This is a genomic window from Neotabrizicola shimadae, from assembly GCF_019623905.1.
Lineage (GTDB): Bacteria > Pseudomonadota > Alphaproteobacteria > Rhodobacterales > Rhodobacteraceae > Neotabrizicola > Neotabrizicola shimadae.
In genome coordinates this window covers 1,681,431-1,737,272 of record NZ_CP069370.1, presented here as the reverse complement: position 1 = coordinate 1,737,272, position 55,842 = coordinate 1,681,431, and the positions used below count along the sequence as shown (strand labels likewise).

Annotated in this window: 56 protein-coding genes and 2 riboswitches (2 of these 58 running past the window's edge); of the genes, 25 read left to right on the top strand and 31 right to left on the bottom strand. The window is 67.8% G+C overall.

Features of this window, described 5'->3' with window-relative positions:
• Positions 1-478, bottom strand: the 5' portion of a protein-coding gene (gene ctrA / locus JO391_RS08360) for a response regulator transcription factor CtrA (RefSeq protein WP_220664066.1). 233 nt of this gene lie to the left of the window's left edge; the window shows 478 of its 711 coding nt (coding positions 1-478); it begins with the start codon at positions 476-478; its stop codon lies beyond the left edge, outside the window.
• Between the two features lie 94 nt (positions 479-572).
• Positions 573-851, bottom strand: coding sequence for a CtrA inhibitor SciP (gene sciP, locus JO391_RS08355; protein WP_220664064.1), 279 nt, complete (start codon positions 849-851; stop codon positions 573-575).
• A gap of 122 nt (positions 852-973) precedes the next feature.
• Here sciP and mnmA point away from each other — a divergent pair, with 122 nt between their 5' ends.
• Positions 974-2,107, top strand: coding sequence for a tRNA 2-thiouridine(34) synthase MnmA (gene mnmA, locus JO391_RS08350; RefSeq protein ID WP_220664062.1), 1,134 nt, complete (start codon positions 974-976; stop codon positions 2,105-2,107).
• A 440-nt stretch (positions 2,108-2,547) separates the two neighbouring features.
• Here mnmA and JO391_RS08345 read toward each other — a convergent pair whose 3' ends face one another.
• The gene (locus JO391_RS08345) at positions 2,548-2,811 is read right to left on the bottom strand and encodes a LysR substrate-binding domain-containing protein (RefSeq protein WP_220664060.1); all 264 of its coding nucleotides are present in this window, start codon (positions 2,809-2,811) and stop codon (positions 2,548-2,550) included.
• Between the two features lie 143 nt (positions 2,812-2,954).
• Between JO391_RS08345 and istA the strand changes: the two genes are divergently transcribed.
• Both istA and istB read left to right on the top strand, forming a co-directional pair.
• The gene (gene istA / locus JO391_RS08340) at positions 2,955-4,493 is read left to right on the top strand and encodes an IS21 family transposase (protein ID WP_220660780.1); all 1,539 of its coding nucleotides are present in this window, start codon (positions 2,955-2,957) and stop codon (positions 4,491-4,493) included.
• Between the two features lie 14 nt (positions 4,494-4,507).
• The gene (istB, locus tag JO391_RS08335) at positions 4,508-5,272 is read left to right on the top strand and encodes an IS21-like element helper ATPase IstB (RefSeq protein WP_220660781.1); all 765 of its coding nucleotides are present in this window, start codon (positions 4,508-4,510) and stop codon (positions 5,270-5,272) included.
• Here the strand turns inward: istB and JO391_RS08330 are convergent.
• The gene (locus tag JO391_RS08330; RefSeq protein ID WP_220664058.1) at positions 5,198-6,067 is read right to left on the bottom strand and encodes a LysR family transcriptional regulator; all 870 of its coding nucleotides are present in this window, start codon (positions 6,065-6,067) and stop codon (positions 5,198-5,200) included. The genes istB and JO391_RS08330 overlap by 75 nt on opposite strands.
• A gap of 94 nt (positions 6,068-6,161) precedes the next feature.
• On the opposite strand from JO391_RS08330, the gene JO391_RS08325 reads away from it, so the two are divergent.
• From JO391_RS08325 to JO391_RS08275, 11 genes are all read left to right on the top strand, one after another.
• Positions 6,162-7,043: an aldo/keto reductase gene (locus tag JO391_RS08325; protein ID WP_220664056.1), complete on the top strand. Its 882-nt coding sequence runs from the start codon at positions 6,162-6,164 to the stop codon at positions 7,041-7,043.
• 336 nt (positions 7,044-7,379) lie between these two features.
• On the top strand, positions 7,380-8,717 hold the full coding sequence (proS, locus tag JO391_RS08320) for a proline--tRNA ligase (RefSeq protein ID WP_220664054.1): 1,338 nt from the start codon (positions 7,380-7,382) through the stop codon (positions 8,715-8,717).
• A 266-nt stretch (positions 8,718-8,983) separates the two neighbouring features.
• On the top strand, positions 8,984-9,646 hold the full coding sequence (gene trhA, locus JO391_RS08315) for a PAQR family membrane homeostasis protein TrhA (protein WP_220664052.1): 663 nt from the start codon (positions 8,984-8,986) through the stop codon (positions 9,644-9,646).
• A 128-nt stretch (positions 9,647-9,774) separates the two neighbouring features.
• Complete coding sequence (locus JO391_RS08310; protein WP_220664050.1) at positions 9,775-10,764, top strand: potassium channel beta subunit family protein; 990 nt, start codon at positions 9,775-9,777, stop codon at positions 10,762-10,764.
• 10 nt (positions 10,765-10,774) lie between these two features.
• Complete coding sequence (locus JO391_RS08305) at positions 10,775-11,425, top strand: ThuA domain-containing protein (protein ID WP_220664049.1); 651 nt, start codon at positions 10,775-10,777, stop codon at positions 11,423-11,425.
• 91 nt (positions 11,426-11,516) lie between these two features.
• Positions 11,517-12,656 (top strand): cytochrome-c peroxidase, encoded by a 1,140-nt coding sequence (locus JO391_RS08300; RefSeq protein ID WP_220664048.1) that lies wholly within the window; start codon positions 11,517-11,519, stop codon positions 12,654-12,656.
• Between the two features lie 295 nt (positions 12,657-12,951).
• Positions 12,952-13,974: a hypothetical protein gene (locus JO391_RS08295; RefSeq protein WP_220664047.1), complete on the top strand. Its 1,023-nt coding sequence runs from the start codon at positions 12,952-12,954 to the stop codon at positions 13,972-13,974.
• 113 nt (positions 13,975-14,087) lie between these two features.
• On the top strand, positions 14,088-15,374 hold the full coding sequence (locus JO391_RS08290) for a lipoprotein-releasing ABC transporter permease subunit (RefSeq protein WP_220664046.1): 1,287 nt from the start codon (positions 14,088-14,090) through the stop codon (positions 15,372-15,374).
• Positions 15,367-16,050, top strand: a complete 684-nt coding sequence (locus JO391_RS08285) for an ABC transporter ATP-binding protein (RefSeq protein ID WP_220664045.1) — start codon at positions 15,367-15,369, stop codon at positions 16,048-16,050. The genes JO391_RS08290 and JO391_RS08285 overlap by 8 nt, the downstream gene beginning before the upstream one ends.
• 63 nt (positions 16,051-16,113) lie before the next feature.
• Entirely contained in the window at positions 16,114-17,706 is a 1,593-nt protein-coding gene (locus JO391_RS08280) for a calcium-binding protein (protein WP_220664043.1), read from the top strand.
• 115 nt (positions 17,707-17,821) lie between these two features.
• Positions 17,822-18,253 carry a c-type cytochrome gene (locus tag JO391_RS08275; protein ID WP_220664041.1) on the top strand — a complete coding sequence of 144 codons (432 nt, stop codon included), beginning with the start codon at positions 17,822-17,824 and terminating at the stop codon, positions 18,251-18,253.
• A 33-nt stretch (positions 18,254-18,286) separates the two neighbouring features.
• Here JO391_RS08275 and JO391_RS08270 read toward each other — a convergent pair whose 3' ends face one another.
• Entirely contained in the window at positions 18,287-19,231 is a 945-nt protein-coding gene (locus JO391_RS08270; protein ID WP_220664039.1) for a LysR substrate-binding domain-containing protein, read from the bottom strand.
• Between the two features lie 145 nt (positions 19,232-19,376).
• Between JO391_RS08270 and chvE the strand changes: the two genes are divergently transcribed.
• From chvE to JO391_RS08235, 7 genes are all read left to right on the top strand, one after another.
• Positions 19,377-20,444: a multiple monosaccharide ABC transporter substrate-binding protein gene (chvE, locus tag JO391_RS08265; RefSeq protein ID WP_220664037.1), complete on the top strand. Its 1,068-nt coding sequence runs from the start codon at positions 19,377-19,379 to the stop codon at positions 20,442-20,444.
• A 65-nt stretch (positions 20,445-20,509) separates the two neighbouring features.
• Positions 20,510-22,054, top strand: coding sequence for a multiple monosaccharide ABC transporter ATP-binding protein (gene mmsA, locus JO391_RS08260; RefSeq protein WP_220664035.1), 1,545 nt, complete (start codon positions 20,510-20,512; stop codon positions 22,052-22,054).
• Complete coding sequence (gene mmsB, locus JO391_RS08255; protein WP_220664033.1) at positions 22,054-23,235, top strand: multiple monosaccharide ABC transporter permease; 1,182 nt, start codon at positions 22,054-22,056, stop codon at positions 23,233-23,235. Before mmsA ends, mmsB begins: the two co-directional genes overlap by 1 nt.
• A gap of 10 nt (positions 23,236-23,245) precedes the next feature.
• Positions 23,246-24,238, top strand: coding sequence for an AraD1 family protein (gene araD1, locus JO391_RS08250; protein WP_220664031.1), 993 nt, complete (start codon positions 23,246-23,248; stop codon positions 24,236-24,238).
• A 21-nt stretch (positions 24,239-24,259) separates the two neighbouring features.
• Positions 24,260-26,002, top strand: coding sequence for an L-arabinonate dehydratase (gene araD / locus JO391_RS08245; protein ID WP_220664029.1), 1,743 nt, complete (start codon positions 24,260-24,262; stop codon positions 26,000-26,002).
• Positions 26,002-26,919 (top strand): Gfo/Idh/MocA family protein, encoded by a 918-nt coding sequence (locus JO391_RS08240; protein WP_220664027.1) that lies wholly within the window; start codon positions 26,002-26,004, stop codon positions 26,917-26,919. The genes araD and JO391_RS08240 overlap by 1 nt, the downstream gene beginning before the upstream one ends.
• A gap of 18 nt (positions 26,920-26,937) precedes the next feature.
• A complete protein-coding gene (locus tag JO391_RS08235; protein ID WP_220664025.1) occupies positions 26,938-28,449 on the top strand; it encodes an aldehyde dehydrogenase (NADP(+)) in 1,512 nt (503 codons plus the stop codon).
• A gap of 45 nt (positions 28,450-28,494) precedes the next feature.
• On the opposite strand, the gene cobF is transcribed toward JO391_RS08235, so the two are convergent.
• The 7 genes from cobF to cbiT form a co-directional block, all read right to left on the bottom strand.
• Positions 28,495-29,235, bottom strand: a complete 741-nt coding sequence (gene cobF, locus JO391_RS08230; protein ID WP_220664023.1) for a precorrin-6A synthase (deacetylating) — start codon at positions 29,233-29,235, stop codon at positions 28,495-28,497.
• Between the two features lie 62 nt (positions 29,236-29,297).
• Positions 29,298-29,975, bottom strand: a complete 678-nt coding sequence (locus tag JO391_RS08225) for an energy-coupling factor ABC transporter permease (protein WP_220664021.1) — start codon at positions 29,973-29,975, stop codon at positions 29,298-29,300.
• 33 nt (positions 29,976-30,008) lie between these two features.
• A riboswitch (cobalamin riboswitch) is annotated at positions 30,009-30,229 on the bottom strand.
• Between the two features lie 55 nt (positions 30,230-30,284).
• Positions 30,285-31,007, bottom strand: a complete 723-nt coding sequence (gene cobA, locus JO391_RS08220) for a uroporphyrinogen-III C-methyltransferase (protein WP_220664019.1) — start codon at positions 31,005-31,007, stop codon at positions 30,285-30,287.
• On the bottom strand, positions 31,004-32,317 hold the full coding sequence (locus tag JO391_RS08215) for a cobyrinic acid a,c-diamide synthase CobB (protein ID WP_220664017.1): 1,314 nt from the start codon (positions 32,315-32,317) through the stop codon (positions 31,004-31,006). Before JO391_RS08215 ends, cobA begins: the two co-directional genes overlap by 4 nt.
• Positions 32,314-33,093 carry a precorrin-4 C(11)-methyltransferase gene (gene cobM / locus JO391_RS08210; protein WP_220664015.1) on the bottom strand — a complete coding sequence of 260 codons (780 nt, stop codon included), beginning with the start codon at positions 33,091-33,093 and terminating at the stop codon, positions 32,314-32,316. Before cobM ends, JO391_RS08215 begins: the two co-directional genes overlap by 4 nt.
• The gene (locus JO391_RS08205; RefSeq protein ID WP_220664014.1) at positions 33,090-33,443 is read right to left on the bottom strand and encodes a cobalamin biosynthesis protein; all 354 of its coding nucleotides are present in this window, start codon (positions 33,441-33,443) and stop codon (positions 33,090-33,092) included. The genes cobM and JO391_RS08205 overlap by 4 nt, the downstream gene beginning before the upstream one ends.
• The gene (cbiT, locus tag JO391_RS08200; RefSeq protein WP_220664013.1) at positions 33,440-34,618 is read right to left on the bottom strand and encodes a precorrin-6Y C5,15-methyltransferase (decarboxylating) subunit CbiT; all 1,179 of its coding nucleotides are present in this window, start codon (positions 34,616-34,618) and stop codon (positions 33,440-33,442) included. The genes JO391_RS08205 and cbiT overlap by 4 nt, the downstream gene beginning before the upstream one ends.
• Position 34,619: 1 nt before the next feature.
• Between cbiT and JO391_RS08195 the strand changes: the two genes are divergently transcribed.
• Positions 34,620-35,363, top strand: coding sequence for a cobalt-precorrin-6A reductase (locus tag JO391_RS08195; RefSeq protein ID WP_220664011.1), 744 nt, complete (start codon positions 34,620-34,622; stop codon positions 35,361-35,363).
• Here the strand turns inward: JO391_RS08195 and cobJ are convergent.
• Genes cobJ through JO391_RS08160 form a run of 7 tightly spaced genes read right to left on the bottom strand, consistent with a single transcriptional unit; the run spans position 35,339 to position 43,255 of the window.
• On the bottom strand, positions 35,339-36,064 hold the full coding sequence (gene cobJ, locus JO391_RS08190) for a precorrin-3B C(17)-methyltransferase (RefSeq protein WP_220664010.1): 726 nt from the start codon (positions 36,062-36,064) through the stop codon (positions 35,339-35,341). The genes JO391_RS08195 and cobJ overlap by 25 nt on opposite strands.
• Positions 36,061-36,792 carry a precorrin-2 C(20)-methyltransferase gene (locus tag JO391_RS08185; protein ID WP_220664009.1) on the bottom strand — a complete coding sequence of 244 codons (732 nt, stop codon included), beginning with the start codon at positions 36,790-36,792 and terminating at the stop codon, positions 36,061-36,063. The genes cobJ and JO391_RS08185 overlap by 4 nt, the downstream gene beginning before the upstream one ends.
• A gap of 2 nt (positions 36,793-36,794) precedes the next feature.
• Positions 36,795-37,424 carry a precorrin-8X methylmutase gene (locus JO391_RS08180; protein ID WP_220664008.1) on the bottom strand — a complete coding sequence of 210 codons (630 nt, stop codon included), beginning with the start codon at positions 37,422-37,424 and terminating at the stop codon, positions 36,795-36,797.
• A complete protein-coding gene (gene cobG, locus JO391_RS08175; protein WP_220664007.1) occupies positions 37,424-38,560 on the bottom strand; it encodes a precorrin-3B synthase in 1,137 nt (378 codons plus the stop codon). Before cobG ends, JO391_RS08180 begins: the two co-directional genes overlap by 1 nt.
• Positions 38,557-41,865 carry a cobaltochelatase subunit CobN gene (gene cobN, locus JO391_RS08170; protein ID WP_220664006.1) on the bottom strand — a complete coding sequence of 1,103 codons (3,309 nt, stop codon included), beginning with the start codon at positions 41,863-41,865 and terminating at the stop codon, positions 38,557-38,559. Before cobN ends, cobG begins: the two co-directional genes overlap by 4 nt.
• Positions 41,865-42,899 (bottom strand): cobalamin biosynthesis protein CobW, encoded by a 1,035-nt coding sequence (gene cobW / locus JO391_RS08165; protein ID WP_220664005.1) that lies wholly within the window; start codon positions 42,897-42,899, stop codon positions 41,865-41,867. The genes cobN and cobW overlap by 1 nt, the downstream gene beginning before the upstream one ends.
• Entirely contained in the window at positions 42,896-43,255 is a 360-nt protein-coding gene (locus JO391_RS08160; RefSeq protein ID WP_220664003.1) for a DUF1636 family protein, read from the bottom strand. The genes cobW and JO391_RS08160 overlap by 4 nt, the downstream gene beginning before the upstream one ends.
• Positions 43,256-43,332: 77 nt before the next feature.
• Positions 43,333-43,536, bottom strand: a riboswitch (cobalamin riboswitch).
• Between the two features lie 38 nt (positions 43,537-43,574).
• On the opposite strand from JO391_RS08160, the gene cobO reads away from it, so the two are divergent.
• A complete protein-coding gene (cobO, locus tag JO391_RS08155) occupies positions 43,575-44,228 on the top strand; it encodes a cob(I)yrinic acid a,c-diamide adenosyltransferase (RefSeq protein WP_220664001.1) in 654 nt (217 codons plus the stop codon).
• A gap of 16 nt (positions 44,229-44,244) precedes the next feature.
• On the opposite strand, the gene JO391_RS08150 is transcribed toward cobO, so the two are convergent.
• Positions 44,245-44,664, bottom strand: a complete 420-nt coding sequence (locus tag JO391_RS08150) for a hypothetical protein (RefSeq protein ID WP_220663999.1) — start codon at positions 44,662-44,664, stop codon at positions 44,245-44,247.
• Positions 44,661-44,798: a hypothetical protein gene (locus tag JO391_RS08145; RefSeq protein ID WP_220663997.1), complete on the bottom strand. Its 138-nt coding sequence runs from the start codon at positions 44,796-44,798 to the stop codon at positions 44,661-44,663. Before JO391_RS08145 ends, JO391_RS08150 begins: the two co-directional genes overlap by 4 nt.
• 109 nt (positions 44,799-44,907) lie before the next feature.
• Here JO391_RS08145 and JO391_RS08140 point away from each other — a divergent pair, with 109 nt between their 5' ends.
• Positions 44,908-45,270: a YbaN family protein gene (locus tag JO391_RS08140; RefSeq protein ID WP_220663995.1), complete on the top strand. Its 363-nt coding sequence runs from the start codon at positions 44,908-44,910 to the stop codon at positions 45,268-45,270.
• Between the two features lie 27 nt (positions 45,271-45,297).
• On the opposite strand, the gene JO391_RS08135 is transcribed toward JO391_RS08140, so the two are convergent.
• From JO391_RS08135 to JO391_RS08125, 3 genes are all read right to left on the bottom strand, one after another.
• A complete protein-coding gene (locus JO391_RS08135) occupies positions 45,298-46,416 on the bottom strand; it encodes a baeRF11 domain-containing protein (protein WP_220663993.1) in 1,119 nt (372 codons plus the stop codon).
• A 208-nt stretch (positions 46,417-46,624) separates the two neighbouring features.
• Entirely contained in the window at positions 46,625-47,188 is a 564-nt protein-coding gene (locus JO391_RS08130; RefSeq protein ID WP_220663991.1) for a DUF4202 domain-containing protein, read from the bottom strand.
• Positions 47,189-47,236: 48 nt separating this feature from the next.
• A complete protein-coding gene (locus JO391_RS08125) occupies positions 47,237-48,016 on the bottom strand; it encodes a methyltransferase domain-containing protein (RefSeq protein ID WP_220663989.1) in 780 nt (259 codons plus the stop codon).
• A 71-nt stretch (positions 48,017-48,087) separates the two neighbouring features.
• Between JO391_RS08125 and JO391_RS08120 the strand changes: the two genes are divergently transcribed.
• Positions 48,088-48,654: a DUF1349 domain-containing protein gene (locus JO391_RS08120; protein ID WP_220663987.1), complete on the top strand. Its 567-nt coding sequence runs from the start codon at positions 48,088-48,090 to the stop codon at positions 48,652-48,654.
• A 95-nt stretch (positions 48,655-48,749) separates the two neighbouring features.
• On the opposite strand, the gene JO391_RS08115 is transcribed toward JO391_RS08120, so the two are convergent.
• The 7 genes in view from JO391_RS08115 to JO391_RS08085 are tightly spaced (at most 38 nt apart) and all read right to left on the bottom strand, a layout consistent with a single transcriptional unit that may run on beyond the window.
• Positions 48,750-50,360, bottom strand: coding sequence for an amidohydrolase (locus tag JO391_RS08115; RefSeq protein WP_220663986.1), 1,611 nt, complete (start codon positions 50,358-50,360; stop codon positions 48,750-48,752).
• Positions 50,353-51,216, bottom strand: coding sequence for a dimethylsulfonioproprionate lyase family protein (locus JO391_RS08110; protein WP_220663985.1), 864 nt, complete (start codon positions 51,214-51,216; stop codon positions 50,353-50,355). Before JO391_RS08110 ends, JO391_RS08115 begins: the two co-directional genes overlap by 8 nt.
• 4 nt (positions 51,217-51,220) lie before the next feature.
• Positions 51,221-52,060, bottom strand: coding sequence for an ABC transporter permease subunit (locus JO391_RS08105; protein WP_220663984.1), 840 nt, complete (start codon positions 52,058-52,060; stop codon positions 51,221-51,223).
• The gene (locus tag JO391_RS08100) at positions 52,057-53,040 is read right to left on the bottom strand and encodes an ABC transporter permease (protein WP_220663983.1); all 984 of its coding nucleotides are present in this window, start codon (positions 53,038-53,040) and stop codon (positions 52,057-52,059) included. The genes JO391_RS08105 and JO391_RS08100 overlap by 4 nt, the downstream gene beginning before the upstream one ends.
• Positions 53,041-53,043: 3 nt before the next feature.
• Positions 53,044-54,162, bottom strand: a complete 1,119-nt coding sequence (locus JO391_RS08095) for an ABC transporter ATP-binding protein (protein WP_220663982.1) — start codon at positions 54,160-54,162, stop codon at positions 53,044-53,046.
• 4 nt (positions 54,163-54,166) lie between these two features.
• The gene (locus JO391_RS08090) at positions 54,167-55,267 is read right to left on the bottom strand and encodes a polyamine ABC transporter substrate-binding protein (RefSeq protein ID WP_220663981.1); all 1,101 of its coding nucleotides are present in this window, start codon (positions 55,265-55,267) and stop codon (positions 54,167-54,169) included.
• Positions 55,268-55,305: 38 nt separating this feature from the next.
• Positions 55,306-55,842 carry the final stretch of an aromatic ring-hydroxylating oxygenase subunit alpha gene (locus tag JO391_RS08085; RefSeq protein WP_259444858.1) on the bottom strand. It continues 681 nt past the right edge of the window, so only the last 537 of its 1,218 coding nucleotides appear in the window; its start codon lies beyond the right edge, outside the window — the gene reads right to left on this strand; its stop codon occupies positions 55,306-55,308.

Sequence of the window (55,842 nt, the reverse complement as noted above, 5' to 3'; positions counted from 1 at the left end):
GCTCCAGCATCTGGTACTCCTTCCCCGTCAGATGCACCGCGCGGCCCTCCACATCCACGGTCTTGGCGTCCAGGTTCACCGTCACCTTGCCCGTGCGGATCATCGACTGCGAATGTCCCTTCGACCGCCGGATGATCGCGTGGATCCGCGCCACCAGCTCCTCGCGGTTGAACGGCTTGGTCATGTAGTCGTCCGCCCCGAAGCCGAAGCCCTTCAGCTTGCTGTCGGTATCATCCGCGCCCGACAGGATCAGGATCGGCGTCTCCACCCGGGCCAGCCGCAGATGGCGCAGCACCTCATGCCCGCTCATGTCCGGCAGGCTGAGGTCCAGCAGGATCAGGTCATAGTCATACAGTTTCGCCAGGTCGATGCCGTCCTCGCCCAGGTCGGTGCAATAGACGTTCAGGTTGGCATGGGTCAGCATCAGTTCGATGCTGCGCGAGGTGGTCGGATCGTCTTCGACAAGCAGGATACGCATATTCCGGAACTCCGCATCGGCCCTGTTCTACAGGTGTTCTGCAACCTGAAGGTTAACGCAGGGTTACTCTGCCACGGCACGAACGAAAAACAACCTAAAGTTGTCTATACTTGCGGATAGCCGTGACCTTCAGCGCCCCGTCCCCGTGCTGTTCCACCGCCGCCCGCCACAGCGCGAATTCCTCGGCCGAGATCGCATAGCGTTCCAGCGCCTCCGCCTCTGCGATCAGCCCGTAGATCACCGCCTTCACCACCACCGCCTTGCGGCTGGCCACCCAGCGGCGGATGTCGGGCGGCGGCAAATCGGCGCGTGACAGGATGCTGCCATCGGGCAGCGTCACCTGCCGCGGACCGTCGACACGCTTCAGATACATGCGAAAGCCTCCTTGCCTCGGGGCGGCAGCCTCGCGCCTCAGCCTTAATCAACCGTGAAGCCGGGGGTTGAGGATGCGGGGCATTTTCCTATATTGCGTCGGTTCCCCCGAAGGCGCGCCCCATGCTCGACGCAACCCTCAATTCCCTTGGCCTGCCGAAGGCACCCGCGCAAACCCGCGTCGTCGTCGCCATGTCGGGCGGTGTCGACAGTTCGGTCGTGGCCGCGGTGCTGAAGGACCAGGGCTATGACGTGGTGGGCGTCACGCTGCAACTCTACGACCACGGCGCCGCGCTCGCGAAGAAGGGCGCCTGCTGTGCCGGGCGTGACATCCACGATGCCCGCCGCGTGGCCGAGGCGATGGGTTTCCCCCATTACGTCCTCGACTATGAAAACACCTTCCGCGAAGCCGTCATCGACGAATTCGCCGATGCCTACCTTGCCGGCGCCACCCCGGTCCCCTGCATCCGCTGCAACGAGCGGGTGAAGTTCAAGGACCTGCTCGCCACCGCCCGCGATCTCGATGCCGATTGCATGGCCACCGGCCATTACATCCAGCGCAAGATGGGCGCGGCGGGGCCGGAACTGCACATGGCCGCCGATCCCGGCCGCGACCAGAGCTATTTCCTGTTCTCCACCACCGCCGAACAACTGGATTACCTGCGCTTCCCGCTTGGCCACCTCGCCAGCAAGGCCGAGACCCGCGCCCTTGCCGCCCGCTACGGCCTGCCCGTCGCCGACAAGCCCGACAGCCAGGACATCTGCTTCGTGCCGAACGGCGACTATGCCGCGGTGATCGAGAAGCTGCGGCCCGGCGCCGGCCAGCCCGGCGAGATCGTGGACCTTGCGGGCCGCGTCCTGGGCACGCACCGCGGCGTGATCCATTACACCATCGGCCAGCGCAAGGGCCTGGGGATCGGCGGCCTCGGTGATCCGGTCTATGTGGTCAAGCTCGACCCCGAGACCCGCCGCGTCGTCGTCGGCCCCAAATCCGCGCTCTCGACCCGCACCATCCCGGTGCGCGAGATCAACTGGCTGGGCGACGAGCCCCTCACCGCCCGCCCCGAATGGCCCGTCCTCGCCCGCGTCCGCTCCACCCGCGCCCCCCGCGAAGCGATCATCCGCCCGCTGTCCGCGACCGAGGCCGAAGTGGAACTCCTCGCCCCCGAAGACGGCGTCAGCTCCGGCCAGGCCTGCGTCTTCTACGCCCCGGAAGGCACCCGCGTCCTCGGCGGCGGCTGGATCTGGAAAGGCTAGGCCGGGGTTCACCCCGGCGGGCGCGCGCCGACTCTTCCCCAAGCGACCCCGCCCCGGCGAAAGCCGGGGCCTCGGCATCTGCCGGGAGCAACCTCACCCAAAGTCACGCCAACCCCGCCGCGAGGTAGGGTGCGCAGTCATTGCGCACCACCACCACCGCCATCCCCAAGCCCTCGGTAGGCCGGGGTTCACCCCGGTGGGCGTGCTCTGCAACGGCCCACCCCCGACGCGACCCCGCCCCGGCGAAAGCCGGGGCCTCGGTGTCAGCTTGGACCAAACCCATCGGCGGACGCGACGACCCCGGCCGCCCGTTCTGGCCTGCGCTCCTATGCGACTTCAGGGCCGCCAACCCGTGTGAACAGCCCTCTTGCCTCAACGAAAGCACGGCCCTCGCGACGCCCGATTTCCTGGGCGCGAGTAGGAGAGGCTTGCGACATTGCTCACCCATCCGCATCGCTCGGACGATAGCGCAGCGCCTCGACAATGATCTGGAATGCCGGCGAGTTCCCGCGCCGGCTCGGATAATAGAGATGGAACCCCGGAATTGCCGGGCACCAGTCGGCCAGAACCTGCACAAGCCCACCCGTGGCAAGATGCGGCCGTGCCTCGTCTTCCGGCACGAAAGCGATCCCGTAACCGAAGAGCGCCGCTTCCACCATCGGCTGCACCGTATTTGCGTGTTCCACGTGATCGTGGGCAGTCATTCCACGGGATGATGGGCAGTGTTTCCACGTGATCGTGGGCGGCTGTTCCACGGCATTGTGGGCATGTGTTCCACGCGAAGGTGGGCAGTTTTGACCGACAATCTGAAGCTACGGTGTCCCTGTGTTTGAAGGGGAGAGCCGAGATGCCAACGGGACGATTGTCGATGCGACGGATACGCGATGTTTTGAGGCTCCGACTGGGGCAGAAGCTAAGTGAGCGGCAGATTTCTGCGTCGCTTGGGTTGGGAAAGGGCACTGTAGGTTCGTACTTAAGTCGTGCGCGTGCAGCAGGCTTGAGTTGGCCTTTGCCCGACGGGCTTTCTGACGATGACCTTGAGTTGCTACTTTTTCCTGCGCCGCCTGCGGTCAGCGACCCGGAGCGTCCGGTTCCAGATTGGGTTGAGATTGACCGAGAGTTGCGCCGCCCTGGGGTCACCCGCGCCTTGCTCTGGGAGGAGTATCGGCAAGCCTACCCTCATGGCTTTGGATATGCTTGGTTCTGTGAACATTACGACGCTTGGAAGGGTCGTGTCCGCCCGACGATGCGGCAGACGCATGTTGGTGGTGAGAAAGTCTTTGTCGACTTTGCGGGCGACACGATTGATGTAATCGACCCGGTAACGGGCGAGGCCCGTGCGATGAAACTCTTTGTCGCCACGTTGGGTGCGTCCAACTACACCTATGCCGAGGCTGTCGGGTCCGAAGGCCTTGAAGACTGGATCCTTGCCCATGTCCGAATGTTCGCCTTCCTTGGCGGAGCGCCGCGTGCTGTTGTACCGGACAATCTGAAGTCGGCTGTTCTGAAGGCAGATCGCTACGATCCAGGATTGAACCGGACCTATGCGGAAATGGCCGCGCACTATGGGACGGCTGTATTACCTGCACGTCCCTACAAGCCCCGAGACAAAGCCAAAGTTGAAGTTGCAGTGCAGGTTGCACAGCGCTGGGTACTGGCTTGCTTGCGCAATCGCCGCTTCTTCTGCCTGCGCGATCTCAATGCTGCGATAAAACTGTTGGTTGATCGGCTCAACACGCGTGTCATGCGCGGCTACAGCGCCAGTCGAGCTGATCTTTTTGCGACCCTGGATCGACCCAACCTCCAGCCTCTACCATCTGAGCCCTACGAATTTGCGCTTTGGAAGAAGGCTCGTGTTGCGCCCGATTACCATGTTGAGGTGAATAGTTCTTGGTATTCTGTGCCCTTTGGTCTGATCCGCCAGGAAGTCGATATCAGAGTTTGTGGCGATGTGGTGGAGGTCTTCCATAAGGGTGTGCGCGTTGCCAGCCATCCGCGCTGCCTGGGTCGACGTAGCCATGTGACACTCGCGGAACATATGCCATCAGCCCATCGGCGGCATGCTGACTGGACGCCCGCGAGGATCCTCGCTCAGGCGGAAAAACTTGGGCCGTCCGTGGCGTCGTTTTGCGAAACCATCATGACCGACCGCCCCCACCCTGAGCAGGGCTTCAGAACCTGTCTGGGTATCTTGGCCTTGGCAAAGAGCTATGAGCCCGCACGCATCGATGCGGCCTGCCGACGGGGCTTGAGCATCCGCGCCCGATCTGTGGCTTCCATCAAATCCATCCTCAAAGCCCGCCTAGACCAAGCCTTCCTCGACGAAAACGCTGAAGAGGCGCCGCTGCAGCACGCCAACATCCGTGGCCAGAGCTACTATCACTAGAAGGAAACCAAAACTTGCTGAAACACCCAACGACAGAACGGCTAATCGCCCTCGGCCTGACAGGGATGGCCAATGCACTCGATGAGCAACGCCGTGCAGAGGCCACATTCGATGCTCTAGGCTTCGAGGATCGCCTTGGTTTGCTTGTCGACCGCGAAACGACGGAGCGCGACACCAAGCGTATGGCGACACGGCTGCGCTTTGCGGCATTGCGCCAGTCTGCCAGCGTCGAAGATTTGGACATGCGCACCCCGCGCGGAATTGATCGGGCGCTGATGGCGCACCTCATCGATGGCAGTTGGATCATGCGTCACGAAAATCTCTTGATCACGGGGCCGACGGGATTGGGGAAAAGTTGGATAGCTTGCGCTCTAGCCCACAAAGCTTGCCGAGACGGCCATATAGCTGCTTATCACCGCGTACCGCGCCTGTTCGAAACCTTGAGCATTGCCCGTGGTGATGGCCGCCACGCCAACCTCCTCAAGACACTTGCAAAGACCAAGCTGCTGATACTCGACGATTGGGGACTATCAGTTCTGACAATGTCTGAACGGCGGGATCTCCTCGAAATCCTCGAAGACAGACACGGACGTGGATCCACCATCGTGACCAGCCAACTCCCCGTCGAGCACTGGCATGAGGCCGTTGGTGACCCAACCCTTGCCGACGCCATCCTTGATCGCCTCGTACACAACGCACATCGCCTACCTCTCTCCGGTGAAAGCATGCGACGCAAAAAAGCACTGATGAAAATCCTTGACCCCACCGCTCAACACTGACTCCATCACGCTGTCGGCAAAACTGCCCGAGCGTCCGTGGAATCGATGCCCACGATGCCGTGGAACACGCGCCCAGCTTCGCGTGGAACAGCTGCCCAACTCCCGTGGAATACGCACCGTATTGAAAATCCACGGTCCATCGACCCGCACGCGTAACTTTTCCCCGCTCCGCTCGAACTCCCACGCATAAAGGTCGCCGCGCGTCCCCAGACGCAGGTTGATGCAGGATTGTTCGGTCAGGTCCTGTGGCCGCAAGGGGATGGGTCGTTCCGCGAAGTAGCGGGGCGCACCCACCGCAATCAGGCGGCTGTCCGGGCCGATGCGCACGGCGACCATGTCCTTTTCAACGCTGTCGCCCAGTCGCACGCCCGCATCAAAGTTCCGGGCGGCGATATCTGTGAAGCTGTGGTCGATGAACAGCTCCACGGTGATTTGCGGGAAGTCCTTCATCAAGCCGCGCAGCTTCGGCCACAGCACCCGGTAGGCTGCCTGTTCCGAACAGGTGATGCGGACCAGTCCTGACGGCCGCAGGCCAAGGTCGGTCAGCGCCGCAAGCTCTGCAGAGATCTCCTCAAGTCGGGGGGCCGCCCTGTCCAGCAGACGCAGGCCGGCCTCGGTGAGCGAGACGCTGCGGGTGGTGCGCGTCAGAAGCCGGACACCGATCCGGTCTTCCAGATCGCGGATCGTCCTGCTGACGGAAGACGGCGCAAGACCCAGCCGCGCAGCCGCGTTCGTGAAGCTCAGATCGCGCGCAACCTCGATGAAGATCTGCAAGGCGGTCAGGTCGGGGCGCATTATTGCTCCGTGCGCAATGGCTCATGCGGATTATGCCGGATTATCGCCAGTATCCGAAAGCGCTAGATTGCGCGGCACAGAACAGGAGTGCTGCATGCCCATCCCCACCATCGCCCTGAACAACGGTGTCATCATGCCGGGCCTCGGCTTTGGCGTCTTCCAGACGCCTCCGGCCGAAACAGCGGCCGCCGTGGTCGAGGCGCTGCGGCAAGGCTATCGCCTGATCGACACGGCCGCGTCCTATGGCAACGAGCGCGACGTCGGCGCAGCTCTCCGGGCATCCGGCCTGCCTCGGCACGAGATTTTCGTCGAGACGAAAATCTGGATCAACGACTACGGCTACGACGAAACCCTGCACGGCTTCGACAAGAGTGCGGGCAAGTTGGGGGTCGACCAGATCGACCTGCTGTTATTGCATCAGCCCCTGACGGCGGATTTCGGGCGCACCCTCGCCGCCTATCGTGCCCTTCAGGTGCTTCTCGGGCAGGGCAGGGTGCGGGCGATCGGCGTCAGCAACTTCATGCCCGCCGATCTGGAGCGCCTGCTTCAGGCGGTTCAGGTGGTCCCGGCGGTCAACCAGATCGAAGTCCACCCCTATTTCCAGCAACGGGAGTTGCAGGCGATGCACGCCCGTCATGGCATCCGCACCCAGGCCTGGTCGCCCATCGGCGGCATCACCTTCTATCGTGGCAGTTCGAAGAGCACGCTTGAGGATCCGACAATCCTGTCCATTGCGCAGGCGCACGGAAAGACCGCAGCGCAGGTGATGCTGCGCTGGCACCTGCAAGAGGGGCGTGCCGTGATCCCCAAGTCGGTCAAGCCCTCGCGCATTGCCGAGAACGCCGCTATCCTCGACTTTGACCTCACTGCGGCTGAGGTGGCCGGCATCGACGCGCTCGAGACGGGCCAGCGTGGCGGACCCGATCCCGCACTGGTAACCTTGGAAAACTTCAGCCGGATCATCCCCGAGGCGTGACGGCAAACCCGCAGGGTGCGACCGGTTGCCTTCCCGCAAGCATCTTCTTGCCCTCTCGTGATTGTCCTTCATGCGCCCGCGTGGGGTCGTGTTCTGGTTTCCTTTCGGGCATGATTGGATTGACGAAGGGACAGAACCAATCAACGCGTCGTCCCATCCCCCCTCGGACAATTCTTAAGTCCAAGTTAACACGCCCTCATAACCCCTTGAAATCCCTGGACCCGACCAGGCGTCCGAGCTCGGACGCCCTTGCGGCCCCCTCCACGCCCGGTCTTGCGGGACGGGGGCCTCTGGCCTAAACCCCTCGGGACCGTGATCCCCAAGGGTGAAGCCCCCATGCGCCTGTCCCGCTACTTCCTGCCCGTCCTCAAGGAAAACCCCGCCGAGGCCCAGATCGTCAGCCACCGCTACATGCTGCGGGCCGGCATGATCAAGCAGCAGGCGGCGGGCATCTATTCCTGGCTGCCCCTGGGCTTCCGGGTCCTGCGGCGGATCGAGGAGATCGTCCACCAGGAACAGATCCGGGCCGGCCACATCCCCCTGCTGATGCCCACCCTGCAGCCCGCCGATCTGTGGCGGGAGTCGGGCCGGTATGACGATTACGGCCAGGAAATGCTACGCATCAAGGACCGGCAGGGGCGGGAGATGCTGTACGGCCCCACCAACGAGGAGATGATCACCGACATCTTCCGGAGCCACGTGTCCAGCTACAAGGACCTGCCCCTGACCCTCTACCACATCCAGTGGAAGTTCCGCGACGAGATGCGGCCCCGGTTCGGGGTCATGCGCGGCCGCGAGTTCCTGATGAAGGACGGCTACAACTTCGACGTGGACCGGGCCTCGGCGCTCCACGCCTACAACCGCCACATGGTCAGCTACCTGCGGACCTACGAGCGGATGGGCCTGACCGCCATCCCGATGCGGGCCGCTTCCGGCCCGATCGGCGGGGACAACACCCACGAGTTCCTGGTGCTGGCCTCGACCGGCGAGAGCGAGGTGTTCTACGACGACCGGGTGACCGGGCTGAAGCTGGGTGCCCGCGAGATCGACTACGACGACCGCGCCCAGGTGGCCAAGGTCTGCGAAGAGTTCACCGCCCTTTACGCCCGCACCGACGAGACCCATGATCCGGCGGTGTTCGAGGCGGTTCCGGAGGCGCACCGCAAGGTGGGTCGCGGGATCGAGGTGGGGCAGATCTTCTACTTCGGGACCAAGTACTCGGCCTCGATGGGGGCAGAGGTGACCACGGCCGAGGGCACGAAGGTTCCGGTCGAGATGGGGTCGCACGGGATCGGGGTCAGCCGCCTTCTGGGGGCGATCATCGAGGCGAGCCATGACGACAAGGGGATCATTTGGCCCGAGGGGGTGACGCCCTTCCCGGTGGGGATCGTGAACCTGAAGCAGGGCGACGGGGCGGCGGATGCGGCTTGCGAGGGGCTCTACAAGGCGCTGAAGGCCCGGGGGCTGGAGGCCCTCTACGACGACCGGGACGAGCGGGCGGGGGCGAAGTTCGCCACCATGGACCTGATCGGGCTGCCCTGGCGGATCACCGTGGGTCCGCGCGGGCTGGCGGCGGGCAAGGTGGAACTGACCTCGCGCCGGACCGGGGAGAGCGAGGAGATGTCGCCCGAGGCGGCGGTGGACCGGATCGCCTCGATCTATGCGGGCCGCTGACGAGCGTCCGAGCTCGGACGCTTTGCGGATCACAATGAATTCAATAACTTACACCACGGACTTCACCTTTTGTTAAGATGTGCGCGGGCCTTGGGGCCCGCGTATCCATTTCGCTTGACCGCCGCGCCGGCCCTTTCCGGTGCGACGGTGTTGCCTTGTGCGGGGTGGTCCGATTGCCGCGACGCTACGTCTCTCAGGACAAGTTGACTTGACCGTGGGGCGGGGTCGGTCATGCTTTTTCAACGAATTTCCCAAAGGCTGACGCCATGACCCTGCCCGAAAACCATCATCGACTGAGCAAGCGCGAGCTTTCCCTGCATGAATTGCTGGCGGACGGCATCGTTCACGCGCTGGCGCTTTTGGCGGGCGTCATCGCCTTTCCGGTGCTGCTGGTCCATGCGCTGCAGACCTCGGGCATCGGCACTTTTGCGGCCCTGACGGTCTATGCCGCCGGGTTCTTCCTGATGTGGGGCTTTTCGCTGGCCTACAACATGACGCCGCCTTCGATGCTGAAATGGCTGCTGCGGCGGTTCGACCATTCGATGATCTATGTGATGATCGCGGGCACCTACACGGCGGTGATCCCGCATCTGGAAAGCCAGGGCTGGGCCTGGGCCTTGGGCATCGTGGTCTGGTCTGGCGCGGCGCTTGGCATCCTGGTGAAAGTGGTGCTGCCCGGGCGCTATGACCGGCTGTCAATCCTGGCCTATATCCTTTTGGGGTGGGTGGGGGTGATTGCCATCGGCCCGGTCTCGGCTGCGCTGCCGGCGATGTCGCTGTGGCTCTTGGCGGCCGGAGGCCTGACCTATGTGGCGGGCGTGGGCTTCTATGTCTGGGAGCGGCTGCGGTTTCAGAACGCGATCTGGCACATGTTCGTGGCGGTGGCCGCCGGGCTGCATTTTGCGGCGGTGGCGGTCGCGGTGGCCTGAGGGCAAACGGGCGGGGCAGGTCCAATGCATCCGGGGCATTGCCGCAAACCGGGTTTGATCAGGCCGGGCTCTCTGGCCATTCCCCAAGGCGCGCACTAGGTTTGCGCAAACATCTTGGGAGGAATCCGATGGAGTATCGTCGTCTGGGCAAGACCGGGCTTAAGGTCAGCGAGTTTTCCTTTGGCTCCTGGGTGACCTTCGCCAAGCAGGTGGATGTGCAGCCCGCCAAGGAGATCATGGCGGCGGCCTATGATGCCGGCGTGAATTTCTTCGACAACGCAGAGGGTTACGAGCGCGGCGGATCCGAAAAGGTGATGGGCCAGGCGATCCGCGAACTGGGCTGGACGCGCGACAGCTATGTCGTGTCGTCCAAGGTGTTCTGGGGCGGCGACAAGCCCACTCAGCGCGGGCTGTCGGCCAAGCATGTGACGGATGCCTGCCACGCGGCGCTGAAGCGGCTGCAGGTGGAGTATCTGGACCTGTTCTTCTGCCATCGGCCCGACATCGACACGCCGATCGAAGAGACGGTGCGGGCGATGGACAACCTGATCCGCCAGGGCAAGGTGATCTATTGGGGCACCTCTGAATGGTCGGCGCAGCAGATCACCGAGGCGCATGTGGCGGCGGCGAAATGGGGCCTGACCCCGCCGGTCATGGAACAGCCGCAGTACAACATCTTCGAGCGGGCCAAGGTCGAGGGCGACTACGCACCGCTGTATGACACGTTCGGGCTGGGCACGACGATCTGGTCGCCGCTGGCCTCGGGCCTGTTGACTGGCAAGTACAACGACGGCGTGCCGCAGGATGCCCGCGCGGCGCTGCCCGGTTACGAATGGCTGCGCGACATCATCACCGGCGAGCAGGGACGGGCGCGGATCGAGAAGGTGAAGAAGCTGGCGAAGGTCGCCGACGAGGCGGGCCTGCCCATTCACCATATGGCGCTGCTGTGGTGCCTGAAGAACCCACGGGTTTCCACGGTGATCCTGGGGGCCTCGAAGCTGAGCCAGCTGACGGACAACCTGAAGGCGCTGGAGGCCAAGGCGAAGTTGACGCCTGACGTGATGGCGGCAATCGAGGCCATCGCGGCCAACAAGCCGGCCGAGCCGCAGCGGTTCTGAGGGGGATGACATGCGCGCACTGGTGACCTGGGGCGGATGGGACGGGCACGAGCCCGACAAGGTGGGCGCTCTGTTCGCGGGCTGGCTGCGCGAGGCGGGGGCGGAGGTCACTCTGACCGACACGCTGTCCTGTCTTGACGAGGCGGCCGAGGTGGCGGGCTACGACCTGATCGTGCCGGTCTGGACCATGTCGAAGATCGGCAAGGAACAGGCTCTGAACGTCTGCGCCGCCGTGGCGGCAGGGACGGGCATCGCCGGCTGTCATGGCGGCATGTGCGACGCCTTCCGCGAGAATGTGGACTGGCAGTTCCTGACCGGCAGCCAATGGGTGGCCCATCCCGGCAATGACGGGGTGGCCTACCGGGTGCGGATCGTGTCGGATGATGCGCTGGTCGCGGGGATCGGCGATTTCGACGTGACGTCCGAGCAGTACTATCTGCATGTCGATCCGGCGGTGAAGGTGCTGGCGGTGACGGATTTCCCGGTGGCGCCCGGCCCGCACTCAGTGAACGGGCCGGTCGCCATGCCGGTGGCCTATGTGAAGGGCTATGGGCAAGGTCGGGTCTACTACAATGCGCTTGGCCACCAGGCGAATGTGATCGACCACGGGGCTCCGGCCGAGATGCTGAAGCGCGGTCTGTTCTGGGCTGCGCGGAGATGACGCGGGCGGTTTCCGATTGATTTTGTCGGAAATCGGGGGCTTTGTCGGCGCGTCATGAAGCCGGGGTAAGGGACCCGGCAAAGGAAGTGCCATGAAGCGACTTGTGCTGTCTTTCCTGCTCTGCGGGCTGGCCCTGCCCCTGGGGGCTGACGAGGGAGCCTATGGCTCGCCCGAGGCCTGGGGCGAGGCGTTGTTCTTCGACGTGAACCTGTCCAAGAACCGCACGCAGGCCTGTGCCACCTGCCACCAGCCGGATTCCGGGTTCGTGGACAAGCGCGAGACGGCGGCGGGGCAGGCGGTTTCCCTGGGGGACGACGGGGTGAGCCTGGGCGACCGCAATGCGCCGACGGCGGCCTATGCGGCCCTGGCACCGGCCTTTGGCAAGGGGCCGGACGGCCAGTGGCGGGGCGGGCTGTTCCACGACGGGCGGGCGGCGACGCTGGCCGACCAGGCGGGCGGGCCGCCGGTGAACCCGGCCGAGATGGGGATGCCCGACCAGGCGGCCGTGGTGGCGCGGCTGTGGGAGGACCCGCGCTATGCGGCGACGCTGGAGGCGGCGGGGATCGCGCCGGGCGATGTGGCGGCGGCCTATGGGGCGATGACGGGGGCGATTGCGGCCTATGAGGCGGGGCCGGCGTTCTCGACCTTCGATTCGAAATACGACCGGTGGCTGCGGGGCGAGGTGGAACTGACCCGGCAGGAGGATCTGGGTCGGGTGCTGTTCTTCTCGAACCAGTTCACCAACTGCCGGCAGTGTCACCAGTTGCGGGACGATCCGATGGCGGGGGACGAGACCTTCACCAACTATTCCTTCCACAACATCGGGGTGCCGGTGAATGGGGCGGTGCGGGCGGTGAACGGGGCGGCGGGGCCGGATCTGGGGCTGGCGCAGAACCCCGCGGTGGCGGGCGATCCGGCGCAGGCGGGGAAGTTCAAGGTGCCCACCCTGCGGAACGTGGCGGTCACGGGGCCCTACATGCATAACGGGGTGTTCGCGGACTTGCGGACGGTGATCCTGTTCTATGACCAGTACAACTCGAAGGCACCGGGGCGGAAGGTGAACCCGGAGACGGGGCTGCCCTGGGGGGCGCCGGAGGTGCCGGAAAACCTGTCGCTGACCGAGCTGGAGAGCGGGCCGGCGTTGAAGGAGGCGCGGGTGGATGCGCTGGTCGCCTTCCTGAAGACCCTGACGGATGCCCGGTATGAGCCGCTCCTGGAGGCGGGGCAATAGGGCGTCCGAGCTCGGACGCCCGGGTCGTTCCAGCAAAATCAATGGATTGCGAGGGCATATTAACTTGGACTTAACGCTTTCGACCGTGACCAGACCGCGGGCGGGGATGGTGCAAGGCGGATTTCTGTGGAAACGGTGCACGCGCCCTGCATGAGCCCCGGACGAGAACCAGGGGCCTGGTGCAGGGAAAGCTGGCCGGGATGCCGGACAGAGCCGCCGTAGGTTTGGCCACGAGGGGCGAGACGGGCGGCGGCTGCCTTGGCCTTCGGGCCCGCCGGGAATGGGAGCGTTGCGAGTGGCGGTTGTTCTGTCTTTGGTGCTGCTGTGGCTGGTGATCGTTTACCTGCCCTTCCTGATGCCTGGCTGGCGGGCCTTGCTTGGCCTCTGCGTTGCCCTTGGGCTGTTTCACCTTGGGGTTCGGCTGGGCGTTGCGGGCTGGACTGCGGCCGAGGTGCCGGCGCCGCTGGTGGCGACGGGAAACTTCTGGCTGGACCTCTGTGTATGGGCGCTGCCTGTCACGATCCTTGCGCGGGCGGCGGGCCTGGCGGCGAAGTCCTGGGGGGTGAAGGGCAGGTGGCTGGGGGCCGTCACCCTGGCGGGGCTGCTTGCGCTGCCGGCGTTCTGGGCGGGGCAGGGCGCGATGACCCTATGGAGCCGCCGCCCGGCCCCGGCGGCCTGCACCGCGAGACCGATCCCGATTCTTCTGTCTGGCATCGCGGGCGCGGTGCCATGGAGTGAGGCGATCATGCTGTATCTTGGCCCAGACATCCGCCGGGAGGGCCGATATCCCCTGTTGCCGCGGCATGGCCGCGCCATCTGCCGCGAGACGTCTGGCGGACGGGACGGGCTTCGGATCACCGCTCTGTCCGTCCGTGCGGCGGCCTTCCAGCGGGAGCGCTGCGGGGCGGCGCGTCTGCCGGACGGAGAGGGCAGTCTCTGCGCGCTGCTTCGGGACGCCGGGGCGGAGATTGTGCCGGAGAAAATGGTGTTCTTCGAGCCGGGAGGCATTCGCCCCGGCGATTTCGGCATTCCAGCCGCTCCGACGAGCGCTGGCACGGCTACGGGGACGGGAGAGCGATTGGTCGTGGTGCCGGATACCGGGCTGGGCGAAATCTCGGCGACCTGCCGCCTTGCGCCCGCGGCGGATGGACGGCTGTACTGCAGGATGCGACGCAAGATTGTCGAGGGGCTGGACCTGTTCTGGGAGATCGGCGCTCTGCCGGAAGACCTTTCGGTGGTGCTGACCGGGGCCGATGCGCTGGCCCGCGAGACCTGTGCGACCGTCTTTGACGTGCCGGGATGCCGGGCAGCGCCCTGAGCCCCTGCGCCAGGCCCGGCCGGGTGGGGGCGATCCGCCGCCGGGAGGGGCCTTGGCTTGACCTTCCCCCGGCCTCGCCCCATGGTCCGCGCGCCCTTTGACCGGAGCCCGCCTTGGCCAATCGCACCGCCCCTTTCGCGCCCTTCGAATGGATGATCGCCTGGCGTTACCTGCGGGCCCGGCGCGCCGAGGGGGGCGTGAGCGTGATGACCTGGATCAGCCTGATCGGCATCACGCTGGCGGTCTTTGCGCTGATCGCCACCTTGTCGGTGCGGGCGGGATTCCGGGCCGAGTTCGTGGACACGATCCTGGGATCGAACGCCCATGTCAGCGTCTATCCGGCGCAGGGGGTGGACGAGGAGGGGCGGCCTGTCCGGGGCTTCACTGATTATGCCGAGCGGGCGGCCGCGCTGGAGCGGGTGCCGGGGGTGATTCAAGTGTCGCCGGTGGTGCGCGGGCAGGTCATGGCCTCGGCCAATGGCGTGGCGCGGGGGGCGGATGTCTATGGCATTTCGCCCGAGGGGCTGCGCGCCACGCGGCGCGTGGGCGAGGGGGCGGATGCCTATGGCGAGCTGGACCGGTTTCCCCAAGGCATCGCCATCGGCTCGGGCCTGGCGCGCGACCTGGGCGTCACTGTGGGCGACAGGCTGCGGCTGATTTCGCCTGACGGGATGAAGACGGCCTTTGGCACCAGTCCGAGGGTCAATGCCTATGAGGTGGTCTGGATCTTTACCGCCGGCCGCTATGACATCGACCAGACGCGGGTCTACATGCCGCTGGTCGAAGCGCAGAGCTATTTCAACCGCGAGGGGCTGGCCGACGAGATCGAGGTGATGGTCGCCGATCCCGACCATATCGAGCAGTATCAGGACGCTTTGCTGGGCGCCGCGGGGCAGGGGGCGCTTTTGTGGACCTGGCAGCAATCGAGCGGGTCGTTCCTGAAGGCGCTGACCATCGAGGACAACGTGATGTTCGTGATCCTGTCGGTGCTGGTGCTGATTGCCACGATGAACATCGTTTCTGGCCTGATCATGCTGGTGAAGAACAAGGGCCGTGACATCGGCATCCTGCGCACGATGGGGCTGACGGAAGGTTCGGTCCTGCGGGTGTTCTTCATCTGCGGCGCCTTTACCGGGATCATCGGCACGGCGATGGGCGTGGCGCTGGGCTGCCTGTTCGCGATCTATGTGGACCCGATCTTTTCCTTTGTGAACTACGTCTCGGGCGGCGGGGTCTGGGACCCGTCGATCCGCGGCATCTATGCGCTGCCGGCGAAGTTGCAGGCTGGCGACGTGATGTCGGCGGTGGTGCTGTCGCTGGGGCTTTCCTTCGTGGTGACGATCTTTCCGGCGCGGCGGGCGGCGCGGATGAACCCGGTGGAGGCGTTGCGCTATGAGTGAGCCGGTGCTGGAGCTTTCGGGGATCGAGAAGGTGTTCAAGCGCGGCCGTCCCGGCGAGGTGGCGGTGCTGCGCGGGGCCTCGCTGCGCATTGCGCGGGGCGAGGTGGTGGCGCTGGTGGCGCCGTCGGGGGCGGGCAAATCCACGCTGTTGCACATCGCGGGGCTTCTGGACACGCCGGATGCGGGCGTGGTGCGGCTGTCGGGCCGCGAGATGGGCGGCCTGAGCGACCGGGCACGGACCGAGGCGCGGCGGGGCGAGGTGGGGTTCGTCTATCAGTTCCACCATCTGCTGCCGGAGTTTTCGGCCGAGGAGAATGTGGTGCTGCCGCAGCTGGCCAATGGCCAGGGCCGGGCCGCCGCGGCGGCGCGGGCGCGCGAGCTTCTGGCCCGCGTGGGTGTTTCCGGGCGGGCGGATCACCGGCCGGCGGCGCTTTCGGGCGGCGAGCAGCAGCGCGTGGCCTTCTGCCGGGCGCTGGCAAATGCGCCGAAGCTTCTGCTGGCGGACGAGCCGACGGGGAACCTGGACCCTGCGACATCGGACCAGGTGTTCCGGGTGCTGATGGCGCTGGTGCGCGAGACCGGGCTTTCGGCCCTGATCGCCACGCACAACATGGAGCTGGCCGCGCGCATGGACCGGATGTTGCGGCTGGATCAGGGGCGGATCACCGGCGGCTGACCGCTGGGCGGTTAACGCGCTGTTAAGCTTGTTGGGTCAGGACTTCCTCAACCGGAGGACGAAATGGCCCGACTGACCTATACCCAAGTTGCGGGGCAATCCTGGATTGCCGACCAGTTGAAGGACGGAGGGACTCCGATCGCCGCCACGGCGATCGAACTGGCCTACCTTTCGGTTTCGGGCACGCAGGTTGTGATGAGCGGGACTGATTTCCGCTATGACGAGCTGGGGCAGGTGATCGACGGGACGGTGTCGCGGGTGCGGGTGCTGTCGGCCTTGGGCGACGAGCTGTTCCGCATCGACTGTTCGGCCTCGCTCGCCACTCTGGTGCGGCTGGCCTTCGGGTCGGCGGGCAGCGGCAGCGGGGACGGCGGCGCGGTGCTGCGCCACCTGTTGCGCGGCAACGACCTGGTGATCGGGTCTGGCGGCGATGACACGCTGTGGGGCGGGGTCGGGGCGGGAACCGGCGACGACACGGTGCGCGGCGGCACGGGAAACGACCTGATCCGCGGCGATGCCGGGTCGGACGTGCTGGGAGGCGGCGCGGGGCTGGACCGGCTGGATTACCAGTCGAGCTATACCGATGGCATGGCCTACCGGGGCATCGTGCTGAACGTGGCGGCGGGCACGGTGACGGATTGCTGGGGCGGGCTGGACAGGATTTCCGGGTTCGAATCCTATGGCGATTCCGCCTTTGGCGACAGCCTGACCGGATCGGATGCGGGCGAGACCTTTGCGCTGGGCGCCGGGCGCGACGTGCTGGCGGGGGGGCTGGGCGTGGACTGGCTGGATTATGGCGAGGCGCTGTCGCTCGGCGGGCGGCGCGGCATCCTGGCCGATCTGGCGGCGCAGAAGGTCGTGGATCCCTTCGGCTTTGCCGACCAGGTGATCGGGGTCGAGGGGCTTGGCGGCACGGCTCTGGCCGATGTGATGCGGGGCGATGCGGCCGACAATTCCTTTGACGGGCGGCAGGGTGTGGACAGTTTCGATGGCCGCGAGGGGCGCGACCGGCTGGGGTTCTGGGGGGTCGAGGGGCTGGGCGGCCACGGCGTGCAGATCGACATGACGGCTGCCGGCGCGCAGGTGCTGGACGACGGGTTCGGCAATGCCGAGCGAGTCACCTCGATCGAGTCCTTCACCTTGTCCGGGCTGGGTGACAGCTTTGTCGGCCTGGACGGGGTGGACGATGTGGCGGGCGGGGGCGGAAACGACCTGTTGTCCGGCGGGGCGGGAGATGACGCGCTGGCCGGTGATGGCGGTGCGGACACGATCCTGGGCGGCGCGGGGCGCGACTGGATCGAGGGCGGCGCTGGGCATGATGAGCTGACGGGGGGCGATGGCGCCGATTCCTTCGTGTTCCGCCGGCAGCTGTCGGCCGATGCCGACACGATCCACGGCTTTGTCTCGGGCGAGGACCGCATCTGGCTGGCGGCGGGCTGGATCGGCCTGCCGATGACCGGAATCGCGGCGCGCCATGTGCTGAGCGGCGATGGCGTGGTGGAGGCGACGACCGCGGTGCAGCGGCTTTTGTACGATACCGGGACCGGGATCCTGCGCTACGACCGGGACGGGATGGGCACGGCCGAGGCCGAGGTGGTGGCGGTGCTGTCGGGGCAGGAGGCGCTGACCTGGCGGGATTTCGCGATCCTGACCTGAGGGGCGTGGCGCGCAGGACGCGGCGCGGGGGACGTGGCGGCCCGCCTCGGGATCGCGATTGCGCCAGGGCACCAGCCATGGTGGAGTGGCCAAAACACCGTAAGGGGGGCCCTTCATGAAACCTGTTCGTCCGCTTGCCGTCCTGGCACCGGCTTGCGCCGTGCTGGCTTTGGCGGCCTGCCTGCCGTTCGCGCCGAAGGAGCCGCCGATGCCCACGGGGCAGCAGGATTACGAAGCGGTCTGCGCCACCTGCCACGGTCCCACGGGCCTTGGCGACGGGCCTTCGGCAGCGGGTCTGCCGGTGAAGCCCGCGAACCTGACGCTGCTGGCGAAGAACAATGGCGGAGTGTTCCCGACCACGGCCGTGATGGCGCAGATCTGGGGCTATTCGGGCGGGGGCAAGAACGGATCGGTCATGCCGAGTTTCGCGCCGCTGCTGGATGGCGCGCAGATGGTGCTCTACGACGGCGGCGACGGCATCCCGACGCCCACGCCTGTGCGGCTGGTGAACGTGGCGGAATACATCAAGACATTGCAGGTGAAGTGAGGCGGGCCAAACGGGATGGGCGGATTGCCTGTCCTAGGCGCGGATCCGATCCATCATCAGCCGGGCCAGCAGGGCGGCGGCGGGGGTGAGTTCGCTGCCTGCGCGGGTAACGAGGCCGTAAGCGGGGACGACCACGCCAAGGTCGAGCGGAACCACGCCATAGGGCGCGTCGGGGGTGCCGGCGAACTGGTCGGCGACGGCCTGGGCGAGGGGCGCGATGGCGTTGGTCTGCTGCACGAGGGCGAGGGTCAGCAGGAACGACGCGGTGGAGAGCCGTTGCGGCGGGTCGGGCAGGCCGAGGTCTGCGAGGCGGGCGCGCACGGCGGCGGCCAGGGGGCTGTCGGCACCGGGCAGGACCCAGTCGAAGGCCAGGAGGTCGCGCGGCCGGACGGGCGCGCCGGACAGAAGCCGGTGGCCACGCCGGACGATGAGCGAGACCGGCTCGTCGCGGATGAGCCGGATGTCGAGCAGGCGGCGGTCGGCTCCGGTCGGCAGGCGGCCCAGGACGAAATCGAGATCGCCCGCCAGAAGCTGGCGGCAGAGCGTGTCGGAGGGGGCGACCGTGACCTCGGCCGTCAGCGCGGGATGTGAAAGGCGCGCGGTGCGCAGGGCGGGAAGCACGATTTCCAGCGCGGGCGCGGTGACGGCGCCGATGCGGACATGGCCGGCGCCGCCCTGTGCGAGTTCCTCGATCTCGCGCGCGGTCTCGGCCAGTTCGATCTGCACCTTGCGCGCGCGCCGGGCCAGTGCCTCGCCCGCCGGGGTCAGCGCGATGCCGCGGCCGCTGCGCTGGTGAACGGCATGGCCGAGGATCTGTTCCAGTTCCGCCAGAAGCCGGGAAGCGGCCGGCTGGGTTGTGCCAAGCCGGGCGGCGGCCAGGCCAAGCTGCGCGGTGTCGGCCAGGGCGGCAATCAGGCGCAGATGGGCGAGTTTCAGCCCGCGGCGCTGGAGAACATCCTCGGTCTGCGGCTGTGGCATATCATTTCCGGTATGTTTGTATCGCGTATCCTTATTTGACGGATATGATCCGACTCTGCAACTTCCGCCGGCGGTTCGGCAGTCCGGGGGGACGCCGTGGCCGGTGAACCCGCCGCCAAATGGGCGGCACGAGGGAGGATACGGAATGCAAGTTACCAAGCGCGCCCTTCTGGCGCTGACTGCGGCTGCGACCCTGCTGGGTGCGCCGGTCTTTGCGCAGGACAAGGGCACCGTCGGGATCTCGATGCCCACGAAATCCTCGTCGCGCTGGATTTCGGACGGCAATTCGATGGTCGAGCAGTTCCAGGCCGCGGGCTATGCCGCCGACCTGCAATATGCCGAAGACGATATTCCGACCCAGCTGGCCCAGGTCGAGAACATGATCTCGAAGGGCGTGAACGTCCTGGTCATCGCCGCCATCGACGGCACCACGCTGTCGAACGCCCTGGCGAACGCCCAGGCTTCGGGGATCAAGGTCATCGCCTATGACCGCCTGATCCGTGACTCGGGCGACGTGGACTATTACACCACCTTCGACAACTTCAAGGTTGGCGTTCTGCAGGCCAATGCGCTGGTGTCGTGCCTGAAGGCGAACTTCCCGGATGCGAAGCCGTGGAACGTGGAACTGTTCGGCGGCTCGCCCGACGACAACAACGCCTTCTTCTTCTACGATGGCGCCATGTCGGTTCTTCAGCCGATGATCGATGCGGGCGAGATCGCCGTGCCGTCGGGCCAGATGGGCATGGACAAGGTCGGCACGCTGCGCTGGGACGGCGCGGTGGCCCAGGCCCGCATGGACAACCTTCTGTCGGCCAACTACGGCGACAAGGTGCTGAACGGCGCGCTGTCGCCCTATGACGGGCTGTCGATCGGCATCCTGTCCTCGGTCAAGGGCGTGGGCTATGGCTCGGGCGACCTGAAGATGCCCTGCGTCACCGGCCAGGACGCGGAAATTCCTTCGGTCAAGTCGATCATGGCGGGCGAGCAGAACTCGACCGTGTTCAAGGACACCCGGACCCTGGCCGGCGTGACCGTGAAGATGGTGGACGCGATCCTGTCGGGCGGCGAGCCCGAGATCAACGACACCTCGACCTACAACAACGGCGTCAAGGTCGTGCCGTCCTACCTGCTGGAGCCGGTGGCCGTGGACATCACGAACTACAAGGATGTCCTGATCGGTTCGGGCTACTACACCGAAGACCAGCTGAAGTAAGCTGATCTTCCGGGCGCCTGCCGCAAGCTCCCTGCGGCGGGCGCCCTTTGCCTTTGGGGGGATCCATGGCTGCACTTCTGGAGATGCGGGGGATCGGCAAGACCTTCCCCGGCGTGCGCGCGCTCGACCGCGTGGACCTGACGGTCGAAAAGGGCGAGATTCATGCCATCTGCGGCGAAAACGGCGCGGGCAAATCCACGCTGATGAAGGTGCTTTCGGGCATCTACCCGCATGGCAGCTATGAGGGCGAGATCCATTTCGATGGCCAGGTCTTGCAGAACCGCGGAATCGCGGACAGCGAGACCAAGGGCATCATCATCATTCACCAGGAGCTGGCGCTGGTGCCGCTTCTGTCGATTGCCGAGAACCTGTTTCTGGGCAACGAGGTCGCCTCGGGCGGGGTGATCGACTGGCGCGAGGCGTTCCGGCGCACCGGCGAATTGCTGAAGAAGGTCGGGCTGGACGAAGCGCCCTCGACCAAGGTCGAGAAGCTGGGCGTCGGCAAGCAGCAACTGCTGGAAATCGCCAAGGCGCTGGCCAAGGACGTGCGGCTTCTGATCCTGGACGAGCCGACCGCGGCCCTGCAGGAAAACGACAGCCAGCATCTGCTGGACCTGCTTCTGGAGCTGAAGTCGCAGGGCATCACCTCGATCCTGATCAGCCACAAGCTGAACGAGATCGGGCGGGTGGCCGACCGGATCACCATCATCCGCGACGGGTCCACCGTTTCGACGTTGAACCGCGACGAGATCACCGAGGACCGCATCATCCGCGACATGGTGGGCCGCGACATGGCGCACCGCTACCCCGAGCGCGAGCCGAAGCTGGGCGAGGTGCTGATGGAAGTGAAGGGCTGGAACGCCTGGCACCCCGACCAGCAGGACCGCCAGATGATCCGCGACGTGTCGTTCACGGTGCGCAAGGGCGAGATCGTGGGGATTGCCGGGCTGATGGGCACCGGGCGGACGGAACTGGCCATGTCGATTTTCGGCCGCAGCTACGGGCGCAACATCAGCGGCGAGGTGAAGATCGGCGGGAAAGCCGTTGATACCTCGACGGTTTCCAAGGCGATCGACGCGGGGCTGTCCTATGTGACCGAGGACCGCAAGGTTCTGGGCCTGGTGCTGGAAGAGCCCATCGTGCGCAACGTGACGCTGGCCAATCTGGTGGGCGTGTCGGCGCGCGGCGTGCTGGACAAGCGGCGCGAGACGCAGGTGGCCGAGGGCTACCGCAAGTCGCTGGGCATCCGCACGCCGGGGGTGCAGCAGAAGGTGGTGAACCTGTCGGGCGGCAACCAGCAGAAGGTGGTGCTGTCGAAGTGGCTGTTCACCGATCCGCAGGTGCTGATCCTGGACGAGCCGACGCGCGGCATCGACGTGGGCGCGAAGTTCGAGATCTACACGATCATGAACGAGCTGGCGGCGCAGGGCCGGGGGGTGGTGGTGATCTCGTCCGAGATGCCCGAACTTCTGGGCATGTGCGACCGCATCTATGTGATGAACGAAGGCCGGATCGTGGATGAGCTGAGCCGGGCCGAGGCGAGCCAGGAGCGGATCATGGCGGCGATCATCCGGGACAACATGAAGAAATCGGAAGGGAAGGTGGCGTGATGGCAGGAGAGCGGGACCTTCGGGCGCATCTTGGCGGGCATCTGCGCGACAACGGGATGCTGGTGGCGCTGGTCGCCATCGTGGTGTTCTTCAGCGTGATCCTGCAGATGCAGCCGCAGCCGATCAACTTCCTGACGCCGCAGAACATCACCAACATCTTCCTGCAGAACGGGCATGTGATCATCCTGGCCCTGGGGATGCTTCTGGTGATCGTCTCGGGCCATATCGACCTGTCGGTCGGGTCGGTCGCGGCCTTCACCGGCGCGGTGGCGGCCTGGCTTACGGTGAAGGTGGGCCTGCCGTTCTGGCTGGTGATCCCGATCACCCTGGCCGTGGGCGGGCTGATCGGCGCGATGCAGGGCTATTGGGTGGCCTATTGGCGCATCCCGTCCTTCATCGTGACGCTGGCCGGCATGATGGTGTTCCGGGGCGCCACGATGTGGCTTCTGGGCGGGCAGAACATCGGGCCCTTCCCCAAGGGGTTCCAGGCCATGGCCAACGGATTCATCCCCGACCTGACCGGAATGGGCCGCCCGCATGGCATGACGCTGATCGTGGTGGCGCTGGCGATCCTGGCGGTGGTCTGGATCGGGATGCGGGCCCGCGCGCGCGATGCCGAATTCGGGGTGGAGCTGGAGCCCGCGGGCCTGTTCGTGGGCCGCACCGTGGTGCTGGCCGCCGCCATCGGCTTTGTCGGCTGGCAGCTGGCGAGCTTCCGCGGTCTGCCGAACGTGATGGTGATCCTGGTCGTTCTGACGGTGCTGTACGCCTTCTTCACGGAAAACACCGTGATGGGCCGGCGCATCTATGCGCTTGGCGGCAACGAGAAGGCGGCCAAGCTTTCAGGCATCCGCACCGACCGGCTGGTGTTCTTCTGCTTCGTCAACATGGGCGTGCTGGCGGCGCTGGCGGGCATGATCGTGACGGCGCGACTGAACTCTGCCACGCCAAAGGCGGGTGTGGGCTTCGAGCTGGACGCCATCGCCTCGGTCTTCATCGGCGGCGCGTCGATGACGGGCGGGTCGGGCAAGATCGTGGGCGTCGTGATCGGTGCGCTGATCATGGGCGTGATGAACATGGGCATGTCCATCCTGGGCATCGGCATCGACTATCAGCAGGTGATCAAGGGGCTGGTGCTTCTGGTTGCCGTCATCTTCGACGTCTACAACAAGAGCAAGTGAGGCACCCGCCATGCTGATTTCGCAGATTTCCCGGCCCGGCGGCGGCATAGCCGTGGTGGTGCGCGACGGGTCCGAGGCGGCGGTCGTGAAGGATGCCGCGTCGACCTATGCCCTGGCACAGGAGGCCATCGCCACGGGCCGGAGCCTTGCTGCGGTGGTGGCGGCTCATGGGCTGGGCGAGCCGGTGGACCTGGCGCGGATGGCCGAGGAGGGGCGGCTTCTGCTGCCCGTGACCCATCCTGATCCCGCGCACATGCACATGACAGGCACCGGGCTGACCCATCTGGGCAGCGCCGCCACGCGGGATGCGATGCATGCCAAGCTGGAAGGCGCCGAGGTGCTGACCGACAGCATGAAGATGTTCCGCATGGGGCTGGAGGGCGGGCGCCCCGCGAAGGGCCAGGTCGGCGTGCAGCCGGAGTGGTTCTACAAGGGCAACGGCCATATCGCCGTGGCGCCGGGCAAGCCGCTGACCTCGCCCGCCTTTGCGGGTGATGGCGGGGAAGAGCCCGAGATTGCCGGGGTCTACCTGATCGGGCCGGACGGGCGGCCGCACCGGCTGGGCTGGGCCTTGGGCAACGAGTTTTCGGACCATGTGACCGAACGGATCAACTATCTGTTCCTGGCCCATTCCAAGCTGCGCGAGACGAGTTTCGGCCCCGAGCTTCTGGTGGGCGAGCTGCCGGCCGATGTGCGCGGCACGAGCCGCATCCGGCGCGGCGGGCGGGTGATCTGGGAGAAGCCCTTCCTGTCGGGCGAGGCGAACATGTCGCACACCTTCGCCAACCTGGAGCATCACCACTTCAAGTATGACCTGTTCCGCCAGCCGGGCGACCTGCATGTGCATATGTTCGGCACCGCGACGCTGAGCTTTGCCGATGGCATCCGCGCCGAGCCGGGCGATGTGTTCGAGATCGAGGCGGCGCCCTTCGGCCTGGCCTTGCGCAACCCACTGGCCCAGGCCCCGGCAGAACCTGGCGCCGTGACCGTAGAAGCCCTGTGATCCAGACCCTGTGAGGACAGCATGACCTTCAAGCCCGCCCCGTGGCCCCGCCGCTTGCGCAGCCAGGAATGGTTCGCCGGCACCTCGAAGGACGCGATCTATCACCGCGCCTGGATGAAGAACCAGGGCTTCCCGCCCGACCTGTTCGACGGGCGCCCGGTGATCGGCATCCTCAACACCTTCAGCGAGCTGAACCCCTGCAACGCCCATCTGAACGATCTGGCGCAGCGGGTGAAGCATGGCATCTACGAGGCGGGCGGCTTCCCGGTGGAAGTGCCGGTTTTCTCGGTGTCTGAATCCGGGTTCCGCCCCACGGCGATGATGTTCCGCAACCTTGCCGCCATGGCGGTGGAGGAAACCATCCGCGGACAGCAGATGGACGGGGTGGTGCTGCTGGTCGGCTGCGACAAGACCACGCCTTCGCTGCTGATGGGCGCGGCCTCCTGCGACCTGCCGGCGATCTGCGTCACCGGCGGGCCGATGCTGAACGGCTATTTCAAGGGCGAACGGGTGGGGTCGGGCACCCACCTGTGGAAGTTCAGCGAGGCGGTGAAGGCGGGCGAGATGACGGCGGCCGAGTTCGTGGAGGCCGAGGCGTCGATGAGCCGCTCGCCCGGCTCGTGCAACACGATGGGCACGGCTTCGACCATGGCCAGCATGGCCGAGGCGCTTGGCATGGCGCTTTCGGGCAATGCGGCGATACCGGCGGTGGATTCGCGGCGCCGGGTCATGGCGCAGCTGACCGGCCGGCGCATCGTGCAGATGGTGAAGGATGATCTGAAGCCGTCGGACGTTCTGACGCGCGCGGCCTTCCAGAACGCGATCCGCACCAATGCGGCGATCGGCGGGTCCACCAATGCGGTGATCCACCTGCTGGCACTGGCGGGCCGGGTGGGGATCGACCTGACGCTGAACGACTGGGACGAATGGGGCCGCGACGTGCCGACCATCGTCAACCTGATGCCGTCGGGCAAATACCTGATGGAAGAGTTCTTTTATGCCGGCGGCCTGCCCGTGGTGATCAAGCGCCTGGGCGAGGCGGGCCTCTTGAACAAGGATGCGCTGACGGTTTCGGGCCAGACCATGTGGGAGCAAGTCAAGGACGTGCAGAACCACAACGAGGACGTGATCCTGCCGGCGGAAAAGGCGCTGACCCAATCGGGCGGCGTGGTGGTGGTGAAGGGCAACCTTGCCCCCAACGGTGCGGTGCTGAAGCCGTCGGCGGCGACGCCTGCGCTGATGGTGCATCGCGGCCGGGCGGTCGTGTTCGAGGACATCGACGATTACAAGGCGCGGATCGAGGACGAGGCGCTGGATATCGATGAGACTTGCGTGATGGTGCTGAAGAACTGCGGTCCGAAGGGCTATCCCGGCATGGCCGAGGTGGGGAACATGGGCCTGCCGCCCAAGGTGCTGCGCAAGGGCATCACCGACATGGTGCGCATCTCTGACGCGCGCATGTCGGGCACGGCCTATGGAACGGTGGTGCTGCACACCTCGCCCGAGGCGGCGGCAGGCGGGCCGCTGGCGGTGGTGCGGTCGGGCGACATGATCGAGCTGGACGTGCCAAACCGGCGGCTGCACCTGGACATTTCCGACGAGGAACTGGCGGCGCGGCTGGCGGCCTGGAAGCCGGCGGTGGAGCCGCCGGGCGGGGGCTATGCGAAGCTGTACCACGACCATGTGGAGCAGGCGCATGTCGGCGCGGACCTTGATTTCCTGAAGGGTTGCCGCGGCAATGCCGTGGCGCGGGAGAGCCACTGATGACGCGCAAGATCGCGCTGGTCGGCATCGGCAAGATCGCCCTGGACCAGCATGTGCCTGCGCTGGCCGCCGACCCGGACTGGGAACTGGCGGCCACGGTCAGCCGGCATGGGCGCGTCGAGGGCGTGGAAGCCTTCACCGATTTCGCCACCTTCCTTGAGGCGCGGCCCGATGTGGGCGTGGTCTCGCTGTGCCTGCCGCCGCAGCCGCGCTATCCCTACGCCGAGGCGGCGTTGCGGGCCGGCCGGCACCTGATGCTGGAAAAGCCGCCGGGCCAGACACTGGCCGAGGTGCATGCGTTGCAGGCGCTGGCGGCGGCGCAGGGCGTGACGCTCTATGCCACCTGGCACAGCCGGATGGCCGAGGCGGTGGCGCCGGCGAAGGCCTGGCTTGCCGACAAGGTGGTGAAGCGCGCGCATATCACCTGGCGCGAGGACGTGCGGAAATGGCATCCGGGCCAGGACTGGGTGTTCGAGCCTGGCGGGATGGGCGTGTTCGACCCCGGCATCAACGCGCTGTCGGTTCTGACAGAGATCCTGCCGATGCCGGTGCACCTGACCGCGGCCACGCTGACCTTCCCGGAAAACCGGCAGACGCCGATCGCGGCCGACCTGACCTTTTCGGGCGGGGTGACGGCGGATTTCGACTGGCGACAGGAGGGGCCGCAGACCTGGAACATCGAGGTGGACACCGATGCCGGGCCGATGGCGCTGCGCCTGGGCGGCAACCGGCTGGAAATCGGCGGGGCCGAGGTCGTGGGCGAGGATACCATCATGGGCGAATACCCGAAGCTCTACCGGCGCATGACCGAGCTGGTTGACTCTGGCGCCTCGGAGGTCGATCTCTCCCCCATGGTCCATGTGGCCGATGCCCTCACGCTGGGGCGGCGGCTGGTGACGGACCCGTTCCGTTTCTAGACAAGAAAGGGCAGCCCGATGCTGACCGGCAAGCACCTGATCGCGGGCGAATGGCTCGACGGTCCTTCGACCTTCCGTTCCTCGCCCGCCCATGGCGAGGCGCATGACTTCGCCGTGGGCACGCCCGCGCTGGTGGATCGCGCCTGTGTGGCGGCGGAAGCGGCCTTCCCGGCCTATGCCGCCACCACCCGCGAGGCGCGGGCGGCGTTCCTGAATGCCATCGCCGATGCCATCGAGGCGCGGGGCGCCGAGATCACCGAGATCGGCACCCAGGAAACCGGACTGCCGGTGGCGCGGCTGGAGGGCGAGCGGGGGCGGACGACCGGGCAGCTGAGGCTGTTCGCGGCGCATATCCTGAAGGACGGCTGGCTGGACCTGCGCCACGACCCGGCGCTGCCGGACCGCAAGCCGCTGCCGCGCGCCGATATCCGCATGATGCAGCAGGCCATCGGCCCTGTGGCGGTGTTCGGTGCGTCGAACTTCCCGCTGGCCTTCTCGGTGGCGGGGGGCGACACGGCTTCGGCCCTGGCGGCGGGTTGCCCTGTGGTGGTGAAGGGCCATTCGGCGCATCCCGGCACAGGCGAGATCGTGGCCCAGGCCATCGAAACCGCCATCGAAGCCACGGGCATGCCCAAGGGCGTGTTCAGCCTGGTGCAGGGCGGCAAGCGCGACGTGGGCGAGGCGCTAGTGCAGCACCCGGCCATCCAGGCGGTGGGCTTCACCGGCTCGCTTGGCGGCGGGCGGGCGCTGTTCGATCTGTGCGCGCGGCGGCGGAACCCGATCCCGTTCTTCGGCGAGCTGGGATCGGTCAACCCGATGTTCCTGATGCCCCATGCGCTGGCCGCGCGGGGGGCCGAGATCGCGAAGGGCTGGGCCGGGTCGCTGACCATGGGCGCGGGCCAGTTCTGCACCAATCCCGGCATTGCCGTGGTGATCGACGGACCGGAGGCAGAGGCCTTCGTCGCCGCCGCGAAAGAGGCGGTGGGGCAGGTGGGCGCGCAGACCATGCTGACCGATGGCATCGCGGAAGCCTACCGCGCGGGCCGCGACCGCATTGCCAGCGGCACGGGTGTGCAGGCGGTGCTGACCACGATGTGCGACCTGCGGCAGGCCACACCCTATCTGTTCGAGGTGTCGGGCGACGACTGGCTGGCCAACCATGCGCTTGGCGAAGAGGTCTTCGGGCCGCTTGGCCTGATCGTCCGGGTAAAGGACCTAGGCCAGATGATGCAGATGGCCAATGCGCTGGAGGGCCAGTTGACCTGCACCCTGCATGTGGACCCGGAAGACTACGTGGTGGCGGCGCCGCTGGTGCCTGTGCTTTCGCGCAAGGCGGGGCGGGTGCTGGCCAACGGCTTCCCGACCGGCGTGGAAGTGGTGGACTCGCAGGTGCATGGCGGGCCTTATCCGGCCTCGACGAATTTCGGCGCCACTTCGGTGGGAACGCTGTCGATCCGTCGCTGGCTGCGGCCCGTGGCCTGGCAGAACATGCCCGAGGCACTTCTGCCGGAGCCGCTGCGCGGGGTTTGATCCCGTTCCGCCTGGCATGAATCGGCGGGGGGCTGGCCCCCGCCGCTACATCCGCCGGAGCAGATAGATGTCCATGATCCAGCCATGCCGTGCCCGCGCCTCGGCGCGGGTGGCAAGGATGCGCTCCGATACCTCGGCCAATGGCCCGGCGAGGACGATTTCCTCGGCCATGCCGACATAGGCGCCCCACCAGATCGTCACGCCCTCTGACGGGATCGCCATGAAGGCGCCGCCGGCGTCCAGCATCACCGCCAGCGTCTCGGCGCCTTCGGGCCAGCCATGGTCGCGCAATTGCCGGCCGGTGGTGATGGTCACTGGCCCGCCGATGGTGTTCAGGGGAATGGCATGGGCGGCGGTCAGTGCCTGCAACGAGGTGATGCCGGGGATCACCCGCAGATCCGGCGCGGGCGACAGCCGCGCAGCAATGCGAAGGGTGCTGTCATAGAGCGACGGGTCGCCCCAGACCAGAAGCGCCACGCGGGCCGGGCGGGGCGACCCCATCGCGGCTTCCCATACGCCGGCGATGGCATCGTGCCAGCCGTCCACCCTTTCGCGGTAGTCTGCCACCGCCTCGTCGCGCACCGGCAGGTCGAACTCGGCCACCAGCGTCGCCGGATTGGTCAGCACCTCGCGCAGGATGGCGCGGCGCAGTTCGGCCAGATCGGCCTTGCCCTCACCCTTGCGGGGGATCAGCACCAAGTCGGCCGCGTTGATTTCGCGGATGGCCTGAAGCGTCAGGTGGTCGGGGTTGCCGGTGCCGATGCCGATGAGCGAAAGCGTGGTCATCTGTCTTTCCATGCAAATGGGGGGCCGAAGCCCCCCAAGCCATTCCTGTTCGCCAAGACGGATCAGGCCGCCGAATAGAGCCGCGGCGTGACGAGGGCCGAGCCCTTCAGGGCGTGCAGGCGCTTGGCCACGGCCAGAACCGCCACATCCACCAGCGGCTCGATCGCCACAACCAGGATATAGGCGGCGCCGAACGAGGCGATGCCGGCAAAGGTCGAGGTTGCGAAGCCCTCGCCCCAGAGCACCCAGAACGCCACCCAGGCAATGACCCCGCCCTGGTAGGCGAAGGACAGCTTCAGCACGTCGGTGTAGCCCAGGTCGACATAGGCCGTGCCGGCAGGGATGGTGCGCTTGGCCAGCGCGGCGATGCCGAACAGCGGCACCAGAAGCGTGGTGACGTTCATGCCGTATTGCGGCAGGTCGAAGGGCGCGAAGAACAGGCCCTGGATCAGGAGGCCGAGGGCCAGGCCGATGGCCGCAGGCGCGGCGCCCAGGATCAGGAACAGGGTCGAGCCGAGGATGAGGTGAACCTCGGACACGCCGACCGGATAGTGCGGCAGAAGCTCGAAGAAGCTGAAGACCAGTCCGGTGGCAATGACGCTGCGCAGGGCAAGCGAGCCGATGCCGGATTGCCGGGCGGTGTCGACCGCCAGTTTCAGCGTGTAGCCCCCTGCGGCCAGAGCGGTGACGGCGCCGAGCGCCAGTTTGGCGCCATGTACGACGCCGGGTTCGATATGCATGTTCGTCCCTCCTGACCGTCACACCCGACGGCGGTTGTTGTTTCCTGCCTGGCCGGTCTCCTGGCTCGCGGGTCGTTGAGGGCATCCGCCTTCCCGGTCCTTCGGGGACCAGTGGCCTTCCAGATGCCCGCTCGCCGCTTACAGTCGCGGGGGCGGCCGGGGCAGGGGGCGCCGCTTTGGTCCGCCCCTTCCCCGTTCCCGTTTCAGCCCCTGATGCTTTGCATCGTCGGGGCACCATGCGCGTCCTGTGTGGACCCGTGGGTCACGCCGGTCAAGGCGGATTGCGGCATCCGCAGGGTCGCAGGCGACCTAGCCGGCCAGCGGCCCGTAAAGGATGAGCCCCGGTGCCTTGCCCGCCTCGGCCCTCTCGGCCAAGAGGGCTACCAGCGAGGCGAGCGTGCCGCGGGTCAGGCTTTCCTCTGGATGGCCAACCGATTCCGCGAGGATCGCGGGGGTCTCGGCCGGCAAGCCATGCGCGGCCAGCCTTTCCACCAGGGCCGGCAGGGTGCGCTTGCCCATGAAGACCACGGTGGTGGCCTGCGGATCGGCCAGCGCCGCCCAGTTCAGATCGCCCGGCAGGCCGCCGGTGACATCGGCGCCGGTGATGAACTGCACGCGCCGCGCGGCAAGCCGGCGGGTCAGCGGGATGCCCGCTGCCGCCGCCGCAGCAAGGGGAGAGGCCACGCCGGGCACGATCTCGAAGCCGATGCCTTCCGCTTTCAGTGCGTCGATCTCTTCTTCCAGCCGCCCGAAGAGCCCCGCATCGCCGGATTTCAGCCGCACCACCTTGGCTCCGGTGCGGGCGTAATCCACCAGAAGCCGGCTTACATGGTCCTGCTTGGGTGAGGGGCGTCCGGCGCGCTTGCCCACGCCCACGAGGTCGGCCTCGGGCCGGGCCAGTGCCAGGATCGGCCCGGCGGAGAGGTCGTCGTACAGCACGGCATCCGCCGCCTCGATGCGCTTGACCGCGCGCAGCGTCAGAAGCTCGGGGTCGCCCGGGCCGGAAGAGACGAAGGAGACGAACCCGCTCATGCGGCCCTCGCGATCAGGTGGAAGAAGCTGCCGGTAACGCGGCCGCGCCGCGCGCCGGTTTCGGCAATCTCTGTGCCCGTGGCATCGGTCACGCGGGCCAGCGGGTCGTCGGGCTGGGACAGGATGGTGGCATAGTGGAACTCATGCCCGCGCAGGCGCGCGCCCTGTTCAGCGCCGGGGATGGGCGCCAGAAGCTCGGCCAGGCGGTAGCCCAGGTGCATCTTGCGCTTCTGGAAGCTGGTTTCCAGCCCCAGAAGCCCGGCCATGCGGTGCCGCGTGCCGTCCTTGTCCACCAGCCCTTGACCGAGCGCCATGTAGCCCCCGCATTCGCCATGCACGGGCCGCGTCTGGGCAAAGGCGGTGAGGCCGGCGTGGAACCGGCCCGCTGCGGCCAGCCGGCCTGCGTGAAGTTCGGGATAGCCCCCCGGCAGCCAGCAGACATCGGCCGAAGCATCGGGCGCCTCGTCTGCCAGCGGCGAGAAGGGCAGAACCTCGGCCCCCGCCGCGCGCCAGGCGGCCAGAAGATGCGGATAGACGAAGGAAAACGCCGCATCCCGTGCCAGGGCGATGCGCTGGCCGGGGGGCGCGGTCTGTCCTTCAACCTGGACTGGATGCCCTACGGGAGGCGCGGCGCCCGCAGCCGCCACCAGAGCGTCCAGGTCAAGGTGGCGCGCGACGAAGGCCCCGGCGCTGGCCAGGAACCCGGCGAGGTCGCTTTGCTCTTCGGCCTGCACCAGGCCCAGGTGGCGTTCAGGCAGGGTGAGCGATGGTTCGCGGGGCAGGGCGCCGAACACCCGGATGCCCGCCGCTTCCATCCCCGCCCGCACCAGCGCCTCGTGCCGGGGCGAGGCGACGCGGTTCAGCACCACACCCGCCACGGCCACATCGGGGCGGAAGGTGGCGAGGCCCCGGGCCACCGCGGCGGCCGTCTGGGCCTGGCCGCCCACGTCCAGCACCAGAACCACCGGCCAGCCCGTCAGCGCCGCGATGTCGGCGCTGGCGCCGGTGCCCCAGGCGCCGGGTGCGGCCACGCCGTCGAACAGGCCCATCGAGCCTTCGGCCACCACGATGTCGGCATTCCCGCTTGTTGCGGCCAGCGCCCGCACCATGGCCCTTGGCATGGCCCAGCCGTCGAGGTTCAGCGAAGGGCGCCCCGCTGCGGCGGAATGGAAGGCCGGGTCGATGTAGTCCGGTCCCGACTTGAACGGCTGCACCGACAGCCCCCGCGCGCGGAGCGCGGCGATCAGGCCAAGCGTGACCGTGGTCTTGCCCGTGCCCGAGGCCGGGGCAGAGATCATCAGGCCCCTCATGTGCCGGGAAACCGCGGCGTCGTGCCGACCGGGCGATAGCGGCGGTCGTAGTCGGCGGCGTAAAGCCGGCTTTCGCCGAACTCCGCCTGCCCAAGCGACCGGCCGACCAGGATCAGCGCCGTCCGCTCCATCTCGCCCGAGATCGCGGCATCCAGCGTGGCAAGGGTGGCGCGCACCACCCGCTCGTCCGGCCAGGAGGCGCGCCAGACGACCGCAACCGGACAGTCGGCCCCGTAATGCGGGGTCAGGTCGGCCACCACCTTCGCCAGCACATGCACCGAAAGATGGATGGCCAGAACCGCCCCGGTGGCGGCAAAGGCGGCAAGGTTCTCGCCCTCGGGCATGGGCGAGGCGCGGCCCGTGGTGCGCGTCAGCACCACCGATTGCACCAGGCCCGGCAGGGTGAGTTCCGCCCCAAGCGTCGCGGCGGCGGCGGCGAAGGAGGGCACGCCAGGCGTCACGTCATAGGGAATGCCGAGCGCCTTCAGCCGGCGCACCTGTTCGCCCATCGCCGACCAGACCGACAGATCGCCGGAATGAAGCCGCGCCACGTCCTGCCCCGCCTCATGCGCCGCGCGGATTTCCTCGATGATCGCGTCCAGCGACAGGGGCGCGGTATTCACGATGCGCGCGTCCGGCGGGCAATGCGCCAGCACGCCTTCGGGGATCAGGCTGCCCGCGTAAAGGCAGACCGGCGAGGCCGCGATCAGGTCGCGCCCGCGCAGCGTGATGAGATCCGCCGCCCCCGGCCCCGCGCCGATGAAATGCACCGTCATTCTTCGCCCTCTGCCAGCGCGGCGGTGGCGCTGCCATCCGCCGACACCACGCGTCCCGCCACGATCCGCCCCCCCGGCCCGCAAGCCACCAGAGCCACGGCTTCCGCCACCGACCCGGTGCCATAGAGCGCCGCCACCCGGCCCGATTGCGTGGGCGTGGCTATCCCGGCGAGATGCGCGGATGGGATCACCCGCAGGTCCATGCGCCGCGCCCTCGCCAGCCGCAAGACCTCTTTCCCGCGCTCGGGGATGGTCGCCAACATGTCCACCGGCCCCGGCAGCGCATCCAGCACCTCTTCCAGCGCGGCGAGCGGGGCGCCCGCGCGGCAGCCGATGCCCGCGACCCTCATCGTGTGACACTCCACTGCACCACGGGCCGCGCGGGCACCCAGCCCGTCATCCGGCCGAGCGGTGCGGCGCGGGCGATGTCCACCCGCATCAACTCGCCCCCGTGCAGCCCATGCCAGCGGGCGAACAGCGCCTCGGTTTCCAGCGTCACGCCATGGGCCACGATCCGCGTGCCGCGCGCCAGCCGGTCCCACAGATGGGACATCAGCGCCTCGTCGCCGCCGCCGCCGATGAACACGGCCTGGGGCGGCTCCAGCCCGGACAGGGCAGCGGGCGCTTCGCCCTCCACCACCGAAAGCCGGTGCGTCAGCCCGAAACTTGCGGCATTGGCGCGGATGTTGGCGGCGCGCTCTGGCTTCTGTTCGATGGCCAGCGCGCGGCCTCCGGCCAGGCACCATTCCACCGAGATCGAGCCTGATCCCGCGCCGATGTCCCACATCAGTTCGCCGGGGCGGGGGCCAAGGGCCGAAAGCGCCAGCGCCCGGACCGGCCGCTTGGTCATCTGCCCGTCGCTGCGGAACAGGTCATCGGGCAAGCCGCTGGCGCGCGACAGGCCTTCGCCCTGCGCCTGGATCGCCACGGCCACCGGGGCGGCGATACCTTCCAGGTCGAAGCCCTCGGCCCCGGCCTGTCGGATGCGTTCCGCCGAGCCGCCAAGCGCCTCCATCACCGTCAGGCGCGAGGCGCCCCAGCTGTGCCCGGCCAGCCAAGCGGCCAGCGCCGGCACGGCGGCGCCGTCGCGCAGCAGCACCAGCGCGGTCACGCCCCGCGCCAGCACCGGCACCAGCCGCTCGAAGGGCGCGGCGTGCAGGCCCAGGCAGGCGCAGTCTTCCAGCCGCAGCCCCAGGCGCGCGGCCATCAGCGAGAAGGTCCCCGCGACGGGACGCGCCACCCATTCGCCCGGCGAAAGCGACGCCATCAGCGAACCACCCGCGCCGAACCAGAACGGATCGCCCGAGGCGAGCACGACCACAGGCCGCCCGCGCTCCGCCAGCACCGGCGCCACCGAGAAGGGAACAGGCCAGTCGCGGCCCTTCTCTCCCGCCCCGGCCAGCGCCAGATGGCGCGGGCCGCCGAAGATCACCTCGGCACCGGCCAGCGCGGCACGGCTTGCCTCGGACAACCCGTTCAGGCCATCTTCGCCGATGCCGAGAATGGTCAGCCAGGGGTCAGACACGATGCGCGTCCTTCTGCTTGGCGGCACGACCGAGGCCAACCAACTGGCGCGCGCGCTTTCCGGGGCAGGGGTGGATGCCGTCTATTCCTATGCCGGGCGCACCGCCGCGCCGCCCGCCCAGCCGATTGCCACGCGCAGCGGCGGCTTCGGCGGGGTCGAGGGGCTGGCGGCCTGTCTGAAGGCCGATGCCATCACCCATGTCATCGACGCCACCCACCCCTTTGCCGCGCAGATGGGGGCGAACGCCGCTGCCGCCTGCGCCACCACGGGCACGCCGCTTCTGCGGCTGGAACGCCCCGCCTGGGTTGCCGGGCCGGGCGATGACTGGACGCATGTGCCCGATGTCGAAGCCGCAGCCGACGCCCTGCCCGGCAGGCGAACCGTTGTCTTCCTTGCCATCGGCCGCCAGCGGCTGGAGGTCTTTGCCCGCCATCCGCAGCACCGCTATCTTCTGCGCCTTGTCGATCCGCCCGAGGCGCCGTTGCCTCTGCCGGATGCCATGGCGATCATCGCCCGCGGCCCCTTCGACGAGGCCGCCGACCGGGCGCTGATGCAGGCGCATGGCGTGCAGGTCGTCGTCGCCAAGAACGCGGGCGGGCAGGGGGCCGAAGCGAAGCTGGCCGCGGCGCGGGCCCTGGGCATCCCGCTGATCCTGATCGACCGTCCCCTGCGCCCGGCGGTCGAAACGGTGGCGACGCCCGAAGAGGCGCTGGCCTGGTGTCATCGCACCGACCTCGGGGTATAGACGTAAGCCCCGACCCGCCGCGTGGCGGAAGAGCCGACGATGACCATGGTGCGCATGTCGGCCATCTCGGGGGTGGCCTCGCCCAATGAGACCGTGACCAGACATTCATCAGGGGTCGAGACGGCGCGGGCGAAGGAAATCAGCCGGTCGGTTCCGCCTTCCTCGCGCAGGATCTCCAGCACGCGGGCAAAGCCGTGGGGGCGCGAGGCCGAGCGCGGGTTGTAGAAGGCCAGCGCGAAATCGGCCCTGACGGCCAGGCGCAGGCGGGTCTCGATCACCTCCCAGGGCTTGAGGTTGTCGGAAAGGTTGATCGCGCAGAAGTCGTGGCCCAGGGGGGCGCCAAGCCGCGCCGCGGCGGCCAGCATGGCGGTGATGCCGGGCAATACGCGCACCTCGGGCTGAGGGCCATCTTCCATCGCCTCGAACACGGCAGAGGCCATGGCAAAGACGCCCGGATCGCCCGAAGACACGATAACCACCCGCGCGCCCTCTGCGGCCAGCCGAAGCCCCTCGCGGGCGCGCAGCAGTTCCTCGCGGTTGTCCGAAGGCAAGAGCACCAGCCCCTCGCGCGGGGCGATGCGGGCGACGTAGGGGAAGTAGCCCAGAACATGCGTGGCCTCGGCCAGCGCCGCCGTAACCTCCGGCGTCACCAGCGCCTCGTCGCCGGGGCCAAGCCCCGCCACGGCCAGCCAGCCGGTCATTCTGCCACCTCCGGCCGGCGGCCCTGGCCGGGCACCAGCACGATGGCAAAGTACGGGCAGTCGGCCTCGGCCGCCTCGGCCAACCGCACGACGCGCTCGCCCGACATCGTGCCGCGCTCGACCAGCAGAGCCTCGTCCAGCCGGCCCGCCGCTGCCAGCGCACGGCGCACCTTGGGCAGGTTGCGGCCCGTCTTCATCACCACCAGCGCATCCGCCGTGGCCATGTGGCGGACCAGGTCGTCCTCGGGCAGCGTGCCCATCACGACGCTGAGCACGTCATCGCCCCAGGTGATCGGCACATTGGCCGCGTTCCAGCAGCCGGCCATGCCGGGAATTCCTGGAATCACATCCACTTGCACGCGGTCCTTCAATCGGGTCCACAGGTGCATGAACGAGCCGTACAGGAAAGGGTCCCCTTCGCAGAGCACCACCACTTCGGCCCCTGCGGCAAGGCCGGCCAGCCGGTCGGCCCAGGCGTCATAGAACTGCGCCAGCGCGTCGATGTAGCCGGGGCTGTCGAAGGGAAGTTCCGTCGTCACCGGATACTCCATCGGATATTCCGTGACACCCGGCGCCAGCATCCCCTCGACGATGGCACGCGCCTGACCGGCGCGGCCCTTCTTGCGGAAATAGGCGACATGGGCCGCAGCCCTGATCGCGCGGTCGGCCTTCACCGAGATCAGCCCCGGATCGCCCGGCCCCAGGCCACAGCACAGAACCCGTCCCATGGTCATTCCTTCCGGCTGGCCAGCGCGTTGACCGCGGCCACGGTTATGGCGGACCCGCCGAGCCGCCCCTCGACGATCACGGCCGGGCAGGGCGGCGCCTCCATCAGCGCGGCCTTGGATTCGGCGGCGCCGACAAAGCCCACCGGGCAGCCGATGATCGCCGCGGGGCGCGGGCAGGTGGGGTCTTCCAGCATGTTCAGCAAGTGGAACAGGGCGGTCGGCGCATTGCCGATGGCCACAACCGATCCCGCCAGATGCGGCCGCCACAATTCCAGCGCCGCGGCCGAACGGGTCGTGCCCATCTCGCGCGCCAGTTCCGCCACGCCCGCATCGTGCAGTGTGCAGATCACCTGGTTTCCCGCCGGCAGGCGCGGACGCGTGATCCCCTCGCTGACCATGCGCGCATCGCACAGGATCGGCGCGCCCGCCTCCAGCGCCGCCCGCGCCGCAACCGCCATGCCGGGGGTGAAGCGGACAAAGCGTTCCAGCCCCACCATGCCCGCGGCATGGATCATGCGCACCACAACCACCTCTTCCTCGGGGGTAAAGCGGGCAAGCTCGGCCTCGGCCCGGATGGTGGCGAAGCTTTGCAGATAGATCGCGGCGCCGTCGGTTTCATAGATATGGGGCATCAGAAGGTCAGGCTTTCCGGTGTGATCTGGTCGGTCGTCGAATGGGCCAGGGCCACATCGCCGGCCCGGCCGTTGCGGACAAGGTCGAAGCCGGCCCCGGTCGCGGTGAGCGTGAAGTCGGCGGGGAAGGGATGGGCGCAGCCCTTGGCGCAGCCCGAGACATGCAGCAAGCGCCCCACGGGCACGGCAGGGGCCAGCCGCGCGGCCAGATCGCGCGTGGACTGCCGCGCTTGCGGGCAACCCGGCGCGCCGGTGCAGGCCACCACGCGGGTCAGCGGATCCTCGGGGTCGGTCAACAGCCCGGGGATGGCGGGCGGGGCAGCCACGCCTTCCACCAGCAGCATCCGCCAGGGCGTCACGCGCAGCGCGCCGTGGTCTGACAGGGCGGCAAGCGTCTCGGCCCGCATCTGCCCGAAGGCCAGCGCTACCAGGGCGCCGCCGGGGCAGGGGCCGGATTTCGCCACGAGATCCGGGCAATCCGCCCTTGGCGCCGCGCGAAAGGCGTCCGGCAGCGCCGCCCGCGCCAGATGTGGCCGCATCCGCCCCCGCCCGGCGGTGATCCCGCCGGAGTCCACGAACCACCGTGCCAGGTCCAGCGCCGCCTGGGTCACATCGGCCTCTGCCACCACGGCGCCCGCCGTTGCCCCATCGGCCAGAACGAGGAACCCCTGCCCATGACGCTCCACCCGGATGTCGCAGGAAAGGGCACGCAGCACGGGCCGGGCGCCGGTATCGAGCGCAAATCCGAACTTGCCCGGCAAGGGCAGGTCGGTCGCGGCCAGCGCCTCGGCCAAGGCCGTCGCCATCTCCAGGGTGCCGTCGCCCGCCGTCCAGAACGGCTGCACCACGATGTTGCGCCGCGCCTCTGCGCTTTCGTCGCGGTCGATCAGCTCCAGCGCGCGCAACTCGGCGATCAACGGCGCGTGGCTTTCCATCGTCACGCCGCGCAGCTGCACATTTGCGCGGGCCGACAGGTCGATCAGCCCATTCCCATGCCGCGCCGCCGCTGCCGCGATGCCACGCGCCTGCTCGGGCGTCATTCGTCCGCCCGGCACGCGCACGCGCACCACCCAGCCATCGCCCGATTCCATCGGGCGCAGCGCGCCGGGGCACCAGCCTTTCACGTCGAAGCTCATCGCCCGACCTCCAGAGCCCCGACCTGAAGCGACACGGCAATGGAGTTGCGCCGCGTGACCCAAAGCCCCGCCTCCGCCAGCCGTCGGAACATGTCCTCCATCGCCGCCAGCGCGCCGGGGTTCTCGCGGGCAAGGAACTCCCGCACCTCGTCGCGGCCGAGCGTCGCCTCGTGGTAAAGGTCGAACAGATGCGAGGGCACCACGCCGGCCAGATGGGCAAAGGCCGCCATATGCTCCAGCGTCGCGGCAATCTCGGCGCCGCCGCGGAAGCCATGGGCCATCATGCCCCCGGCCCAGGCCGGATTGGCCGCGCGCGCGCGCGCCACCCGGGCGATCTCTTCAGTCAGCGTCCGCGCGCGGGGCGCATCGGCCTTGGTGATGTCCAGATGATAGAGCGCCGGCGCGCGGCCGGTCAGCACCCGCGCCGCCGCCGCCACACCCGCTTCGTGCGCGGCATAGTCGGCGGCCAGCAGCACGTCGCTTTCGCCCAGATCCTGCGCATGGACAAAGGCATCCGCCCCCTTCACCCGCGCCTCGATCCCCTTGCGGTCCGGGCGCGACGTGCCGTCCGCGCCGATGGCGAAGGAGGAGGCCGCAAGCCAGGCCTCGCCCGCCGCCGCCCGCGCTTCTTCGGTGAACTCGTCCAGCATCGCGCCCATGCCAAGCCCATAGGCGCCGGGCTTCGGCCCGAAGACCCTGGCCTCGCGCGCGATGTAGGGGTTCTCCTCGCCCTCCCAATCGCGTGCGGCGAGCGCCTCGGCCCCGGCCTCGAACAGTTGCGCAAGGCCCGGGAAGATGTCGCGGAACAGGCCCGAGACGCGCAATGTCACGTCGATGCGCGGCCGGCCCAGCTCGGTCGGCGGGATCACGACAAAACCCGAGACCCGGCCCGAGCCCGCATCCCATTGCGGCGTGAGGCCCGCGAGGTGCAGGGCCATGGCGAAATCCTCGCCCGCGGTGCGCATGGTGGCGCTGCCCCAGAGGTCCACGATCAGACCCTTCGGCCAGTCGCCCTGATCCTGCAGGTGGCGGCGCAAAAGCTCTTCGGCCATCTTCACGCCCTGCGCATGGGCGCCCTTCGTCGGCACCGCGCGCGGATCGACGGCAAAGAGGTTGCGCCCGGTGGGCAGCACGTCGCTGCGCCCCCGGTTGGGCGAACCCGCCGGGCCCGGCGCGACCTTGCGGCCCGAAAGCGCCGCCATCAGCCCCTCGTGCTCCTGCTCGCCGCAGGCGCCCCGGCCAAAGACATGCAACCCCTCGCCATACTGGCTTTCCTTCAGGTCGCAGACGAAGCGGTCGATCCGGGTGATCGCTTCGGCCATGCTGGCGCCCTTCGGCAGGCCCAGGTCCTCCTCCACGCCGCTCGCTCGCGCCTCGGCCCGAATATCGGCGATCAGCCGGTCGCGGCGGGCGGGGTCCAGACCGTCGGCGGTGGAGTATTCGTCCAGAAGCCGCTCCAGGCTCGCCAGCCCTTCGGGCAGGCTCGCCAGAGCAAGGGGCGGCGGGAGGTGGCCGATTGTGATCGCCCCGATCCGCCGCTTGGCCTGCGCCGCCTCGCCGGGATCGTTGACGATGAAGGGGTAGATCACAGGTGTGGCCCCGGTCAGCGCCTCGGGCCAGCAGTCGGGGCCAAGCGCCACGGACTTGCCCGGAAGCCATTCCAGCGTGCCATGCGCGCCCATGTGCACCAGCGCGTCGATGCCCTGCGCCCGAAGCCACAGGTAGAACGCGACATAGGCATGGCGCGGCACGCGGGACAAGTCGTGATACTCGGCGTCCCGGACCGCGGTTTCGCCGCGTTCCGGTTGCAGCGCGATGAGCACCTTGCCAGAGCGGATCGCCGGAAAGCGGAAGGCGCCCTCCGCGACCGCCGGGTCATCTTCGGGCACGCCCCAGGCGCCATGAAGCTGGGCTTGCAGCGTTTCGGGCAAGGTGGCGATGGCTTCGCGATAGGTGGCCACCGGCCAGGTTTCGGACTGCGCAGGGGGGGATTCCAGCCCACCTGGCCCCCACGGGGTATCTGTGGCCAGAACATGCAGATGCGCCGCCAGGTCGGGAACCGGCGCGCAGTCATGGCCGGTTGCCGCGAGGTCGGCCATGAGCGCCTCGGTCGAGGCCAGTGCGTCCAGCCCGACGGCATGGGCCAGGTTATGCGCCCGGCCGGGGTAGGAGGACAGGATCACCGCCAGCCGCTTGTCCTGCGGCGCAAGACGGGCGAGGCGATGATGCGCAAGAATCCGGTCCAGCGCGGCCTCCAGCGCCTGCGGGTCTGTCCGATGGGCAAAGCGGCTGAACTGCAGGTCGGGGTCGCGCCGGCCCGGCGACTTGTGGCTGACGATCCCGGCGAACAGGCGGCCATCCACCTCGGGCAGCACGACATGCATGGCGAGGTCAGCGGGCGACAGGCCGCGGTCCGAGGCGGCCCAGTCCCGCCGGCGCGCGGTAGACAGCGCAACCTGGAACACAGGGCAGTCCCAGCCGTCGAAGGGGGTCGTGCCGTCGTCGCCCCGGGCCGAGAAGGCGGTGGCGTTGACGATGACCTCCGGAGCGCGGGGTAGGGCGTCGGCCAGCCAGTCGCGGAAGCCTGGCGCCTTCAGTGAGGTTGCGAAGAGGCCGATCGCAGCCATCCCGCGTTGGCGCAGTCCCTCGATCAGCGCATCGACCGGCGCGGTATCGCCGGCGGTCAGGTAGCTGCGGTAGAAGGAGACGAGTGCGAGCGGGCCTTCGGGAAACGCGGTCACAACCCCCGCCGCCGGGTCGTAGAGGCCGAAATCGGGCACCGACTTCGCCCCCATCACCGGCCCGGCATAGAGCCCCGCCGCCAGCGCCATCTGCGCCAGCGCCGCCTGCGCAGCGACCGCGCCGCCCGCTTCCATCAGCGCCGAAAGCCGCCGCAGGGTCGAGACCGGCAGGGTGGACAATTCGTCCAGCCGCGCATCCGGGCGGCCATCGGCCGGCAGAACGGCCAGCGCAAAGCCCCGCTTGCGGGCCAGATCGGCCAGCGTGGCCAGGCCATAGGCCCAGTAGGGCTCGCCCCCGATCACCCGCACCATGACGCCCTTCACGCCGGGAAGCGTGCGGTCTGCCCAGGTATCGACCGACAGGGGGTGCTTCAGGGCGACAAGGTTCGCCAGCCGCAAGGTGGGCAGCGGCGCGCTGGCCTTGGCGCGGTGCCAGCCGGCGGCCAGCGCGCCAAGGTCGCTGTCGGAAAAGCTCAAGGCCACCAGGTCAGCGGGATCCTGACCCAGATCGAAGGGCGTTTCCGTCCCTTCCAGCCCGTGGCTTTCCCGGAAGACGACGTGCATCAGGCCCCCAGCACCGCCCGGATCGCGGCCTCGTCAATGTCGGCGCGCTCGGCGATCACCACCAGCTGCGACAGGCGGGGGCTGGCGCCCCAGGGCCGGTCGTACTGGTGCCGCACCCGTTCGCCCACCGCTTGCACCAGAAGCCGCATCGGCTTGCCCGCCACCGCGACATGGCCCTTCACCCGCAGGATGTTCAGTTCGCGCGCCAGCCGCCGCACGGCTTCGGCCAGCAGCTCCGGGTCGGCCACCTCGGGCAACTCCACCACCACCGAGTTGAAATCGTCGTGCTCGTGGTCGTCCATGCCGTCATGGTGCGAGGGCCGCGCGGCCAAGTCATCCTCGGCCGCCGCGTTCAGCCCCAGAAGCACGCGCGGGTCCACCGCGCCGTCGGTCACATGCAGGATCGGCAGCTTGCGCGGCGCCTCGGCCTCGATCACCGCCCGCGCCGCGGCCAGCCCCGTTTCGCCCGCCAGATCCGCCTTGGTCAGCAGAACCAGGTCGGCGCAGGCCAGTTGGTCCTCGAACACCTCGCTCAAGGGCGTCTCGTGGTCCACGCCGGGGTCAGCCTCCGCCTGCGCCGCCACCGCCGCTTCGTCCGGCGCGAACCGCCCCGCCGCCACCGCCTCGGCATCGGCCAGCGTCACCACGCCGTCCACCGTGATGCGCGACCGGATCGCCGGCCAGTCGAAGGCCTTCAGCAAGGGCTTGGGCAGCGCCAGGCCCGAGGTCTCGATCAGGATGTGATCGGGCCGGTTGGGCCGCGCCAGCAGCGCCTCCATCGTCGGGATGAAATCCTCGGCCACGGTGCAGCAGATGCATCCGTTGGCCAGTTCCACGATGTTCTCCTCCGGGCAGTTCTCGTCGGCGCAGGATTTCAGGATGTCGCCATCCACCCCCACCGTGCCGAACTCGTTCACCAGCACCGCCAGCCGCCGCCCTTGCGGGTTCTGCATCAGGTGGCGGATCAGCGTGGTCTTGCCGCTGCCCAGGAAGCCGGTGATCACGGTGACGGGGGTCTTGGACAGATCGCTCATTCGGCGGCCTCCTGCGAAATGGGGGGAACGCGGGCGACCACCCGCTTGCGGAAAATCTCGGGCCGCTCCCGCCAGGGCACCAGCCCATCGGCCGATCCTGCATATTTCGCGGCGCCCTCCAGGATGGCGGGCGCATCGGCCTCGCTCATCCGGCCATAGACATAGGTCCAGCGTCCCGCACCGGACAGGGCCACCGAACAGCCCTGGTCGCAGACCGACAGACACTCCACCGCCACCACGCGCACGCCCGGCACGCCCGGCTGAAGCGCCGCATGCAGCCGCGCGCCGGGGCAGGGCTCGCCCTCGGCCACAGCTGTGCCGGCCTTGCAGGTGATGCAGACGGACAGGACCGCCATATCCACTCCTTCGGCGAAACGGGGATAGGCAGCGCGGCGCAACCGGCCGTCCCGCCGCGGAACACCCCGTCCGCCGGTTCAACTCCTTCGCGCTGGCAGGTCTCCCGGCTTGCGGAGCGGGGCAACACCCCCCGGCCCCCACCTTCCCGGCAAACTGCCAGTGGCAACGGGGCCTCTCCGGTCACGGTCGCGGGGGCGGCTGCGCTTCAGGAAGCGTCGCTTCCCTGTCGCATTCCCTCTTCGCCTGCCCTAGGACAGGAACCAGCACCGCCCCCTCTTGCCACGGGGGACGCCGGAGTCAAGGACAAGGAACGCCGCAATGAGTGAAGAGCCCGACACCGAAGCCGCCCCCGGCCCCGAGGCGACCGAGGCCGAGCTTGCCCGCCACGCCACCAAGATGGCCAAGAAGAAGGCCGCGCGCGACAAGATCATGGCCACCAAGTCGGGCGAGAAGGGGCTGGTCATCGTCCATACCGGCACCGGCAAGGGCAAGTCCTCGTCCGGCTTCGGCATGATCCTGCGCTGCATCGCGCATCAGATGCCCTGTGCCGTGGTGCAGTTCATCAAGGGCGCCTGGGACACCGGCGAGCGCCGCCTTCTGACCACCCATTTCGGCGATCTCTGCCAGTTTCACGCCATGGGCGAGGGCTTCACCTGGGAAACCCAGGACAAGACCCGTGACATCGCCGCCGCCGCGCGCGGCTGGGACAAGGCGAAAGAGCTGATCCGCGATCCGTCCATCCGCCTCGTGCTGCTGGACGAGATCAACATCGCGCTACGCTACGGCTATCTCGACACCGCCGAGGTGCTGGCCTTCCTCGCCGCCGAAAAGCCGCCGCTCACCCATGTCGTGCTCACCGGGCGCGGCGCGCCCGAGGCGCTGGTCGAAGCGGCCGATCTGGTCACAGAGATGACGCTGGTGAAGCACCCCTTCCGGTCGGGCATCAAGGCCCAACCGGGCGTGGAGTTCTGAGTCCGGGTCTCCGGCCTCAGACCGGCCCCGCGCTCCAGACCCCGCGCAGCGCCAGAGCCGCGTTGCGCGCGGGCTCCACCGGCCCGCCCTCGGTCAGGATCAGCGCCGCGCCGGTCGCGGCCGTCTTCTGGCCGGCGATGCCGGCGCGTACCAGCGACAGGAAAGCGCGCTCGTTCGGCGTGAGCTTGTGGCGGCAGCAGGGGCAATCGGGGTTGGAATAGTGAAACACCGCCCGCCGCGACAGCCGCACCTCGCCCAGAACCCGCGCGATGCCCGACAGACGCAGCAGCGCCGCCGCGCCCCAGGCCTCACGCGCAGCATGAAGTGCGCGCGGCGTCAGCGGCAGGCTACCGTCCGCCCCCGCGCCGCGGCACAGTTCACGCAGCACCGGCAACAGCCCGTCTGCGGCCTCTTGCCCAACCGTATCCGCCTTCATGCCCGTGCCTCCCGCGCACGATCCGAGGGCGGGGGCGGTTCCACCGCGCCGAACAGCGCGCGCAGGCCGGGCGGAAGTCCGAAGCCGATCAGACGCGCCAGGGAATCGAGGGACAGAAGGAAATCGGGAGACATGTCTTGCGCCTTTCGCCAAGCAGGGTTCAGTCTGGCTCAGGGCTGGACAGCTTTAGTTGACAAAATATATCGGAAATTGCAAGAGGCCCCATCGGGCAGGAGCACGACGTTGCGCACCCTCTGGTTTGTTCTGGGCTGTCTTGCCCTGGCGCTTGGCGTGATCGGGCTGTTTCTGCCCATCATGCCGACCGCGCCCTTCATCATTCTGGCGGCGCTGGCCTTTTCGCGATCGTCCGAGCGGCTGCATGCCTGGCTTCTGGCGCATCCGCAATTCGGGCCGATCATCCTGAACTGGCAGGATTACGGCGCCATTGCCCCCTGGGCCAAGGCGCTTTCGGTCGGCATGATGTCGGCCTCTGTCGTGATCGGCTGGCTGATGGGGCTGTCGCCCCTGCTGGTGGGGGTGCATCTCGCCATCGTCGCGGCGGTGGCGGTGTTCATCCTCACCCGGCCGAGCGGTCCGCCGGGCTGAGGCCCTCGCCCCGCCCGGCGACCGGTTTCAGATCGCATAGCGCAGGATCGCGGCCAAAGACCCGCCGCCCGGCACGTCGCCGGCCCGCGCCGCGATGACCCGCGCACCGGATTTCAGCGCCCGGCTGGCGATTTCGTCCACCACGCCGTAATTGCCCGCGCCTGCCGCGGCGGCAAAGGTCACCACACCATCGGCATCCACCGTGCCCGGCACCACCTGGTCCATGTCCACGATCAGCGTGTCGATGGCGCCAAAGGTCGCCGCCCGCGCTGCCGCCGCAATATCCGTCGTGGCCCGCCCCTCGCCGGCGCGGTCCGCATACAGGGCGGCCAGCCGCGCAAGCTCGGCCGCGTGCAGCCCGTCCAGGATGCTGCGTGCCGCGGCGGAAAGCTCATGATCCGGTCTGTGGTCGGCAGATCCGGCAATCACCTCGCCCGCCACCAGCGGATAGCTGGAGGTCGCGCGGAAGATCGAGGCCAAGGGTTCGGCCGCCGCCACGATCAGCGGGCGCTCGCTGCCCGTCAGCACCGGACGCAGGGCCTGGTCCACTGCGCGCGAGAACCGCGTCAGCAGCGCATGTTCGCTCTGGCTCTCGCCGCCCGTGCCGGCGCCGGTGCGCTCGCCGTGGCTGCGCCGGCCAAGCGCGTCGGCCATGTCCTTTGGCAGGCCCGGTACCGCCACCGGATGCGGCGGCAGATCGGCCGACACCTCGACCAGGCGCACCCCCCCCATGCTGATCGCCAGCACAAAGGCTTCATGGGGGAAAGCCACCGCGCGCAACAGCGGCTTTATATGGAAGCGGTCCGAAACCTCGACCATGCTTTGCAGCTTGTTCGCCAGCCGGAAGCTGGTCAGCGTCTCGGGCGTGACGAACAGCGCCAGGCTGTTGGCCTGATAGGCCCAGAAGTCATCGTCGGCGATCACTCCGGCCACCGCTTCTTCGATCCGCGCCAGCGTGCGCTTGGGCGTGTCTGCCGCCTCCAACTGACCCAGGGCATCGCGCATCAGGTTCTTCAGTTCGATCCGGTCCTGCTGGGCATGTTCGGTCAGGGGGGTGGTGGCCACATAGATCGAAACGCAGGGACCGCCCCGCACCTCGGCCAGTTTCAGGATCTCGCCACGGGTTGGCAGGTCGATGTGCAGCATGGGGTGCGCTCCTCCTCCACGCCCTTGCGGCCACGGGGCCTGACGGGCGAGCCGTCCCGGTCAATCCGGAACAGCGCCATGCTACAGGGCAGGGGGACAGTCGCCAATCGGCCAAAGGTCGCGGGGACGAGTCTTGACGATTCGTTAATGCGGTTTGGCAAGCCATTGATATCATTTCGTCCGAGAAAGCGTCCGAGCTCGGACGCCCTCAGGCGGCCCGAAAGGCCGCGGCCCAGTCCGGCGGCATCGGGAACTCCTCCAGCGCCCGCGCCCGCCCCCCGGCCGACATCTTCCGGGCGGTCTTGCCCACGATCTCGACCATCTCCTCCGGCGTCCTGGTCGCGGCAAAGGCCCCCAGGTACCAGCGGATGAAGGTGAAGCAGATCACGTCCTCCAGCGCCTGCACCTCGGCGTCCCGCTTGATCCCCTCCTTCCGCAGCAGGACCCCCACCCGGTCCTGATCCTCTGCCGGATAGCCCGCCTCGGCCATGATCCCCGCGACCCGCAGGCCATGCCGCCGACCCTGTTCCCGCCGCCAGTCCAGATAGCCCGCCTTGCCCTCCGGATAGGCCGACCGGGGCAGGAGCCAGCGCTCCACATGCTGCCCCCTGGCCGCGACCTGCAGCACCTCCGAAGCATCGGGCACCAGCCGCCCCAGCTCCGCCGTCATCCGCTCCCCGTAGAGGAGCGCAGCCGGCCGCCCGTCCTCCAGCGTCGGGTCGGCGGCGTTGGCCGCGTCGATCAGGGACAGGGCTTTGGCAAGGCGGGTCATGGGGCGCACTCCGGTTTGGCCCAAGCTTCGCCGCTGCCCGCGCCCCGGTCAATGCCGGGGCTTCACCGCCCGCAGATGGGTCGGGCAATGCTCGCCCAGGTCCAGCACCGGGATCATCCTCTCCCAGATGCCGATGTTCTGGTCCACGAAGTCCTGCCCCACGACCTTTGCCGCCGCTGTCCCCACCGGTCCCCTCAGCCGCTCCAGCTCGGCCCGCGCGGTCTGGCGGTACCAGGCGTTCCGGCTGATGACCTCCACCCCCTCGAACCCCGCCGCCGCCATCGCATCGCGGTAGCGGCCGGGCGAGGCCATGCCGAAATCCAGCCCCTCGGCGGCGATATACTCGGCCATCAGGGGCGAGGGCGCGTCGTCATGCCCGATCAGCCAGTCCGAGGCCAGGAACCGCCCGCCCGGCTTCAACACCCGGAACACCTCGGCCATCAGGCTGTGCTTGTCGGGGATGTGGACGATGGAGTCCTTGGAGAAAACCACGTCGAAGGTGCCGGGCGGAAAGGGCAGGGGGCCGGGTGCGACCTTGACGAGGCCGATGCGCGCGGAAAGGCCCGCCCGATCCACGAGCCCGCGGGCATGGGTCAGCACCGGGTCTTCCACATCGATGCCCGTCACGAACCCCGCGCCATGCACGGCCACCAGCGCCTCGTCGATGCCGCCCGCACCGCAGCCGATGTCCAGCACCGCGGCCCCGGCGATGTCATGCGCGCCGATCACCCGCGCCACCTCGTCCCGGCCGCCGGGAGACAGGAAGCCCTCGCCCCAGATCGCCTCCAGCATGGCGATCATGCGGGCGGGGTAATGGTCTTCGCTCATCTTGGGCCTCCGGACAGGGGGTTGAAGGCAGGGCGCGGCCCAGACATCCTGTGAGAAAGGGAGGATACAGCATGGGCTGGACGCAAGGCTTGGAATGGATCAACCCGCCGCCGGTCGCCGAGGAGGCGGGCGGTGCGCTGCGGGTGGTGACGGGGGATCGTCAGGACTTCTGGCGCCGCACCTTTTACGGTTTCGTGCATGACGACGGCCATGCTCTTCTGGCCGAGACGGATGGCCCCTTCACCGCCGAGGTCACCTTCGAGGCCGATTGGCAGGCGCAATACGATCAGGCCGGGCTGATGCTGCGCACCGATGAAAGCCAATGGATCAAGGCGGGCATCGAGCATGTGAACGGCATGGCCCATCTGGCGGTGGTGGTCACGCTGGGCCGGTCGGACTGGAGCCAGGTGGCACTTCCCCAACTGACGGGCGCGGTCACTCTGCGGCTGACGCGATCTTCGGATGCCGTCTGGGTTCAGTATCGGGATGGCGCCGACTGGAAGATGGTCCGCCTCGCGCATTACCCGGCCGACTTGCCGGCGAAGGTCGGGCCGATGACCTGCTCGCCCTCGCGCGCGGGGCTGGAGGTGCTGTTCCGCGATTTCCGGTTGGGGCCGGTGACGGACAAGCCCTACTGACGCGTCCTGACGGCGAAGGGTCTTCTGCGAGAACGCTGCGCTTCGATCCATTGGCGAAGGATCGGGATGTTTGCAAAAAAACCGGCCTCTCGGTTTCACCCGGCGAACCCCTCTGCCCGGTGAACCTCCTGACCCTTGAAGAGCGTCAGTTCGACCGCGGTCTGCGAGATCTCGTCGGCCGGGCAGGCAAAGATATCGCGGTCCAGAATGATGGCATCAGCCGAGAAGCCGGGGCGCAGCATCCCGGTGAAGCCGTCCCGCCAGCAGGCCCGGGCGGCGTTCACCGTGTATCCCTGCACGCATTCCTCGATGGTCAGAGCCTGGTCGGCGAAGAAGGGTGGCTCGGGATCGTCGTCCTTGCGTTTCTGCCGGGTGATGGCGGTCTCGATGATCTCGAACGGGTTCAGGGTCGAGACCGCCCAGTCCGACGACAGGCACCAGTCGGCCCCCGCGTCGATCATGCTGCGGAAGGCATAGACATCCGTCCATCGCGCCTGGCCGATCATCGCCAGCGACGGGTCGGAGTAGGGCGGCTCGAACCGCGCCCACAGCGGCTGGACATTGGCGGTGGCAAGCCCCGCCAGGCGTGCGATGTCGGCCGGGTCCACGAGCTGCAGGTGCGCCAATTGGTGCTGCGAGGGCCAGGGTCCGTTGGCGGCGCGGGCGGACTCCAGCCCTTCGATGGCGCGCCGGGCTGCAGCATCGCCGATGACATGGACGTGGATGGCAAATCGCGCGGCATCGAGGGCGGTCATCAGCGCCCTTGTCTGGTCGGCGCCGAACATGCAGGGCGCGTTGCCGCCCTGGGCGTCGGCGTAGGGCGAAAGGTTCGCCGCCGTGCGGTTCTCGTACACGCCATCCATGAAGAACTTGGCGGAATGAACGTGGAAATCCGGCCCGGGATTCGCCGCGCGCCAGGCGGAGAGGCGGGCAACAGCCGTTTCAGGCGTGTCGGCCTCGGTCACCCAGGCGGTGCCGGCCACGCGCAGCGTCAATGCGCCATCCAGGGCGGCTTGGCGGTAGATCCGTTCCTCCTGCTCGGTGATGCGGGCATCCAGAACCCCGGTGATGCCGTGGCGGTTGGCATGGGCCTGGCCTTCGCGCAGGCCCGTCATCCAGTCGTCGTCGGTCATGGGGGGCAGCCGGTCCAGCACCAGTGGGATGACCTCTTCGTGCAGCATCCCCGTCGCGCGGCCCTGCGCGTCGCGGACGATATGGCCGTTGGGCGGGTCGGGCATGTCTTGCACGCCTGCCATCTCGATGGCGCGGCTGTTCAGGCAGGCGTTGTGGAACGAGCTGTCATAGATCAGCATCGGCCGGTCGGTGGCCGCGCGGTCAAGGACGCGTGCCGTCAGGTTGTGGTCGCCGAAGACCCCCGCCTGCCAGCCCGAGCCCAGGATCATGGCCATGTCCGCCTTTGCCAAGGCATGGGCCCGCAGCGTGGCGATCAGCTCGTCCTCGCCCGTCACCTCGTAGAGGTAGGCCGCTGTGGCAAGATCCAGCCCGCCGGACAAAAGGTGGATATGCGCGTCCTGAAAGCCCGGAAGGACCAGCCGGCCGCCCGCGTCGATCCTGTGGCGGGCACCGGGCGCACTGCCAGAGCCAAGCGCCGCGATGCGCCCGCCCTGCATCAGCATCCAGGTGGCAAAGGGCCGGGTCGGATCCATCGTGCGGATGCGGGCGTTGTGCAGAACGGTGTCAGCCAAGGCGCAGAGCCTCTAGTTCGGGCCAGTCGGGCGCGGGAAGCACGCGGGCGGTTTCGTTCACGTCGCGCGTCCAGCCGAAGAGGCAAAGGAAGGGCACCGGCCCGACTTTTGTGCAATGCGGGCGGAACGGGTCGTTCCAGACCGGCTGGTGCGCGGGTTTCACGACCAGCGGCTCGCCCGGCCCGAAGCGCCAGCCATGCGGGCCGGTCAGGGGGGCATACAACTCGGGCGCGGCGTGGTTGTGATCGCGGTACAGGACATGAGGCGCGATGAGGAACAGGCCGAAGTCGAAATCCTCGGCCGGGATCGGTGAGCCGGCGCCGATCAGCGAGGCGAAGGCGTGGCCATCGGCGAAGGCAGGGCCGATCTGGTCGCGCGGGTAGGCGTCGTAGGTGATCCAGTCCAGGTGCGGCGCGGCGGCGGCGATGGCCTGGGCCATGGCGGGATGCGTTGGACGCAGTTCCTCCAGCGCCGTGGCCAGATGCGCGGCCACGGTCGGATTGGTCCCGCCCTGCGGTATGTTCACCGCTCTGCCGCGCGCCTGGGCTATGCCGGCGCGGACCTCTGCCACGCCGGGGCCGGGCAGGGTGGCAAGGTAGATGTCGGCCTCGTCCACCAGGCTGCGGATTGCCGATGCGGCGTCCGGCGTGGGCAGGGCAGGCACAGCCAGCCCCTCGGCCGCCAGGATCTGCGCCGGGTCCTGGGTGTCCAGCGCCGAGGCGATGCGGTAGGCTTCCAGCACCGCCGCGGAAATCTCGCCGCGCCGGTGCAGCGCCATGGCCGCGCCATAGCGCCGCCGGCCTGAACCGGGCAGGCCAAGCGGCGTTGCAAGCTCTTGCAGGATCGGGTCGGTCAAAGGGTCACCCATTGTCGCGATAGGCCAGCCGCTCTTCGGCGGCACGACGGCGTTCGGCGCGGGCCATTACCGTTCCGGCAATCGCCACCACCACCGCCACCGTCACCACGATGATCGTGGCCAGCGCGTTGATGTCGGGCGTCACCCCCAGCTTGACCTTGGACCAGATCAGCAGCGGCAGGGTCGTATAGCCCGGCCCGGTGACGAAGGACGAGATCACCACGTCGTCGAGCGAGATGGTAAAGGCCAGAAGCCAGCCTGACAGGATCGCCGGGCTGATCACCGGAAGCGTCACGTCGCGCATCACCTGCCAGGGACGGCTTCCAAGATCCATCGCCGCCTCTTCGATCGAGCGGTCAGCCGAAAGCATCCGGGAATGGACGATGGTCGTCACATAGACCATGGCAAAGGTGATGTGCGCGAGCGTGATGGTGGTGAAGCCGCGCGCGCCGGGCCAGCCGACGGTTTCGGCCATCAGGATGAACAGCATCAGCATCGAGATGCCGGTGATGACCTCCGGCATGATCAGCGGCGCGTTGACCATGCCGGAAAAGAAGGTCCGTCCCCGGAACTTGCGGAACCGCGCCAGGGCGACGCCCGCCATCGTGCCCAGGATCGTGGCGAAGGTCGCCGACAGAAGCGCGATCTGCACCGACAGGATCAGCGCCGTCATGACCTGCTTGTTCTTCCACAGCGCGACGTACCATTTCGTCGAGAAGCCGCCCCAGACCGTCGCCAAACGGCTTTCGTTGAAGCTGAAGAAGATCATCGACAGGATCGGGATGTAGAAGAAGGCGAAGCCGAAACACAGGACCGAGATCAGGAACACAGGGCTGCGCTTCATGGCGTGGCTCCCGTCACCAGATCGCTGTCGGTGACGCGCTGGCCTTCATCCTGTTTCGGCCGGGCCTCGGCGCGGCCCTGGAAGTGGGAATAAATCATCGTCGGCCCGACCATCAGGATCAGAAGCGCCACTGCCACCGTCGAAGCCATCGGCCAGTCGCGCGCCGAGGAAAACTCGTCCTGAATCACGCGGCCGATCATGGGCGATCCGGCATCGCCCACAAGCGAGGGGATCACCAGTTCGCCGGCGGCGGGGATGAAGACCAGCATGCCCCCCGCGATGATGCCGGGGATGGATTGCGGCAGGGTGACATCCCAGAAAACCCCGAACGGCCGGGTGCCCAGGTCCATCGCCGCCTCGTCCAGCGTGGGGTCAAGCCGTTCCAGATTGGCGAACAAGGGCAGGATCATGAAGGGCAGGTAGGTGTAGACCATGACCAGCACGACCGCGAAGTTCGTGTGCATCATGGGAATGGACTTCACCGCCCAGTCCACCGGCACCAGCCCATTCCAGGCACCCGTCAGCATCTTGTTGAACCAGCTGGACGATCCCATCAGCCCCATCCAGGCATAGACGCGCAACAGGAACGAGGTCCAGAATGGCAGGATCACCAGCATCAGAAGGATGTTGCGCCAGCCCTTCGACACCCGCGTCAGGCCAAGCGCCATCGGATAGCCGATCAGCAGGCAGAACACCGTGGCAGCCGCAGCGTTGGTCAGCGAGGTCAGGAAGGCCCGGATGTAGAGGTCATCGGTGAAGAGCCGCTGATAGCCGGTCAGGTTCACCCAGGGATGTTCTCCGCCAAAGCCGAAGGGGGGCGCGGTCGGCGTGCGGGTCGCCACGCTCATCGCCACAACGATGACGAAGGGCACCAGGAAGAACAGCAGCAGCCAGCCATAGGGAATGGCGATGGTGATGTCGGACCAGCCGCGCCGGTGGAACCACTGCGCAAGCCGGCTGTCATGCGACGGCGAGGTCATGGCCTACTCCGTCAACAGGATGGCCGAGGCCGGATCGAAGGACAGCCAGACCGGGTCTTCCCAGCTTGCCGCCCATTCGCCGGTGCGATGGGCATTCACGGCATGGACCGAGATCATGGCACCCGTGGGCAGTGTGATGCGGTACAGGCTGTCCTTGCCGAAATAGGCGATGTCATGCACCTGCCCGGCAATGACATTCGGCCCCTGGTGTTCGTGCCGCGTCAGGCGGATCTTCTCGGGTCGCAGCGCCACGGTCACATCCTGCCCGACGCCCAGTCCAGGGATGGACCGCGCCTCGATTACCATGCGCAGATCGGCGATTTCGACCTTGCTGGTCTGGCCATGGATCTCGGCCACACGGCCTGCGAAGGTCGTGATCGACCCGATGAACCCGGCAACGAACCGGCTCTTGGGGTATTCGTAGATCTCGGTCGGGCTTCCCACCTGTTTCACCACGCCGCGGTCCATCACCGCGATGCGGTTCGACAGCGTCATCGCCTCCTCCTGGTCATGGGTGACCACGATGAAGGTCACGCCCGTTCGGTCCTGGATCGACATCAGCTCGAACTGGGTGTGTTCGCGCAGCTTCTTGTCCAGCGCGGCAAGCGGCTCGTCCAGCAGAAGAAGTTTCGGCTGTCGCGCCAGCGCGCGCGCAAGGGCGACGCGCTGGCGCTGGCCACCCGAGATCTGGTGCGGCTTGCGCTGCGCGAACTCGGTCAGCTTCACCAGGTCCAGCATCGCGCGCACACGGTCGCGACGTTCCGCATCGGACATCTTCTCGTGCTTCAACCCGTAGCCCACGTTCTTTTCCACCGTCATGTGGGGGAAAAGCGCGTAGGATTGGAACATCATGTGCACCGGGCGGTCCCAGGGTGGAACCGCGCCAAGGTCTTGGCCGTCCAGGAAGATGCGGCCTTCGGTCGGCACCTCGAACCCGGCCAGCATCCGCAGAAGCGTGGTCTTGCCGCATCCGGACCCGCCTAGAAGGCCGAAGATCTCGCCCTTCCGGATGTCGAGGTTCACCTTCTTCACGGCCTCGAACGTGCCGAAGCGCTTCGAGACCCCTTCGATCCGCAGGAAGGGCTGTGCGGCCTGCGGGGCCGCCTCCGCATTGGCCGCCACTTTGTCAGCCGGCCTTGATTTCGGCCCAGGCGCGCGTCAGGTCACGCTCCTGTTCGTCGGTCATCGGCAACGGCGTGTACATCCGGCTCAGCGTATCGTGGTCGGGGTAGATCGCCGGGTCGTTCAGGATGGCCGGATCGACAAAAGGCTTCGCCGCGGCATTCGCGTTGGCATAGCCGGTGAAGTTGGTTGCCGCCGCAATGACCTCGGGCTGCATCATGAAGTCGATGAACTTGTACGCGTTGTCGGTGCTGGGCGCATCGGCCGGGATGGCCAGCAGATCGAACCACGCCGGGGCACCGGTCTTGGGCACATGGTAGGCCAGGTTCATCTCGATCCCGGCCTCTGCCGCGCGGGCCTTGGCCACGGCGTAGTCGCCCGACCAGGTGTTCGCGACGCACAGCTCGCCATTCGGGATGGTGTTCAGGTAGTTGCCGTTGTCGAAGGTCGTGATGTACTCGCGGATCGGCTTGAACGCCTCGATCAGCCGCGCATACTCCGCCGGTCCTGCTTTGTTCGGGTCGATGCCCAGCCAGCTCATCACCGCATAGCCAATGTCGGTCGGGCTATCGAGGATCGAGATCCCGCAATCCGCCAGCTTGGCCGCGTTCTCGGGGTTGAAGATCGTTCCCAGGTCCGAAAGGTCGGCATCGGGCAGACGTTCCTTCACCATGTCCAGGTTGAAGGTGAACCCGACCGAGCCCCACATGTAGGGCACGCTGTGCTCGTTGCCCGGATCGTAGCCTTCGACGATCTTCATGATCTCGGGATCAAGGTTCTTCCAGTTCGGCAGCTTCGAACGGTCCAGCACCTGATAGATGCCCGCCTTGTTGAACTGCGGCATGGACTGGCCCGCCATCACCACCACGTCATAGCCGGTGGAGCCCGCCAGCATCTTGGCCTGCATCTCTTCGGCGCTGCCATAGAGGTCGTAGTTGACCCCGATGCCGGTTGCGGCGGTGAAATCATCCAGCGTCGTCTCGCCGATGTAATCGGCCCAGTTGTAGACGTTCACGCTGCCCGATTGCGCCCAGGACGGGCGGACCCAAGGCATCGCCAAGGCGCTGCCCAAGGTGACAAGTGCCGTGCGGCGGCTCAGTTTCATCTCGTGCTCCCCGTTTTGATCATATTTTGTGTCGAAGGTTAGCCGCTGGATTCTGTCTGTCCAATCAATTCGGCATTCCTTGCCGCTACGTCCGCTTCAATGGGCGGTTCCGGCAGCGTCATTACCGGGATCAGGCGCCGCAGCGCATCATGATGCCGGCGCAGACCCCATTCCAGGTCCGAAAGGTGAAAGCCCTCGAAAGCCGAGGACAGCATGGATTCGTCCGACCAGATCGACAGTTGCTGATCCTCTGCCGAGGTGTCGCGGTCGATGCGCGACGCGAGATAGCGGGCAAGGCGCGTCGCCCGGTCCTCGCCAGGCTGGCGATAGGTGCGCGCAGTCAGTCGGGTGCGCCGGGCCGACAGCGGAATGTCCTGATAGAACTGCGCGCCTTCCGGCGTAAAGGCGAAGACAGTGTTCGGGAACAGGCCGTAATACGTCCAGGCCTTGCGCAGGTGTGGGGGCAGCCAGTCCTGTTCGGGGCGCACCGCATTGTACTGCTTCACCGACCACAGCCGCGCCGGCCGGTCGCCGAACTGCCCGACCGAGACATGCAGGTCGCCGGGCAGATAGAT

Bases quoted from the DNA above. Each gene is read 5' to 3' on its own strand.
- sciP (WP_220664064.1), bottom strand. From the start codon at position 851: ATGTATCTGAAGCGTGTCGACGGTCCGCGGCAGGTGACGCTGCCCGAT.
- mnmA (WP_220664062.1), top strand. From the start codon at position 974: ATGCTCGACGCAACCCTCAATTCCCTTGGCCTGCCGAAGGCACCCGCG.
- JO391_RS08345 (WP_220664060.1), bottom strand. From the start codon at position 2,811: ATGACTGCCCACGATCACGTGGAACACGCAAATACGGTGCAGCCGATG.
- istA (WP_220660780.1), top strand. From the start codon at position 2,955: ATGCCAACGGGACGATTGTCGATGCGACGGATACGCGATGTTTTGAGG.
- JO391_RS08330 (WP_220664058.1), bottom strand. From the start codon at position 6,067: ATGCGCCCCGACCTGACCGCCTTGCAGATCTTCATCGAGGTTGCGCGC.
- JO391_RS08325 (WP_220664056.1), top strand. From the start codon at position 6,162: ATGCCCATCCCCACCATCGCCCTGAACAACGGTGTCATCATGCCGGGC.
- proS (WP_220664054.1), top strand. From the start codon at position 7,380: ATGCGCCTGTCCCGCTACTTCCTGCCCGTCCTCAAGGAAAACCCCGCC.
- trhA (WP_220664052.1), top strand. From the start codon at position 8,984: ATGACCCTGCCCGAAAACCATCATCGACTGAGCAAGCGCGAGCTTTCC.
- JO391_RS08310 (WP_220664050.1), top strand. From the start codon at position 9,775: ATGGAGTATCGTCGTCTGGGCAAGACCGGGCTTAAGGTCAGCGAGTTT.
- JO391_RS08305 (WP_220664049.1), top strand. From the start codon at position 10,775: ATGCGCGCACTGGTGACCTGGGGCGGATGGGACGGGCACGAGCCCGAC.
- JO391_RS08300 (WP_220664048.1), top strand. From the start codon at position 11,517: ATGAAGCGACTTGTGCTGTCTTTCCTGCTCTGCGGGCTGGCCCTGCCC.
- JO391_RS08285 (WP_220664045.1), top strand. From the start codon at position 15,367: ATGAGTGAGCCGGTGCTGGAGCTTTCGGGGATCGAGAAGGTGTTCAAG.
- JO391_RS08280 (WP_220664043.1), top strand. From the start codon at position 16,114: ATGGCCCGACTGACCTATACCCAAGTTGCGGGGCAATCCTGGATTGCC.
- JO391_RS08275 (WP_220664041.1), top strand. From the start codon at position 17,822: ATGAAACCTGTTCGTCCGCTTGCCGTCCTGGCACCGGCTTGCGCCGTG.
- JO391_RS08270 (WP_220664039.1), bottom strand. From the start codon at position 19,231: ATGCCACAGCCGCAGACCGAGGATGTTCTCCAGCGCCGCGGGCTGAAA.
- chvE (WP_220664037.1), top strand. From the start codon at position 19,377: ATGCAAGTTACCAAGCGCGCCCTTCTGGCGCTGACTGCGGCTGCGACC.
- mmsA (WP_220664035.1), top strand. From the start codon at position 20,510: ATGGCTGCACTTCTGGAGATGCGGGGGATCGGCAAGACCTTCCCCGGC.
- mmsB (WP_220664033.1), top strand. From the start codon at position 22,054: ATGGCAGGAGAGCGGGACCTTCGGGCGCATCTTGGCGGGCATCTGCGC.
- araD1 (WP_220664031.1), top strand. From the start codon at position 23,246: ATGCTGATTTCGCAGATTTCCCGGCCCGGCGGCGGCATAGCCGTGGTG.
- araD (WP_220664029.1), top strand. From the start codon at position 24,260: ATGACCTTCAAGCCCGCCCCGTGGCCCCGCCGCTTGCGCAGCCAGGAA.
- JO391_RS08240 (WP_220664027.1), top strand. From the start codon at position 26,002: ATGACGCGCAAGATCGCGCTGGTCGGCATCGGCAAGATCGCCCTGGAC.
- JO391_RS08235 (WP_220664025.1), top strand. From the start codon at position 26,938: ATGCTGACCGGCAAGCACCTGATCGCGGGCGAATGGCTCGACGGTCCT.
- cobF (WP_220664023.1), bottom strand. From the start codon at position 29,235: ATGACCACGCTTTCGCTCATCGGCATCGGCACCGGCAACCCCGACCAC.
- JO391_RS08225 (WP_220664021.1), bottom strand. From the start codon at position 29,975: ATGCATATCGAACCCGGCGTCGTACATGGCGCCAAACTGGCGCTCGGC.
- cobA (WP_220664019.1), bottom strand. From the start codon at position 31,007: ATGAGCGGGTTCGTCTCCTTCGTCTCTTCCGGCCCGGGCGACCCCGAG.
- JO391_RS08215 (WP_220664017.1), bottom strand. From the start codon at position 32,317: ATGAGGGGCCTGATGATCTCTGCCCCGGCCTCGGGCACGGGCAAGACC.
- cobM (WP_220664015.1), bottom strand. From the start codon at position 33,093: ATGACGGTGCATTTCATCGGCGCGGGGCCGGGGGCGGCGGATCTCATC.
- JO391_RS08205 (WP_220664014.1), bottom strand. From the start codon at position 33,443: ATGAGGGTCGCGGGCATCGGCTGCCGCGCGGGCGCCCCGCTCGCCGCG.
- JO391_RS08195 (WP_220664011.1), top strand. From the start codon at position 34,620: ATGCGCGTCCTTCTGCTTGGCGGCACGACCGAGGCCAACCAACTGGCG.
- cobJ (WP_220664010.1), bottom strand. From the start codon at position 36,064: ATGACCGGCTGGCTGGCCGTGGCGGGGCTTGGCCCCGGCGACGAGGCG.
- JO391_RS08185 (WP_220664009.1), bottom strand. From the start codon at position 36,792: ATGGGACGGGTTCTGTGCTGTGGCCTGGGGCCGGGCGATCCGGGGCTG.
- JO391_RS08180 (WP_220664008.1), bottom strand. From the start codon at position 37,424: ATGCCCCATATCTATGAAACCGACGGCGCCGCGATCTATCTGCAAAGC.
- cobG (WP_220664007.1), bottom strand. From the start codon at position 38,560: ATGAGCTTCGACGTGAAAGGCTGGTGCCCCGGCGCGCTGCGCCCGATG.
- cobN (WP_220664006.1), bottom strand. From the start codon at position 41,865: ATGCACGTCGTCTTCCGGGAAAGCCACGGGCTGGAAGGGACGGAAACG.
- cobW (WP_220664005.1), bottom strand. From the start codon at position 42,899: ATGAGCGATCTGTCCAAGACCCCCGTCACCGTGATCACCGGCTTCCTG.
- JO391_RS08160 (WP_220664003.1), bottom strand. From the start codon at position 43,255: ATGGCGGTCCTGTCCGTCTGCATCACCTGCAAGGCCGGCACAGCTGTG.
- cobO (WP_220664001.1), top strand. From the start codon at position 43,575: ATGAGTGAAGAGCCCGACACCGAAGCCGCCCCCGGCCCCGAGGCGACC.
- JO391_RS08150 (WP_220663999.1), bottom strand. From the start codon at position 44,664: ATGAAGGCGGATACGGTTGGGCAAGAGGCCGCAGACGGGCTGTTGCCG.
- JO391_RS08145 (WP_220663997.1), bottom strand. From the start codon at position 44,798: ATGTCTCCCGATTTCCTTCTGTCCCTCGATTCCCTGGCGCGTCTGATC.
- JO391_RS08135 (WP_220663993.1), bottom strand. From the start codon at position 46,416: ATGCTGCACATCGACCTGCCAACCCGTGGCGAGATCCTGAAACTGGCC.
- JO391_RS08130 (WP_220663991.1), bottom strand. From the start codon at position 47,188: ATGACCCGCCTTGCCAAAGCCCTGTCCCTGATCGACGCGGCCAACGCC.
- JO391_RS08125 (WP_220663989.1), bottom strand. From the start codon at position 48,016: ATGAGCGAAGACCATTACCCCGCCCGCATGATCGCCATGCTGGAGGCG.
- JO391_RS08120 (WP_220663987.1), top strand. From the start codon at position 48,088: ATGGGCTGGACGCAAGGCTTGGAATGGATCAACCCGCCGCCGGTCGCC.
- JO391_RS08105 (WP_220663984.1), bottom strand. From the start codon at position 52,060: ATGAAGCGCAGCCCTGTGTTCCTGATCTCGGTCCTGTGTTTCGGCTTC.
- JO391_RS08100 (WP_220663983.1), bottom strand. From the start codon at position 53,040: ATGACCTCGCCGTCGCATGACAGCCGGCTTGCGCAGTGGTTCCACCGG.
- JO391_RS08090 (WP_220663981.1), bottom strand. From the start codon at position 55,267: ATGAAACTGAGCCGCCGCACGGCACTTGTCACCTTGGGCAGCGCCTTG.